59 protein-coding genes and 1 other RNA gene (1 of these 60 only partly in view) are annotated in these 55,206 nt (G+C 72.5%); 34 read left to right on the forward strand and 26 right to left on the reverse strand.

Going from position 1 to position 55,206, the window contains the following annotated elements:
- Positions 1-261: 261 nt before the first annotated feature.
- Positions 262-1,281, forward strand: coding sequence for a non-homologous end-joining DNA ligase (gene ligD, locus ACLFMI_RS12455; RefSeq protein WP_410948145.1), 1,020 nt, complete (start codon positions 262-264; stop codon positions 1,279-1,281).
- Positions 1,282-1,435: 154 nt separating this feature from the next.
- Here ligD and ACLFMI_RS12460 read toward each other — a convergent pair whose 3' ends face one another.
- From ACLFMI_RS12460 to ACLFMI_RS12530, 15 genes are all read right to left on the reverse strand, one after another.
- Positions 1,436-2,419, reverse strand: a complete 984-nt coding sequence (locus ACLFMI_RS12460) for a DNA polymerase domain-containing protein (protein ID WP_410947975.1) — start codon at positions 2,417-2,419, stop codon at positions 1,436-1,438.
- A complete protein-coding gene (locus ACLFMI_RS12465; RefSeq protein ID WP_410947976.1) occupies positions 2,419-3,381 on the reverse strand; it encodes a glycine betaine ABC transporter substrate-binding protein in 963 nt (320 codons plus the stop codon). The genes ACLFMI_RS12460 and ACLFMI_RS12465 overlap by 1 nt, the downstream gene beginning before the upstream one ends.
- Before the next feature lie 153 nt (positions 3,382-3,534).
- On the reverse strand, positions 3,535-4,506 hold the full coding sequence (locus ACLFMI_RS12470) for a glycine betaine ABC transporter substrate-binding protein (RefSeq protein WP_410947977.1): 972 nt from the start codon (positions 4,504-4,506) through the stop codon (positions 3,535-3,537).
- A 64-nt stretch (positions 4,507-4,570) separates the two neighbouring features.
- Positions 4,571-5,353, reverse strand: a complete 783-nt coding sequence (locus ACLFMI_RS12475; RefSeq protein ID WP_410947978.1) for an ABC transporter permease — start codon at positions 5,351-5,353, stop codon at positions 4,571-4,573.
- Positions 5,350-6,423, reverse strand: coding sequence for an ABC transporter ATP-binding protein (locus ACLFMI_RS12480; RefSeq protein ID WP_410947979.1), 1,074 nt, complete (start codon positions 6,421-6,423; stop codon positions 5,350-5,352). The genes ACLFMI_RS12475 and ACLFMI_RS12480 overlap by 4 nt, the downstream gene beginning before the upstream one ends.
- Complete coding sequence (locus tag ACLFMI_RS12485; protein ID WP_410947980.1) at positions 6,416-7,099, reverse strand: ABC transporter permease; 684 nt, start codon at positions 7,097-7,099, stop codon at positions 6,416-6,418. Before ACLFMI_RS12485 ends, ACLFMI_RS12480 begins: the two co-directional genes overlap by 8 nt.
- 409 nt (positions 7,100-7,508) lie before the next feature.
- Positions 7,509-9,116 (reverse strand): alpha/beta fold hydrolase, encoded by a 1,608-nt coding sequence (locus tag ACLFMI_RS12490; RefSeq protein WP_410947981.1) that lies wholly within the window; start codon positions 9,114-9,116, stop codon positions 7,509-7,511.
- Between the two features lie 121 nt (positions 9,117-9,237).
- Positions 9,238-9,990, reverse strand: a complete 753-nt coding sequence (locus ACLFMI_RS12495) for a 3-hydroxybutyrate dehydrogenase (RefSeq protein ID WP_410947982.1) — start codon at positions 9,988-9,990, stop codon at positions 9,238-9,240.
- A 47-nt stretch (positions 9,991-10,037) separates the two neighbouring features.
- The gene (locus ACLFMI_RS12500) at positions 10,038-10,784 is read right to left on the reverse strand and encodes an alkaline shock response membrane anchor protein AmaP (RefSeq protein ID WP_410947983.1); all 747 of its coding nucleotides are present in this window, start codon (positions 10,782-10,784) and stop codon (positions 10,038-10,040) included.
- A 1-nt stretch (position 10,785) separates the two neighbouring features.
- Entirely contained in the window at positions 10,786-11,334 is a 549-nt protein-coding gene (locus ACLFMI_RS12505; protein WP_410947984.1) for a DUF6286 domain-containing protein, read from the reverse strand.
- Between the two features lie 31 nt (positions 11,335-11,365).
- The gene (locus ACLFMI_RS12510; RefSeq protein ID WP_410947985.1) at positions 11,366-11,764 is read right to left on the reverse strand and encodes an Asp23/Gls24 family envelope stress response protein; all 399 of its coding nucleotides are present in this window, start codon (positions 11,762-11,764) and stop codon (positions 11,366-11,368) included.
- A complete protein-coding gene (locus ACLFMI_RS12515) occupies positions 11,761-11,940 on the reverse strand; it encodes a hypothetical protein (RefSeq protein ID WP_410947986.1) in 180 nt (59 codons plus the stop codon). The genes ACLFMI_RS12510 and ACLFMI_RS12515 overlap by 4 nt, the downstream gene beginning before the upstream one ends.
- 23 nt (positions 11,941-11,963) lie before the next feature.
- Positions 11,964-12,311: a hypothetical protein gene (locus ACLFMI_RS12520; RefSeq protein WP_410947987.1), complete on the reverse strand. Its 348-nt coding sequence runs from the start codon at positions 12,309-12,311 to the stop codon at positions 11,964-11,966.
- A gap of 17 nt (positions 12,312-12,328) precedes the next feature.
- A complete protein-coding gene (locus tag ACLFMI_RS12525; RefSeq protein WP_410947988.1) occupies positions 12,329-12,724 on the reverse strand; it encodes a hypothetical protein in 396 nt (131 codons plus the stop codon).
- Between the two features lie 5 nt (positions 12,725-12,729).
- Positions 12,730-13,212 (reverse strand): Asp23/Gls24 family envelope stress response protein, encoded by a 483-nt coding sequence (locus ACLFMI_RS12530; RefSeq protein WP_410947989.1) that lies wholly within the window; start codon positions 13,210-13,212, stop codon positions 12,730-12,732.
- 281 nt (positions 13,213-13,493) lie between these two features.
- Between ACLFMI_RS12530 and ACLFMI_RS12535 the strand changes: the two genes are divergently transcribed.
- Genes ACLFMI_RS12535 through ACLFMI_RS12550 form a run of 4 tightly spaced genes read left to right on the forward strand, consistent with a single transcriptional unit; the run spans position 13,494 to position 17,674 of the window.
- Positions 13,494-14,543 carry a FecCD family ABC transporter permease gene (locus tag ACLFMI_RS12535; RefSeq protein ID WP_458788583.1) on the forward strand — a complete coding sequence of 350 codons (1,050 nt, stop codon included), beginning with the start codon at positions 13,494-13,496 and terminating at the stop codon, positions 14,541-14,543.
- Positions 14,540-15,643 carry a FecCD family ABC transporter permease gene (locus tag ACLFMI_RS12540; protein WP_410947991.1) on the forward strand — a complete coding sequence of 368 codons (1,104 nt, stop codon included), beginning with the start codon at positions 14,540-14,542 and terminating at the stop codon, positions 15,641-15,643. The genes ACLFMI_RS12535 and ACLFMI_RS12540 overlap by 4 nt, the downstream gene beginning before the upstream one ends.
- Entirely contained in the window at positions 15,640-16,479 is an 840-nt protein-coding gene (locus ACLFMI_RS12545) for an ABC transporter ATP-binding protein (protein WP_410947992.1), read from the forward strand. The genes ACLFMI_RS12540 and ACLFMI_RS12545 overlap by 4 nt, the downstream gene beginning before the upstream one ends.
- Positions 16,466-17,674, forward strand: coding sequence for a trans-sulfuration enzyme family protein (locus tag ACLFMI_RS12550; protein WP_410947993.1), 1,209 nt, complete (start codon positions 16,466-16,468; stop codon positions 17,672-17,674). The genes ACLFMI_RS12545 and ACLFMI_RS12550 overlap by 14 nt, the downstream gene beginning before the upstream one ends.
- A gap of 42 nt (positions 17,675-17,716) precedes the next feature.
- On the opposite strand, the gene ACLFMI_RS12555 is transcribed toward ACLFMI_RS12550, so the two are convergent.
- The gene (locus ACLFMI_RS12555; protein WP_410947994.1) at positions 17,717-18,862 is read right to left on the reverse strand and encodes an acyl-CoA dehydrogenase family protein; all 1,146 of its coding nucleotides are present in this window, start codon (positions 18,860-18,862) and stop codon (positions 17,717-17,719) included.
- 85 nt (positions 18,863-18,947) lie between these two features.
- Here ACLFMI_RS12555 and ACLFMI_RS12560 point away from each other — a divergent pair, with 85 nt between their 5' ends.
- The 6 genes from ACLFMI_RS12560 (at position 18,948) to ACLFMI_RS12585 (ending at position 25,241) form a co-directional block, all read left to right on the forward strand.
- Positions 18,948-20,045 carry an alpha/beta hydrolase gene (locus ACLFMI_RS12560; RefSeq protein WP_410947995.1) on the forward strand — a complete coding sequence of 366 codons (1,098 nt, stop codon included), beginning with the start codon at positions 18,948-18,950 and terminating at the stop codon, positions 20,043-20,045.
- Positions 20,046-20,119: 74 nt separating this feature from the next.
- Positions 20,120-20,782, forward strand: coding sequence for a FadR/GntR family transcriptional regulator (locus tag ACLFMI_RS12565; RefSeq protein WP_410947996.1), 663 nt, complete (start codon positions 20,120-20,122; stop codon positions 20,780-20,782).
- Entirely contained in the window at positions 20,779-21,543 is a 765-nt protein-coding gene (locus tag ACLFMI_RS12570; protein ID WP_410947997.1) for a creatininase family protein, read from the forward strand. The genes ACLFMI_RS12565 and ACLFMI_RS12570 overlap by 4 nt, the downstream gene beginning before the upstream one ends.
- A 128-nt stretch (positions 21,544-21,671) precedes the next feature.
- Positions 21,672-22,622, forward strand: coding sequence for a CE1 family esterase (locus ACLFMI_RS12575; protein ID WP_410947998.1), 951 nt, complete (start codon positions 21,672-21,674; stop codon positions 22,620-22,622).
- A 68-nt stretch (positions 22,623-22,690) separates the two neighbouring features.
- Positions 22,691-24,172, forward strand: a complete 1,482-nt coding sequence (locus tag ACLFMI_RS12580) for an AbgT family transporter (protein WP_410948146.1) — start codon at positions 22,691-22,693, stop codon at positions 24,170-24,172.
- 91 nt (positions 24,173-24,263) lie between these two features.
- Positions 24,264-25,241 (forward strand): aldo/keto reductase, encoded by a 978-nt coding sequence (locus tag ACLFMI_RS12585; RefSeq protein ID WP_410947999.1) that lies wholly within the window; start codon positions 24,264-24,266, stop codon positions 25,239-25,241.
- Between the two features lie 47 nt (positions 25,242-25,288).
- Here ACLFMI_RS12585 and ACLFMI_RS12590 read toward each other — a convergent pair whose 3' ends face one another.
- Positions 25,289-25,993, reverse strand: coding sequence for a dienelactone hydrolase family protein (locus ACLFMI_RS12590; protein ID WP_410948000.1), 705 nt, complete (start codon positions 25,991-25,993; stop codon positions 25,289-25,291).
- 246 nt (positions 25,994-26,239) lie between these two features.
- On the opposite strand from ACLFMI_RS12590, the gene ACLFMI_RS12595 reads away from it, so the two are divergent.
- Positions 26,240-27,613: an FAD-binding oxidoreductase gene (locus ACLFMI_RS12595; protein WP_410948001.1), complete on the forward strand. Its 1,374-nt coding sequence runs from the start codon at positions 26,240-26,242 to the stop codon at positions 27,611-27,613.
- Between the two features lie 44 nt (positions 27,614-27,657).
- A complete protein-coding gene (locus ACLFMI_RS12600) occupies positions 27,658-28,935 on the forward strand; it encodes a class I SAM-dependent methyltransferase (RefSeq protein ID WP_410948002.1) in 1,278 nt (425 codons plus the stop codon).
- A 182-nt stretch (positions 28,936-29,117) separates the two neighbouring features.
- On the opposite strand, the gene ACLFMI_RS12605 is transcribed toward ACLFMI_RS12600, so the two are convergent.
- Both ACLFMI_RS12605 and ACLFMI_RS12610 read right to left on the reverse strand, forming a co-directional pair.
- The gene (locus tag ACLFMI_RS12605) at positions 29,118-29,987 is read right to left on the reverse strand and encodes a fructosamine kinase family protein (RefSeq protein ID WP_410948147.1); all 870 of its coding nucleotides are present in this window, start codon (positions 29,985-29,987) and stop codon (positions 29,118-29,120) included.
- A 109-nt stretch (positions 29,988-30,096) separates the two neighbouring features.
- Entirely contained in the window at positions 30,097-30,555 is a 459-nt protein-coding gene (locus tag ACLFMI_RS12610; RefSeq protein ID WP_410948003.1) for a low molecular weight protein-tyrosine-phosphatase, read from the reverse strand.
- A gap of 145 nt (positions 30,556-30,700) precedes the next feature.
- Here ACLFMI_RS12610 and cobC point away from each other — a divergent pair, with 145 nt between their 5' ends.
- From cobC to ACLFMI_RS12635, 5 genes are all read left to right on the forward strand, one after another.
- A complete protein-coding gene (gene cobC, locus ACLFMI_RS12615) occupies positions 30,701-31,792 on the forward strand; it encodes an Rv2231c family pyridoxal phosphate-dependent protein CobC (RefSeq protein WP_410948004.1) in 1,092 nt (363 codons plus the stop codon).
- The gene (locus ACLFMI_RS12620) at positions 31,789-32,964 is read left to right on the forward strand and encodes a Nif3-like dinuclear metal center hexameric protein (RefSeq protein ID WP_410948005.1); all 1,176 of its coding nucleotides are present in this window, start codon (positions 31,789-31,791) and stop codon (positions 32,962-32,964) included. Before cobC ends, ACLFMI_RS12620 begins: the two co-directional genes overlap by 4 nt.
- Entirely contained in the window at positions 32,961-33,686 is a 726-nt protein-coding gene (locus ACLFMI_RS12625; RefSeq protein WP_410948006.1) for a zinc ribbon domain-containing protein, read from the forward strand. The genes ACLFMI_RS12620 and ACLFMI_RS12625 overlap by 4 nt, the downstream gene beginning before the upstream one ends.
- A 2-nt stretch (positions 33,687-33,688) precedes the next feature.
- The gene (locus tag ACLFMI_RS12630) at positions 33,689-34,828 is read left to right on the forward strand and encodes a bifunctional RNase H/acid phosphatase (RefSeq protein WP_410948148.1); all 1,140 of its coding nucleotides are present in this window, start codon (positions 33,689-33,691) and stop codon (positions 34,826-34,828) included.
- Positions 34,829-35,006: 178 nt separating this feature from the next.
- Positions 35,007-35,189: a hypothetical protein gene (locus tag ACLFMI_RS12635; RefSeq protein WP_410948007.1), complete on the forward strand. Its 183-nt coding sequence runs from the start codon at positions 35,007-35,009 to the stop codon at positions 35,187-35,189.
- A 6-nt stretch (positions 35,190-35,195) separates the two neighbouring features.
- Here ACLFMI_RS12635 and ACLFMI_RS12640 read toward each other — a convergent pair whose 3' ends face one another.
- Complete coding sequence (locus tag ACLFMI_RS12640) at positions 35,196-36,494, reverse strand: SLC13 family permease (RefSeq protein ID WP_410948008.1); 1,299 nt, start codon at positions 36,492-36,494, stop codon at positions 35,196-35,198.
- Positions 36,491-37,255, reverse strand: coding sequence for a sulfite exporter TauE/SafE family protein (locus ACLFMI_RS12645; RefSeq protein WP_410948009.1), 765 nt, complete (start codon positions 37,253-37,255; stop codon positions 36,491-36,493). The genes ACLFMI_RS12640 and ACLFMI_RS12645 overlap by 4 nt, the downstream gene beginning before the upstream one ends.
- A 120-nt stretch (positions 37,256-37,375) precedes the next feature.
- On the opposite strand from ACLFMI_RS12645, the gene ACLFMI_RS12650 reads away from it, so the two are divergent.
- From ACLFMI_RS12650 to ACLFMI_RS12685, 8 genes are all read left to right on the forward strand, one after another.
- Positions 37,376-38,332 carry a bile acid:sodium symporter family protein gene (locus ACLFMI_RS12650; RefSeq protein ID WP_410948010.1) on the forward strand — a complete coding sequence of 319 codons (957 nt, stop codon included), beginning with the start codon at positions 37,376-37,378 and terminating at the stop codon, positions 38,330-38,332.
- 56 nt (positions 38,333-38,388) lie between these two features.
- Positions 38,389-39,864 (forward strand): protein adenylyltransferase SelO, encoded by a 1,476-nt coding sequence (locus ACLFMI_RS12655; RefSeq protein WP_410948011.1) that lies wholly within the window; start codon positions 38,389-38,391, stop codon positions 39,862-39,864.
- A gap of 23 nt (positions 39,865-39,887) precedes the next feature.
- A complete protein-coding gene (locus ACLFMI_RS12660; RefSeq protein ID WP_410948012.1) occupies positions 39,888-40,382 on the forward strand; it encodes a hypothetical protein in 495 nt (164 codons plus the stop codon).
- Positions 40,383-40,436: 54 nt separating this feature from the next.
- An RNA gene (rnpB, locus tag ACLFMI_RS12665) (RNase P RNA component class A) lies at positions 40,437-40,839 on the forward strand.
- A gap of 447 nt (positions 40,840-41,286) precedes the next feature.
- Entirely contained in the window at positions 41,287-42,366 is a 1,080-nt protein-coding gene (locus ACLFMI_RS12670; protein ID WP_410948013.1) for a hypothetical protein, read from the forward strand.
- A gap of 385 nt (positions 42,367-42,751) precedes the next feature.
- Positions 42,752-44,170 (forward strand): DUF5677 domain-containing protein, encoded by a 1,419-nt coding sequence (locus tag ACLFMI_RS12675; protein ID WP_410948014.1) that lies wholly within the window; start codon positions 42,752-42,754, stop codon positions 44,168-44,170.
- 50 nt (positions 44,171-44,220) lie between these two features.
- Complete coding sequence (locus tag ACLFMI_RS12680; RefSeq protein ID WP_410948015.1) at positions 44,221-44,445, forward strand: hypothetical protein; 225 nt, start codon at positions 44,221-44,223, stop codon at positions 44,443-44,445.
- 62 nt (positions 44,446-44,507) lie between these two features.
- Positions 44,508-45,071 (forward strand): DUF4145 domain-containing protein, encoded by a 564-nt coding sequence (locus tag ACLFMI_RS12685; protein ID WP_410948016.1) that lies wholly within the window; start codon positions 44,508-44,510, stop codon positions 45,069-45,071.
- Here ACLFMI_RS12685 and cutA read toward each other — a convergent pair.
- On the reverse strand, positions 45,065-45,397 hold the full coding sequence (gene cutA, locus ACLFMI_RS12690) for a divalent-cation tolerance protein CutA (RefSeq protein WP_410948017.1): 333 nt from the start codon (positions 45,395-45,397) through the stop codon (positions 45,065-45,067). The two genes, ACLFMI_RS12685 and cutA, sit on opposite strands and share 7 nt — an antisense overlap.
- Positions 45,398-45,912: 515 nt before the next feature.
- On the opposite strand from cutA, the gene ACLFMI_RS12695 reads away from it, so the two are divergent.
- Both ACLFMI_RS12695 and ACLFMI_RS12700 read left to right on the forward strand, forming a co-directional pair.
- On the forward strand, positions 45,913-46,479 hold the full coding sequence (locus tag ACLFMI_RS12695) for a dihydrofolate reductase family protein (protein WP_410948018.1): 567 nt from the start codon (positions 45,913-45,915) through the stop codon (positions 46,477-46,479).
- A 245-nt stretch (positions 46,480-46,724) separates the two neighbouring features.
- Positions 46,725-46,898, forward strand: a complete 174-nt coding sequence (locus ACLFMI_RS12700) for a hypothetical protein (RefSeq protein ID WP_410948019.1) — start codon at positions 46,725-46,727, stop codon at positions 46,896-46,898.
- A 10-nt stretch (positions 46,899-46,908) separates the two neighbouring features.
- Here the strand turns inward: ACLFMI_RS12700 and ACLFMI_RS12705 are convergent, their stop codons facing one another.
- The gene (locus ACLFMI_RS12705) at positions 46,909-48,165 is read right to left on the reverse strand and encodes an IS256 family transposase (RefSeq protein WP_410948020.1); all 1,257 of its coding nucleotides are present in this window, start codon (positions 48,163-48,165) and stop codon (positions 46,909-46,911) included.
- 189 nt (positions 48,166-48,354) lie between these two features.
- Here ACLFMI_RS12705 and ACLFMI_RS12710 point away from each other — a divergent pair, with 189 nt between their 5' ends.
- Complete coding sequence (locus tag ACLFMI_RS12710; protein ID WP_410948021.1) at positions 48,355-49,476, forward strand: HNH endonuclease signature motif containing protein; 1,122 nt, start codon at positions 48,355-48,357, stop codon at positions 49,474-49,476.
- Between the two features lie 31 nt (positions 49,477-49,507).
- Here ACLFMI_RS12710 and ACLFMI_RS12715 read toward each other — a convergent pair whose 3' ends face one another.
- Positions 49,508-49,792 carry a DUF3040 domain-containing protein gene (locus ACLFMI_RS12715; protein WP_410948022.1) on the reverse strand — a complete coding sequence of 95 codons (285 nt, stop codon included), beginning with the start codon at positions 49,790-49,792 and terminating at the stop codon, positions 49,508-49,510.
- Between the two features lie 106 nt (positions 49,793-49,898).
- Between ACLFMI_RS12715 and ACLFMI_RS12720 the strand changes: the two genes are divergently transcribed.
- Entirely contained in the window at positions 49,899-50,327 is a 429-nt protein-coding gene (locus ACLFMI_RS12720) for a MarR family winged helix-turn-helix transcriptional regulator (RefSeq protein ID WP_410948023.1), read from the forward strand.
- 46 nt (positions 50,328-50,373) lie between these two features.
- Complete coding sequence (locus ACLFMI_RS12725) at positions 50,374-50,838, forward strand: hypothetical protein (RefSeq protein WP_410948024.1); 465 nt, start codon at positions 50,374-50,376, stop codon at positions 50,836-50,838.
- A gap of 46 nt (positions 50,839-50,884) precedes the next feature.
- Here ACLFMI_RS12725 and ACLFMI_RS12730 read toward each other — a convergent pair whose 3' ends face one another.
- Both ACLFMI_RS12730 and ACLFMI_RS12735 read right to left on the reverse strand, forming a co-directional pair.
- On the reverse strand, positions 50,885-51,010 hold the full coding sequence (locus ACLFMI_RS12730) for a hypothetical protein (protein ID WP_410948025.1): 126 nt from the start codon (positions 51,008-51,010) through the stop codon (positions 50,885-50,887).
- A gap of 180 nt (positions 51,011-51,190) precedes the next feature.
- Positions 51,191-51,604, reverse strand: coding sequence for a VOC family protein (locus ACLFMI_RS12735; protein ID WP_410948026.1), 414 nt, complete (start codon positions 51,602-51,604; stop codon positions 51,191-51,193).
- A 169-nt stretch (positions 51,605-51,773) separates the two neighbouring features.
- Here ACLFMI_RS12735 and ACLFMI_RS12740 point away from each other — a divergent pair, with 169 nt between their 5' ends.
- From ACLFMI_RS12740 to ACLFMI_RS12750, 3 genes are all read left to right on the forward strand, one after another.
- Positions 51,774-52,286 (forward strand): hypothetical protein, encoded by a 513-nt coding sequence (locus ACLFMI_RS12740; RefSeq protein ID WP_410948027.1) that lies wholly within the window; start codon positions 51,774-51,776, stop codon positions 52,284-52,286.
- A gap of 99 nt (positions 52,287-52,385) precedes the next feature.
- The gene (gene htpG / locus ACLFMI_RS12745) at positions 52,386-54,290 is read left to right on the forward strand and encodes a molecular chaperone HtpG (RefSeq protein ID WP_410948028.1); all 1,905 of its coding nucleotides are present in this window, start codon (positions 52,386-52,388) and stop codon (positions 54,288-54,290) included.
- Positions 54,291-54,444: 154 nt separating this feature from the next.
- A protein-coding gene (locus ACLFMI_RS12750) for an ABC transporter substrate-binding protein (RefSeq protein ID WP_410948029.1) crosses the window boundary here: on the forward strand, positions 54,445-55,206 show its 5' portion. Its footprint extends 285 nt past the window's final position; 762 of the gene's 1,047 nt are visible here — the first part of the coding sequence; the start codon lies at positions 54,445-54,447; its stop codon lies beyond the right edge, outside the window.

Here is a 55,206-nt window from a genome sequence, read left to right on the forward strand (position 1 = left end):
TGGCCACTGGTGATCGGCACAACCATGACTCGCCAACCCGAACCCGGGCGGCACCCACGCTAGGAGCCAGATCACCAGCGGCCAGGATCCCAACCACCGCAACGCGGCAACTGCACCCTGACACTGACGTCCACGCTAACCCTTTCCCTCCGGCCACGCCGCCGGCTCCGCCGGCCGCTCGTCCGGCCACGACGGACGCGGCCCCTGCCGCTGCGGCCGGCCCGGCGGTAGGTTCATCCGGTGGCCAGCCGCGAGGTCGTGATGGTGCAGGTCCCGGGACCGGAGGGGGCCCGCGAGGTCCGCCTGACCAGCCCGGACAAGGTCGCGTTCCCGAAACTCGGGATCACCAAGCGGGAGGTCGTCGAGTACTACCTCGCCGTCGCCGAGCCGATGACCCGGGCCTGCCGGGACCGGCCGACGAACCTCAAGCGGTTCAACGACGGCGTCGACGGCGAGCCGTTCTTCGTCAAGCGGGTGCCCAAGGGGGCACCGGACTGGGTGCGGACCTGCACGGTGACGTTCCCCAGCGGCCGGACCGCGCAGTCCGTCGCGATCACCGAGCCGGCCACGATCGCCTGGGCCGCCAACCTCAACACCCTCGACTTCCACCCGTGGCCGGTCCGCTGCGCCGACACCGACCACCCGGACGAGCTGCGGATCGACCTGGACCCGCAGCCCGGCACCGACTTCGCCGACGCCGCGGCCGTCGCCGCCGTGCTGCGCGAGGTCCTGGACGAGGCCGGCCTGACCGGGTGGCCGAAGACCTCCGGCGGGCGCGGGCTGCACGTGTTCGCACCCGTCCGGCCGGAGTGGGACTTCGTCGAGATCCGGCACGCCGTGATCGCGATCGCCCGCCGGGTGTGCCGGCGGATCCCGGAGCGGGCCACCGTGGACTGGTGGAAGGAGGAGCGTGGCGAGCGCGTCTTCCTCGACTTCAACCAGGCCGCCCGGGACCGCACGATCGCCTCCGCCTGGTCGGTGCGCGGGCTCCCGGACGCGACCGTGTCGATGCCGCTGAGCTGGGACGCCGTCGGCGAGGTCGATCCGGCCGAGTTCACCCTGCGGACCGTCCCCGAGCTGCTGGCGCGGCACGGCGACCCGCATGTGGACGCCGACGACCACCGCGGCGGCTGCGAGACCGCCCTGCGGTGGTACGCCGAGGACGAGGCCGAGCTCGGCGTCGCGGAGATGCCCTACCCGCCCGAGTACCCGAAAATGCCGGGCGAGCCGATGCGGGTACAGCCCAGCCGGGCGCGGAGCGCGAAGGGCGCCGGGGGCTGACCCCTGCGCGGGCTCACGCCTCCTGCCGGACGGCGCGGACGCGCGCTACCCCCGGTGCCTGTCGACAGGTACACCAGCGTCGTCGTTCCATGAGCGAACTTCCGGCGTGTACCCCTCGACGCCGCGGGTGCGTCCGGCTGCCGCGGAGGACCGGTCAGGTCTCGCCGCGCTCGCGCGCCCGCTTGCGGCGCTTCCCCTCGTGCATCGCCTGCACCCGCGGCACCGGGATGCGGTGCCCCTCCTCGATCACTGCGACCGGCAGCGTCCCGGGCTCCGGGCGCAGCTCCCGCCACGGATCCGCGGCCCCCGGCATCCTGGCGGCCCCCAGGATCCCGGCGACCGTGGTCACGGTGATCCCGGCCGGGGCGACGTCGTCCAGCTCGTCCCAGGAGACCGGGAAGGACACCGGCAGCCCGGGCCGGGCCCGCGGGCTGTAGGCCGCGACCAGCGTCGCGCCGCCGGCCCGGGTCGGGTCCAGGAACACCCGGCCGCCGCGGTCGTCCCGGATGAAGGCGGTGGTCGCGACGTCCGGGTCCAGGGTGGCGGCTCGGGCCGCGATCGCCCGGGTGGCGGCGAACGCCGAGTCGATCCCGATCGGTGTCGCCAGCGGCACCACCACGTGCAGGCCCCTGGCCCCGCTGGTCTTCACCGCGGCGTCCAGGCCGATCCCGGACAGCGCGCGGCGCACCAGCCGGGCCACCTCGACGACCCGGGTGAACGGCCCGCCCTCGGGCGGGTCCAGGTCGACCACCAGCTCGTCGGTGACGTCGGCGCCGTGCGGGACCAGCGTCGGGTGGAACTCGATCGCCCGCTGGTTGGCGAACCACAGCAGCGTCCGCCGGTCGGAGCACAGCGGGTAGTGCACGGTGCGCTGCGAGGCCTGCGCCCAGACCGGGATCGTCGGTATCCAGTCCGGCGCCCCGCGGGGCAGGTTCTTCTGCATGAACGGCGGCTGCCCCGGTCGTGCGCGCACCACGGACAGCGGCCGCCCGGCCAGGCCCGGCAGCAGCCGGTCGGCGAGGGCGTCGAGGTGATCGACGAGCTCCCGTTTGGTGACGCCTGCGTCGTCGAACACCGGCGCGTCCAGGTTGGTCAGCTCGACGCCGTCGCGGACCTCGTCGACCTCCCGGCGCGCCATCAGGGGCCGCCGATGAAGCCGCGTTCGTCCAGCCAGGCCCGGGCGACGTCGCGGGGGACCCGTCCCTGCGCGGAGACCTTGCTGTTCAGCGACAGGATCGTCGAACGGTCCAGCGCCCCGGACAGCGTGTCCAGGATCCGCGCGACCTCCGGGGCCTGGTCGAGCACGTCCTTGCGGATGGTCGGCGCCGCGTTGTCGGTGACGTGGTAGCCGCGGTCGTCGTCGAGCACCCGGAGCCCGAGCCCGGGGATCCGGCCGTCGCTGGTGCCGACCTCGCCGAACTGGCACACCCCGTCGGCGGTCGACCGGTGGATCAGTCCGGCGTCGAGCACCTGGATCCGGTCCGGCGGGATCTCGAAGCCGTACGCCTGCTGCAGGCCCCGCAGGCCGTCCTCGCGGGAGCTGTACTCGGCCTCCACACACACCGTGCCCGGCCGGCCGGAGCGCAGGTAGGCGGCCATGTCGCTGATCGTGTGCAGGTTCAGCCGGGCCGAGGTGGACCCGTCCACGGTGAAGGCGTGGGTGTTCTCGAACCCGGTCGGCCGCAGCCAGGCGATGCCGTTCTCGGCGAGGTCCCGCTCCCGCAGCTCGCGCAGCACCTGGTCGTCGGGCAGCCGGTGGGTCCCGGGCAGGAACGACGCCCACGCCGTCCCGGTGTACTCCCAGTACAGCGAGATGTCCCCGGAGAGCAGCGCCTGCCGGGTGACGTCCGACCCGCCGATGCCGCAGCGATCGGTCACCGACGCCCCGGCCGACTGCAGGCCGGTGATCGTGATCTGGCAGAGCAGCTGCTGCTCGTCGCCGTTCTTCGAGCCCACCACGTAGGTGTGGCCGGACAGGTCGGCCTGACGGGCCAGCGAGCCCGGGGCGGCGCCCGGCCCGGTCGACGACATCCCGCACGCCGCGGTGAGCAGCGCGGTGGCGAGCAGCAGCGCGAGGAGCGGGATCCGGCGAGCGGTCACGGGGGCGTCCCGAGGTCGTGGGGGAGAGGTCGTCAGCGGATCACGGATCGACGCCGGGTGCAACGGGCGCCGCACACCGGCGGGCCCCGCCCCCACACGGTGCTCGTGCGGGAAACGGGGCCCGGTCGCGTGCGTGGCCCCCTCAGTCTCAGCTCAGCCGATGAAGCCCTGCTCCTGCAGCCACGTCCGCGCGACCTCACGCGGGTCCTGGCCGTAGGACGACACCTTGCCGTTCAGGTCGAGCATGGTGTTGTAGTCCAGCGCCCCCGCGATCGGCGCCAGCACCTGCCGGATCTCCGGCTTGGCGTCGTAGACCTCCTTGCGGACGATCGGGGCGGCGTTGTAGGTGACGTGGTACTTCTTGTCGTCCTCCAGCACCTTCAGACCCAGGCCGGGGATCCGGCCGTCGGTGGTGAACACCAGGCCGAACGTGCAGTCCCCGCGGTTCGTGGCCTCGTAGATGACGCCGCTGTCGAGCACCTGCAGCCGGTCCTGCGGGATCTCGAAGCCGTAGGCCTGCTGCGCGCCGCGCAGGCCGTCGTCGCGCGAGTTGTACTCGGTCTCGACACACACCGTGCCCGGCTGGCCGGACTTGATGTACTCGGCCATGTCGGTCATCGAGTTGAGGCCGGCCTCCTGCGCCTTCTGCCCGTTGACGGCGAACGCGTAGGTGTTGTTGAAGTTCGCCTTCTCCAGCCAGACGAGCTGGTTCTCCTGCAGGTCACGCTCGGCCACCCGGCGGTAGAGCTCGTCGTCGTCCGGGATCCGCTCGGTCTCCTTGAAGAACGACGCCCACGCGGTGCCGGTGTAGTCCCAGTAGATGTTGATGTCACCGGAGAGCAGCGCCTGCCGGTTCACGTCCGTGCCGCCGATGTTGCAGCGGTCGGTGACGGCGCCGCCGGCCGACTCCAGCGCCGCGACGGTGATGTGGCAGAGCACCAGCTGCTCGTCGAAGTTCTTGCCGCCGACGACGTAGTCCTGGCCCTCCAGGTTGCCGGCCTCGGCCAGCGACCCGCCGGACGCCGAGGGGCCGCTGCCGCTGAGTCCGCCGCAGCCCGCGAGGGCGACAGCCGTGACCGCCGCCATCGCCGTCAGGGCGATGCGCCGGGATCGTCCGAATCTCACGTGTCCTCCAGGGGTGCGCGGTACTACGGGGTGTGGGAAGCGGGGTGTGTCCGACGGATCGGCTCTAGCTGCGGCGCACCGCGTACTCGGCCAGGCCGGCCAGCCAGTCCACGATCAGCGCCAGCGCCGCGACGATCGCCGCGGCGACGATCGTGCCGGTGGGGCGGCCGAGCTCGAGCATCCCCTTGATCGGCAGGCCGAGACCGCCGGCGCCGATCCAGGTGGCCAGTGCCGCGGTCCCGACGTTGAGGACCAGCGCCACCCGCACGCCCGCGACCATGACCGGGGTGGCCAGCGGCAGCTCGACCTTGAACAGCGTCTGCCGGGCGGACAGGCCGATGCCGCGGGCGGCCTCGATCAGGAAGCGGTCCACCTGCTGCAGGCCGACCACGGTGTTGGTGAGCACCGGCAGCAGCGCGGCCAGTGCCAGCGCGACGACCGCGGTCGGCAGGCCCAGCCCGAGCGGCGAGAACGCCAGCAGCACGATCACGCCGAACGCGGGCAGCGCCTGCATGAAACCGGTGAAGGCGAGCACCGGACGCTGGATCCGGCGGGCCGCCGGGCGGCTGATCGCGATCCCGGCCGGGATCGCGATCACGATCACGACCAGGGTCGACAGCCCGGTCAGGACCAGGTGCTCCCAGAGCCGCAGGCCCAGCTCGCCCGGGTTGATCACGGAGCGCTCGACGTCGTCGAGGCCCTGGCTCGCCGCGTAGAGGAGCACCAGGCCCAGGCCGACGACGGCGATCAGCGGGTTGACGACCAGCGACCGGTCGAACCGTGGCCGGGACCGGCCGGACGCGGCACCGGTCCCGTCGCGGACCGGGTCGGCGGCGGGGGCGCTCACGCCTGGGCCTTCGTCTTGAGGCCCTCGACGAGATCCTTCCACCACAGCGCGCCCTGAAGCTGCTGCTGGTCGTCGACGACGGCGACCAGCTCGGTCTGCGAGTCGAGCATGACGTCGACGGCGTCGTAGACGGTCCCCGAGTGCGGCACCGTGACCAGCCGCGGGAGCTGCTCGGTGCCGGGCAGGTAGGCCCAGCGCAGCGGCCGGCCCTCGGCGTCGACCTCGTAGGTCGGGGCGCCGTTGCGCTCGCCCGTGCCGTCCAGCCCCACCGTCTGCAGCTCCAGGCGGGACAGCTCCAGCAGCGACAGTCGGCGGACCGCCGCGCCGGAGCCGACGAACTCGGCGACGAACTCGTTCGCCGGATGGGTGAGCACGGTGTCCGGGGTGTCGTACTGCTGCAGCGTGCCGCCCGGCCCGAAGACCGCGATCCGGTCGCCCAGCTTGACCGCCTCGGACAGGTCGTGGGTGACGAAGCAGATCGTCTTGGCGATCTGCTGCTGCAGCTCCAGGAACTCGTCCTGGAGCCGCTCGCGGGTGATCGGGTCGATCGCCCCGAACGGCTCGTCCATCAGCATCACCGCGGGGTCCGCGGCCAGGCCGCGGGCGACCCCGACACGTTGCTGCTGGCCGCCGGAGAGCTGGCGCGGGTAGCGGTCCCGGTAGTCCTTGGGCTCCATCCCGACCAGGTGCAGCAGCTCGTCGACCCGGGCGGTGATCCGGTTCTTCTCCCAGCCGAGGATCTTCGGGACGACCGCGACGTTGTCGCCGATCGTGAAGTGCGGGAACAGGCCGACCTGCTGGATCACGTAGCCGATCTGGCGGCGGAGCTGGTCGGCGTTGACCGTGGTGACGTCGTCGCCGTCCAGCAGGATCCGTCCGGTGGTCGGCTCGATCAGCCGGTTCATCATCTTGAGGGTGGTCGTCTTGCCGCAGCCGGAGGGTCCGATGAACATCGAGATCGTCCCTTCCTGGACCTCGATGTTCAGTTCCTGCACCGCCGGGGCGGTCGCCTTCGGATAGATCTTGCTGATGCCTTCGAGGGCGATCATCGGCTTGCCGGAGTCAGACACGGATCCCCCTCGGGGTGGTGGAGCGCTGCACGATCCAGAACACGAGTTCGTACACGGCAGCCACGACGAGGCAGCCGAGCGTGGCCGCCAGAACCTGGTTGAACGAGTTGACCGAGCCGATCCGCCGCAGGCCGAGGAACAGCGACGAGCCGAAGCCGGGACCGTTGATCGCGCCGGCGACGACCGCGATCCCGACGATGATCAGGACCGCGACCCGGATGCCGGACAGGATCACCGGCCAGGCCAGCGGGAGCTGGATGCTGAGCATCCGGCGGACCGGGCCCATGCCCATGCCGCGAGCGGACTCGAGCACCGCGTCGTCGACCGAGGACAGGCCGGCGACAACGTTGCGCAGCACCGGGTAGATCGAGTACAGGGTCAGGGCGAACACCGAGGGCGCCACCCCGATGCCGAGCAGCGGCTGCAGCATGCCGAACAGCGCGATCGACGGGATCGTCAGCGCCGCCGAGCCGGCGATCAGCAGGGCCTCGCGGGAGCCGATGCGTACCGGCTTGCTCCACGAGTCCGGGGTCAGCTGGTTGGTGTGCAGCAGGGTGCCCGCGACCAGCGAGATGGCGGAGGCGATTCCGACCGCGATCAGGACCAGCAGAAAGTGCTGCTGGCCGTAGAACACCAGCGTGTCGAGTTGAGATCCGACATAGCTGAAGAAATCCACCGTGCTCCTTCCGCCGGGATCCCGTGCCCGCCGAGCGGGGCACCACCGGTCTGGTGCACCACCGGTCCTGCTGCACCACTCGTCGGCCGGTGCCACCGGCGTTACACGTCCGCGCCGGGTGCCTCCGGTCGCCGCGGGGAGCCCGGCCACCGGGCACGACCTGCGACGACCGCACCGCCGAGCGGGACTCTAGTCGCAGGATCTGCGCGAGGTAAGCCATCGGCCCGATTCGTGACTCGGTCGTGCCGGAATCGGGAAACGATTCGACCGAACTGTCGCCGCAGGTCGTGGCCCCCGATCCGTGCGGATCCCGCAACCACTCCGGAAACCGCGGATACGGAATCGTGACCTTCGGGGTCGGGTTCGTCACGCCTGCCCGATACCGAGGTGCCCCGGACGGTGCAGCCGGTTACGGAGGGCAGACCACGTCCTCGGCGGGGGCACGGCCCTCCAGCAGGGCCCGGTCGACGACCGCGGTGACGCACGGGGTGCGGGGGTAGGCCCCGGTGCCGGCGCCCTGCCAGCGAACCAGCCGCCCGCCGCCCAGCTGCTCGGCGGTCCGCTCCGCACCGCTCTGCGGGGAGCGCGGATCCCGGGCGGTGCCGATCACCAGCACCGGTGGCGGGGGAGCGGCGCCCGGCGCGCCCGGGGACTGCGATGCGGACGTCCCGCCGGAGGGCCAGGGCCCGCAGGTCACCAGCTGCTGCGCGGCCGCGACCCCGAACAGGTCGAACCGGGCACCCCACTGGCCGGCCAGGTCGGCGGCCTCGCCGGGGGTGGTCCGGACCCGGCTGTCGTTGCAACGGGTGGCCAGCGCGGCGTCGAAGGAGCCCGGTGACCCGTCCGGCGGGCCCGGTCCGCCGGACCGGAGCAGTCGGGCCGGGCCGGCCGGGTCGCCGGCGACCGCGGCGGCCAGCGCGGCGGTCAGCTCCGGCCACCGGGCGGGCTGGGAGAGCAGCGTGCGCACCGCGTGCACGGTGGAGCCGGCGGTGACGGTGTCGCCGTCCCCGACCGGGAGCGCGGTACCGGAGAGCCGGTCCAGCAGCCCGCGGACGGTCGCCCGCGGATCGGGCCCGAGCGGGCAGGCCGGGCCCGCGGTGCAGGCGGTGGCGAAGGCGTCGAACGCGGCCTCGGCCGACGCGGTGGCCGCCTCGGTGCGGGCCGGGTCGTCCAGGGTGGGATCGCCCGGGCCGTCCAGCACCACCCGGCCCGCGGCCTCCGGGTGCGACGTCACCCACTGCGCGGCGGCGTCGGCGCCGTCGCCGACCCCGACCACGTTCAGCCGGGCCGTGCCGAGCGCGCTGCGCAGCGCCTCCAGGTCGTCCGCGGTGGAGGCCGCCCGGAAGCTGGTGAGCGTGCCGGACAGCATCAGGTAGCAGTCCTGCACGATCGCGCGGGACCGGGCCAGCAGCCGGTCCATGGTCGCGGTGTCGGCGCTCGTCGGGTCGGCGTCGACCAGGGCCGCCCGGGCGTCCGGGGGTGCGCAGTCGAGCAGGTCGGTGCCGCTGCCGCGGCGGTCCATCCCGATCACCTGGTAGCGCGCGAGCACCTCGTCGGGCAGCTGCGCGGCCAGTGTCGCGGCGGCCCGGGACGACCCGTCGATACCGGTGTCGCCCAGCACGACCAGGGCGGGCAGGTCCTCCGGTGCGCCGGGCCGGGTGATCCGGGTCAGCCCGAGCCGGGCCGGGCCGAGATCCGGCCGGGCCCGGTCGGCGGCGACGGTGAGCCGGCCGCAGCCGGCGGCCAGGGCCCGGTCCTCGGGCGGCTCGGTGCCGCTCGCGGCCAGCCCGGCGAGGACCTCGGCGGTGCAGTCGGTGAACGTCGGCCCGCCGCGGACCGGGTCGGTGTCGGGCAGCGCGTCCGGGTCTGCCGGTGCCGCCGCGGGCGGTGGCGGGGGTGCGGGCAGGTCCTCGCCGCGCACCGCGACCGGCGGGCGCAGCGAGGGGCCGACCGAGCAGCCGGCCAGCAGGACGGTGCAGAGCAGCGCCGCGAGCGCGGTGCCGCACCACCGGACCACCCGCTGCCCCCTCGTCGTGCCCGCCGTCCGCGTCCCGGGCCCGGACGCACCGGGCCACCGGCGGGTCAGTCTGCCCGCCGGTGGGTGAGACGCCGGTGAGGAGGGTGCGCCCGCGCCCGGGTCAGCGGGCGGTCCAGCCGCCGTCCTGGGTGAGCGAGCTCCCGGTGATCGAGTTCGACGCCGGCCCCCACAGCAGCGCGGCCAGCTCGGCGGTCTCGGCCGGCTCGATCAGCCGCTTCACCGCGACCGGGGTCAGCATGATCTTCTCGACGACCTCGTCCTCGCTGATCCCGTGCGCGGCGGCCTGGTCGGCGATCTGCGCCTCGACCAGCGGGGTCCGGACGTAGGCGGGGTTGATGCAGTTGCTGGTGACGCCGTGCTCGGCCCCCTCCAGTGCGGTGACCTTGGACAGCCCCTCCAGGCCGTGCTTGGCCGAGACGTAGGCCGACTTGTACGGGCTCGCCCGCAGGCCGTGCGCGCTGGAGATGTTGACGACCCGGCCCCAGCCGCGGCCGTACATGTGCGGCAGCATGCGCCGGACCAGCCGGAACGGCGCCTCGAGCATGATCCGGAGGATCTGCGAGAACATCTCCGGGTCGAACTCCTCCAGCCGGGAGACGTGCTGCCGGCCGGCGTTGTTGACCAGGATGTCCACGTCGGCGGGGAGCCGGTCGACGGCCGCGAGATCGGAGAGGTCGCAGCCGATCGCCTCGACGGCGCCGTACTCGGCGGCCAGCGGCTCGACCTTCCCGGCGTCGATGTCGACGACGTACACGGCCGCGCCGTCGTCGGCCAGGCGGCGGGCGACGGCCGCACCGATCCCGCTGCCGGCCCCCGTGACCAGGGCCTTCTTCCCCTGCAGTACCGGACTCATGTCGCCGACCGTACGGTGCCGGTCCGGCTCCTCGGCTATGAGGCGGGTCACGCCACCCGGGGCCCGCGGTCCGGTCGGCCCGAGTCCAGTTCCAGTCGGACGGCGACGGGCAGGTCCGCCAGGCCCAGCGAGTCGCGCACCTGGGTGAGCACCTCGGCGTCCAGCCGGCGGCAGACCTCGGCGACGGTGTCGGCGAGCGAGCCCTCGGCGTCGTCGTCGACCCAGATCACGGCCCGTACCGCGGGCCGGGCGGCGCTGCCGACCATCCGGGCCCGGGCCCGGCTGACACCGGGCAGCGCGAGCGCGCCCCCGGCGACGGCGTCCGCCGCGGCCGAGGCGTCGATCCGGATCTCGGTGCCGGCGCCGTCGTCGACGACGAGGTCGGGCCGGCTCTCCGGGCGCAGTGCGCGCGCGGCCCAGAGCAGGCCCAGCAGCACGAGTAGCAGGCCGGCGACGACCGCGACGATCCGGGACACCAGCGGCTGCGCGGTCAGCACCTGGACCGCGATCGGGTCGAGCACCGGGCGCAGCCGACGGTCGGCCCCGAACACGCCGGAGACCAGCAGGATCGTCAGCACCCCGGCGACCAGCAGCACCAGGCCGACCAGGGTGAGGCCCCAGCGGGCGCCGCCGGCCGAGCGGGCCTGGGCCCGCCGGGCGGTGCGGGTCGCGCGACGGGAGCCCCCCCCGGGCGGCGCCGGGTCGGGTTGCGCGCCGGAGGCCTGCGGGGTGGGTGCGGTCGTGACTGCCGTGCTCGTGCCGGGGGCGGGCCCCGGATCGGCGTCGGTGCTCATGTCAGCGGACCCCCTCGGTTCGGGCACGGTCCGGGGCGCCCCGGACCGTGAGTCGTGGCCGCCGGGCCAGCGGCAGCCCGTCCAGCACCGCGGTGGCGGCGGTGCGAGCGCCGTCCTGGGCCGCCGTGTCGTCGCGGCCGCTGGCCCGCACCGTGACCGCCCGGGCGGACGCGGTGACCGACGCGGCGGTGACCGGGTCGGCGGCGCGGACGTCGCGGCCGACGATCCGGGCCAGCACCCGCGGCGCGGTCACCACGGTGAGCCCCGGCGACGGCGAGGTCAGCCGGACGTCGTGCCGCCGGGCGAGCAGCGCGACCAGTAGCAGCACCCCCCCGACGACGGCGGCGGCGATCGCGACGGCGAGCACCGGACCGGCGGTCCAGAGGGTGTTCCCGGCCGTCGTGCGCCAGTCCCGCCAGGGGACCAGCAGACCGGCCGAGCCGGTCCCGGCGCCGGTCCAGGCGGCCGCGACCTCGACGACGATCAGCGCGCCGAGCACGGCCACGGCCAGGCTGACCAGTGGTGCCAGCACGCGGAGCAGGACCCGCATGGCGAACCTCCCTGCGGTGGTGGATGGGACGTCAGGAGACGCGGCCGCCGCCGCGCGGGGCGCGGTCGGGCTGCAGCGCGTCGACCTCGACGACGAACGAGCGCAGCCGGTGCCCGGTCATCCGGCGCAGGTCGGTCGCGACCCGTTCGCGGATCTCGGCGACCGCGGCCCGGACCGGGCCCGGGTAGACCAGGGTCAGCGAGAGCCGGATGTCGACCTCGCCGCCGGGCCGCGGGGTGATCTTCGCGCTCGGACCCGCCTCGCCCATGCCGAGCCCGGCCACGGTGCGGGTCCGGTGCCGGGTGGCCGGTGCGGTGTCCGCCGCGTGCTCGACGATCTTGCGCAGCACGGCCGGGTCGACGTCCAGCCGGCCGCGCTCGTCCGGCTCGGGCGCCGTGCCCGTGCTCGGGACGCCGGTCTCGGTGGTCACCGGTCGCGGCCCCGGCCGAGGACGCCGCTGACGTCCAGATCCCCGTCGAGCCACCGGCCGACCAGCAGGCCGATCGCGCCGAGCACGAGGGTGATGACGAAGGCGTCGAAGCCGCCGGTGGCGCCCGCGATGCCGAGCAGGAGACCGGCCAGCAGGCCGGTCCGGGTGGCGTTCATGAGGTCTCCAGGAGGAAGGGGTGTCAGGCGTGGCCGTCGGGCCGGTCCGGGCGGTCCACCCGCGGACGGCTCCGCCGGCGGGCCGTGCGGATCAGGGCGACCAGGACCCGGGTGGGCAGCGGCAGGTCCGGGACGATCTCGATCGGCCGGTCGTAGCGCCGGTCGTCGACCGGCCCGTACCGGGTGTGGCCGGCCCGGTCGCCGGTGCCCGGTCCGGGGTCCTGCCCGGCGGCGATCGCGCGGTAGCGGGCCAGGCCGTCCCGGAAGACCTCCGGGTCGCCGCCGCGATCCGGGTGGTGGGTGCGGACGAACGAGCGGTAGGCGGCGCGCTGCTCAGGGCTGAGCCCCGGGGCGGCGTCCGGTCCGTCCATCCGCACCTCACTCGTCGTCACGGGCCGGCCGGGACGGTGTCGCGCCCCGCCGTGTCATGCCCTGCCGTGTCGCGCCCCGCGGTGTCGTACCCGGTGTCGACGTCGGCCACGGTGACGTCGACCGCGCAGCCACCGACCAGCGGCGACAGCGTCCGGCGCAGGGATGCGACGGTGGCCGGGATCGGCCGGTCCAACCTGAGCACGACGCCGATCTCGACCGGTTCCCCCGGGCCGCCCACGTGCACGCCGACCAGCCGGCGCCCGGGCAGCCAGGTGGCGACGGCGCCGAAGGTACCGCCGTGCAGCCGGGCCACCGACGGGTGTGCGGCCACCGCGTCCGCGACCAGCTCGGCCAGCGCCTCCGGTGCCGGCTGCCCGGCGGCCGCCGCGGTGCCGCCGGTGGCGTCGTCCACCGGGGTCACTCCACGACGCGGCCGGACTGCGCCGGCGCCGGGGCGGGGGCCTCGTCGCCGTCGTCGTCGGACGCCATGTGGATGTCGTTGACGGCGATGTTGACCTCCACGACTTCCAGCCCGGTCATCCGCTCGACGGCGCCGATCACGTTGCGGCGCACCGCCTTGGACAGCTCGGCGATGGAGACGCCGTACTCGACGACGATGTCCAGGTCGACCGCGGCCTGCTTCTCGCCGACCTCGACGGCGACCCCGGCGACGTTCGTCGCGCCGGTCGAGCTGCCGCCCGGGATCCGCTCGCGCAGGGCGCCGAACGCGCGGGAGGCGCCACTGCCCATCGAGTACACGCCGGAGACCTCGCGGGCCGCGATGCCGGCGATCTTCTGCACGACGGATGCCGCGATCGAGGTCTTGCCCTGGCCGGTGTCGGCGCCGAGTCGGGGCGCCGGGGCGTCGCCGGAGGTGGTGGCGGGGGTGCTGGAGGTCATCTCTCGCTCCTCTCCCGGCGCGGGCGCCGGAGGATCGATCGTGCGGTCCCTCGTGTGATGCCCAACGGAACGGGGGTCTCACGGTGGTTCACTCGTTCGGCGGAAATGCCCTGGGATGCGGCGGGCGGCGCGCGTGTGATCAGGGTGCCGCCGCCCGGGTGTGTTCCCACAGGCTTACCTCACTTATGGTGAGCGGAGCCGCACCACCGCCCGTGCTCGTGTGGCAGGACCTGGCGCGCCGCGCGTGCCGAACCGAACAGGGAGAGCGCAGCGACGTGACCGTGACCGGGAGCCCCCCGACCTCGTCACCCGTGGCGCCACGGGCGTCGGGCGCGTTGCGCCGGCGCCGGCTCCTGGGGCTGGCGGCGTTGGCCGGCGCGCTGGTGCTGGCCCTGCTGGCCAGCATCGCGATCGGGACCAAGATCATCCCGCTGAACGAGGTGGGATCCGCGCTCGTCGCGCCGACCGGCACCGAGAACGACGTGGTGATCCGCTCGCTGCGGATCCCGCGGACGGTGCTCGGGGTGCTGGTCGGGATCGCGCTCGGCCTGGCCGGGGCGCTGGTGCAGGGCTTCACCCGCAACCCGCTGGGTGACCCCGGGTTGCTCGGGGTGAACGCGGGTGCGGCGCTGTTCGTGGTCGCCGGGATCTACCTGTTCGGCGTCGGCTCGCTGTTCGGCTACGTCTGGTTCGCCTTCGCCGGCGCGCTGGTCGCCAGCGTCGCGGTCTTCCTGATCGGCACCCGCGCGCCGGGTGGCGCGACGCCGGTGTCGCTGGCGCTGGCCGGGGCCGCGATGAGCTTCCTGATGCAGGCGCTCACGTCGGCGATCGTGCTGCTGGACGAGCCCAGCCTGGACGCCTACCGGTTCTGGGTGGTCGGGTCGCTGGCCGGGCGGGACGCCGACGTCGCGGGGCAGGTCGTCTGGTTCATCGTCGCCGGTATCGTGCTGGCGCTGGCCAGCGCGCCGGCGCTGAACGCGCTCTCGCTCGGCGACGACGTCGCCGCCTCGCTCGGGCACTCGGTGCGCCGGACCCGGCTGGTCGGTGTCGTGGCGATCACGCTGCTGGCCGGCGCGGCCACCGCGGCCTGCGGGCCGATCGTGTTCCTCGGGCTGATCGTGCCGCACGTGGTGCGCGCCTTCACCGGCCCGGACCATCGCTGGTTGCTGCCGGCGTCCGGGCTGGCCGGCGCGGTGCTGCTGCTGCTGGCCGACGTCGTGGGCCGGGTGGTGGCCCGGCCAGGGGAGCTGCAGGTGGGGATCGTCGTGGCGGTGCTGGGCGGACCGTTCTTCATCGCCCTGGTGCGGCGCCGCAAGCTGGGGGCGGTGTGAGCGCCCCGGCCCGGGAGCGCACCCCGTCCGGGCCCGCGGTCGTCGCGGGGCGGCGCCCGCTGCGGGTCGGGCCGGTCTCCGGTGTGCTGCGCGTCCGGCCGCTGGTCGTGCTCGGCGCGTGTGCCGCGGTGCTGCTGCTCGCCGCGGCCACCAACATGGGTCGCGGCGACTACCCGATCGGGATCACCGACGTGCTGGCCACCCTGTTCGGCGGCGGCGACGCCGGCCAGCAGCTGGTGGTGCTGGAGCTGCGGTTGCCGCGCACGCTGACCGGTGCGCTGGTCGGCGGGGCGCTCGCCGTCTCCGGTGCGATCCTGCAGTCGGTCGCCCGCAACCCGCTCGCCAGCCCGGACATCATCGGCGTCCAGTGGGGCGCCAGCGCCGCGGCGGTGTTCGTGATCGTGCTCGGCGGCGGCGTGGCCGGCGTCGGCGGGATGTTCGCCTCGCTCGGCATCCCGCTCGCCGCGCTGATCGGCGGGCTGGTCAGCTCGACGCTGGTCTACGTGCTGGCCTGGCGCAGCGGGATCCAGGGCTACCGGCTGGTGCTGATCGGGATCGGCATCCAGGCGGTGCTGGTCGCGGCGGTGCAGTACCTGCTGACCGTCGCGCAGGTCTACCAGGCCGCGCAGGCCCAGGTCTGGATCAACGGCAGCCTGAACGCCCGCAGCTGGGACGACGTGGCGCCGGTGGCGATCGCGATGGCGGTCCTGGTGCCCGCCGCGCTGATCCTCACGCACGTGCTGGGCGGGCTGCGCTTCGACGACGACACCGCCCGCGGCCTGGGCATCCGGGTGGACGGGGCGCGCACCGGCCTGCTGCTGGTGTCCGTCGGCCTCGCCTCGGTGGCCACCGCAGCGGCCGGCCCGATCGCGTTCGTCGCGCTGGTCAGCCCGCAGATCGCGCGCCGGCTCTGCCGGGTCGGCAGCCCCCCGCTGGGGGTCTCGCTGATGCTCGGCGCGGCGCTGACCGTCCTCGCCGACCTGATCGCCCGGACCGCGCTCGGCTCGGTCGAGCTGCCGGTCGGCATCGTCACCGCCGTGATCGGCGCCCCGTACCTGCTCTTCCTGCTCGCCCGCGCCCGTCAGGAGGCCCGTGCATGACCGTGCACCCGACCGTCGACACCCCGGTCCGCCGCGCCGATCCCGGAACGGTCCGGCTGCGCGCCGAGGAGCTGTCTCTCGGCTACGGCGACCGGACGGTCGTCGAGAACCTGGACCTGGACGTCCTGCCCGGCTCGGTGACCACGGTGATCGGCCCGAACGGCTGCGGGAAGTCCACCGTGCTGCGCGCGCTGGGCCGGCTGCTGCCCGCCCGGAAGGGCCAGGTGCTGCTGGACGGCAAGCGGATCGACAAGACCCCCACCAAGGAGGTCGCCCGGGTCCTCGGGATCCTGCCGCAGTCGCCGCTGGCGCCGGAGGGCCTGACCGTCGCGGACCTGGTCGCCCGCGGCCGGCACCCGCACCAGGCCTGGTACCGGCAGTGGTCGGCGGACGACGAGCGCGCCGTGGACGATGCGCTGAGCTGGACCGGGCTGGGCGACCTGGCCGACCGCCCGGTCGACGAGCTCTCCGGCGGCCAGCGGCAGCGGGCCTGGCTCTCGATGGCGCTGGCCCAGGAGACCGACCTGATGCTGCTCGACGAGCCGACCACGTTCCTCGACCTGGCCCACCAGGTCGACGTGCTGGAGCTGGTCCGGCGGCTGCAGTCCGAGGCCGGGCGCACCGTCGTCATGGTGCTGCACGACCTCAACCTGGCCGCCCGCTACGCCGACCGGCTGGTCGCGATGAAGGACGGCCGGATCGTCGCGGCCGGGGACCCGGCCGACGTGCTGACCGAGAGCCTGCTGGCCGAGGTGTTCGAGTTGCGGGCGCGGGTGATCCCGGACCCGGAGACCGGCACGCCGCTGGTGGTGCCGAGCGCGCATGCGCGCACCTGAGGACCCGCCGTACCTCGCGACCCGGGCGGTGCACGCCGGGAACGAGGTCGACCCCGGCACCGGGGCTATCCGCAGGCCGATCGTCGCGGCGAACTCCTACGCGCTGCCCGACGACCCGTCCGGACTGGACTGGTCCGGGACCGACACCGCGCTCTACACCCGCAACGGCGGGGCCAACCAGGGCTGGCTGGAGCAGAAGCTCTGCGCGCTGGAGGACCCGTCCGGGGTGACCCCTGGGGGCTGCGCGGCGGTGGCGCTGGCCTCCGGCGTCGCGGCGCTGCACGCGGTGTTCTTCACGTTCCTGCGCTCCGGGGACCACGTGGTCAGCTCGGACGTCACCTACGTCGCCACCCACCGGTTGCTCGCCGAGCTGCTGCCGGAGCGCTACCGGATCACCGCGACGCTGGTCGACTCGGCCGATCCGGAGGCGGTGCGGGCCGCGATCCGGCCGGAGACCCGGCTGGTGCACGTCGAGACCCCGGCGAACCCGACCACCCGGATCACCGACACCGACGCCGTCGCCGCGATCGCGCACGAGCACGGGGCGCTGCTCTCGGTGGACGCCACGTTCGCCACGCCGGTGCTGCAGCGGCCGCTGGAACGTGGTGCGGACCTGGTGGTGCACTCGCTGACCAAGTACATCAACGGGCACGGCGACGCGATGGGCGGCGCGGTGCTCGGCCGGCACGAGCTCGTCGACCGGATCCGGGCGGACGCGATGGTCGACGCCGGCGGCGTGATCAGCCCGTTCAACGCCTGGCTGATCATGCGGGGTTCGATCACGCTGCCGATGCGGATGCGCGCGCACTGCGCGTCCGCACTGCAGGTCGCGCGGTTCCTCGAGGCGGACCCGCGGATCGCCTACGTGGCCTACCCGGGCCTGGCCTCGCACCCGCAGCACGAACTCGCGACCCGCACCCTGGACGGTGGCTACGGCGGGATGCTCGCCTTCGCCCTGGACGGGGGCCCGGAGCTGCAGAACCGGTTCGTCGCGAACCTGCGGGTGATCACCTCGGCGGTGTCGCTGGGCCACGACGAGTCGCTGATCGTGCACGTCGCGGGCTCGGACGACGACCCCCGCGGCCGGCGCTTCCCGCCCGAGTTCCGCCGCTACGGCCACCTGCGCCTGTCCGTCGGCCTGGAGGACCCCAGGGACCTGGTCGCGGACCTCGAGCAGGCGCTGTCGCGCCCGTGAGTGGTTATCGCGGTCCTGACCGCGATAACCACTCACGGGGCGTCAGCCGATCAGGCTGCGGCCGATGATCTCCTTCATGATCTCGTTCGTGCCGCCGTAGATCGCCTGCACCCGGCCGTCGACGAAGGCGCGGGCGATCGGGTACTCGAGCATGTAGCCGTAGCCGCCGTGCAGCTGCACGCACCGGTCGACCACCCGGTTCTGCAGGTCCGAGCACCACCACTTGGCCTTGGCCGCGTCCGGCACGGACAGCTCGGACTCCACGTGCTCGCGGATGCAGCGGTCCACGAAGATCCGGGCGATGGACACCTCGGTGTCCATCTCGGCCAGCTCGAAGCGGGTGTTCTGAAAGTTCGACACCGGGCGGCCGAAGGCCTTGCGCTCCTTGGTGTAGTCCACGGTCATCCGCAGCGCGGCCTCGGCGCCGGCCACCGAACCGGCGGCGATCGACAGGCGCTCCTGGGCCAGGTTCTGCATCAGGTAGACGAAGCCCTGCCCGACCTCGCCGAGCCGGTTGGCGTCGGGCACGCGGACGTCGGTGAACGACAGCTCCGCGGTGTCCTGGGCCTTCATCCCGACCTTCTTCAGGCGGCGTCCGCGCTCGAACCCGGCCATCCCGCGCTCCACCGCGAACAGGGTGAACCCGAGGTGCTTGGCGTCCGGGTCGGTCTTCGCCACGACGATCACCAGGTCGGCCAGGATGCCGTTGGTGATGAACGTCTTGGACCCGTTGAGGATCCAGTCCCCGTTGTCGTCCTGCTTCGCGTTGGTCGCGATGCCCTGCAGGTCCGAGCCGGTCCCGGGCTCGGTCATGGCGATCGCGGTGATCATCTCGCCGGAGCAGAACCCCGGCAGCCAGCGCTGCTTCTGCTCGTCGGTGCACAGCCGCAGCAGGTAGGGCTGGACGACGTCGTTGTGCAGCGGGAAGCCGACGCCGCTGGCCCCGGCGCCGATCAGCTCCTCGTCCAGGACCGCGTGGTACCGGAAGTCGTCGACCCCGCCGCCGCCGTACTCCTCGGGCACGCCCATACCGAGCAGCCCGGCCGCACCGGCGGTGGTCCAGATCTCGCGGTCGACCTGCCCCTCCTCCTCCCAGCGCTCGTGGTGCGGGGTGATCTCCTTCGCGATGAAGGTGCGGCACAGGTCCCGGAACGCGTCGTGTTCGTCGCTGAAGATCTCGCGTTGCATGGTCGGGAGTCTCACATACCCGCCGGTAACCACGGACGGCCTCGCGTGCCTCCGATGTCCCGCGCGGGCCGGTAGCGTGCGCCCGGTGAACCTCGTCGACGCCGTCGCCAACACCTGGGACCGGACCGTCGTCGGGCGGCTGGCGGACCTGCGCCGGATGCCGCGCGACGCCGTCGTCGGGTCCCCGGCCGGGATCCTCTACAGGTACCGGCCGCTGTCCGGCGTCGACCCCTCCGGCGGAGCCCCGGTGCTGCTGGTCCCGCCGCTGGGTGCCCCGGACTTCGCCTACGACCTGCGCCGCGGCTGCTCGCTGGTGGAGCACCTGCTGCTCGAGGGCCGCACGGTCTACCTGGTCGACTACGGCCCGATGTCGTTCGGGGACCGGTCGCTGGGCATCGAGCACTGGGTCGACGAGCTGATCCCGCGGGCGGTCCGCCAGGTCGCCGACGACGAGGGCGCCGACGCGCACCTGGTCGCCTGGTCGCTGGGCGGGATCTTCGCGCTGCTCGCCGTGGCCGCCGCGGCGCAGGCGCGCCGCCCGCTGCCGGTGCGGTCGGTGTCGGCGATCGGGACGCCGGTGGACATCTCCCGGGTGCCGCTGGTGGCGCCGCTGCGCCCGCTGGCCGAGGTCGCCGGGGGCCGGGTGGTCTCCTCGATCTACAAGGGGGTCGGCAGCTTCCCGGCGCCGATGGTGAGCTGGGCGTTCCACCTGACCGCGGTGGACCGGCTGGTCACCCGGCCGCTGGCCGTGCTGTCCCGGCTCGACGACCGGGACTGCCTGGCCCAGATCGAGGCCGTCGACCACCTGATGAACAACATGCACGGGTACCCGGGCCGGGTGTTCGGGCAGATCTTCCACCTGCTGCTGCGCAGCAACGACCTCGCTGCCGGCGGGCTGCGGCTGGACGGCCGCGACGTGGAACTGGCCGACGTCGACGTGCCGGTGCTGGTCGTCGCGGGCCGGGACGACGTGATCGCCCCGCTGCAGGCCGTCCGCCGGGCGGTCCCGCTGCTGACCGGGAGCACGGAGGTCCGGTTCAGCACCGCCCCCGGCGGTCACCTGGGCGTCCTGACCGGGCGCCGGGCGCGGGACACCACCTGGCCCGAGCTGGATCGGGCGCTCGCCGACTGGGACGGGACGGCGGCCGGGGACCGGGACGGCGAGCCCGCCGCCGGCGCCTGACCCGCGCCGTTCCCGCGGCACCGGGCGGGCGCCGGTCCTTGACCTGCTAAGTCAGTAAGTGATTTAGTCACTTTATGAGCGCGACGGAGACGCTGTCGGAGCGGCTGGCCGACGACATCATGGGGATCATCCGGTCCGAGGGCCTGACGCCGGGCGACCAGCTGGCGTCCTCCCGGGATCTCGCGAAGCGGTTCGAGGTCACCACCCCGACCGTCCGCGAGGCGCTGCGCCGGCTCGAGGCCACCGGGGCGGTCGAGTTCCGGCACGGCTCCGGCACCTACGTCGCCCCGGGGGCGGACCGGAGGCTGCTGGCCAACCCGCACCGCCCGGCCGGCACCCGCGAGGGCGCCCTCGAACTGGTCGAGGCCCGGCTGGTACTGGAGCCACCGATCGCGGCCGCGGCCGCCCGCACCCGGGACGCCTCCGGGTTGCGGATGCTCGAGAACAGCGTCAGCAACGCGCTGCACCCGCCCCGGGGCGACCTCCGGCCGGCGGTGCACTTCCACGTCGCGCTCGCCGCCACCAGTGGCAACACGCTGCTGCGGGAGACCGTCGAGGCGCTGCTGCACGTCCGGGCCCGGCAGCAGATCGAGATCCGGCACCGCTACGACGACCGCGAACGCGACCACGAGGAGCACGTCGCGCTGCTCGCGGCCGTCCGCGACGGCGACCCGGACCGGGCCGCCGAGCTCACCGTCGCGCACCTGGAGTCGATCCGGACGGCGGTGCGGGCATGAGCACGCGCCGGCTGGCCGGGATGACGACCGTCGAGGCGGCCGCGGCCGTCGTCGACAGCCCGGTGGTGCTGCTGCCGGCGGGCGCCTTCGAGCAGCACGGGCCCGGGCTTCCGCTGGCCACCGATCTGATCCGGGCCGAGGCGGTCGCGGACCGGGTCGCGGACCGGCTGGCCGGGCAGGCCGTGATCGGGCCGTCGCTGCCGGTCGGGGTCTCGCCGCACCACCTGGGGTTCGCCGGCACGGTGAGCCTGTCCACCGCGACGTTCGCCGCGGTCGTCCGGGACTACGTCGACGGGCTGTACCGGCACGGCTGGCGGAAGGTCCTGGTCGTCACCGGGCACGGTGGGAACGACGCCACGCTCGGCACGCTCGCGCAGGACCTGCTGGCCGAGCGGCCGGACCTGCAGTTCGCCTGGAGCCCGCTCACGCCGCTGGCCGCCGACGTGGTGGCCGCGGCCGGGCCGCCCGAGGTGAGCGGGCACAGCGGCGCGGCCGAGACCGCGCAGATGCTGGCGCTGGCCCCGGAGCTGGTGCACACCGACCGGCTCACCGCCGGCACCACCCGGTTGTCGGAGCTGGACCCGCTGGCCGGGCTCGCCCGCCGGCGTGGCGGGCCGAAGCTCACCGTGGGCTACGACCGGCTGTCCGGCAACGGGGTCCTCGGCGACCCGCGCCGGGCCACGCCCGAGCACGGCGAGGAGATCGTCGCCGCGATCGTCGAGAAGATCACCGACTTCGTCACGGCCTGGCTGAAGGCCTGACCCGACCGCACTCCGACCACCCTCCCGCCCGCGGGCACCGTCCGGTGTCCCGCCGACCCGTCCTGCCCTGGCGCGACCGGGGGAGGGCGGCCACCGGCCGTCGACGACGCCGACCGAAGGGGACCAGCATGTCCGGAACGACCCGAGCGCGACGCCTCGCGGGCGCCGCGGCCTGCCTGGCCGTGACCGCGGCCTGCCTGACCACCGCCGCCGCGACCGCGGCGGCCGGTACCGGCCCCGCGAGCCGCGCCGGATGCGACGCACCGGCCCCGCACGAGCCGGGGACGACGGCCGTCCGCACCGTGGACAGCGGCGGGATCGCGCGCTCCGTCCGCGTGCACCTGCCGCCGGGCTACACCGCCGACCGGGAGTGGCCGGTGGTCCTGGTCTTCCACGGCCGCGGCAACAGCGGCGCGGAGACCGAGGGCTTCTCCGGGCTGTCCGGGCTGCCGGCGATCGTCGCCTACCCGGACGGCGTCCCGGGTGGTGAGGGCAAGCGGTCCTGGCAGGGCGCGCCGTACTCCGCCCCCGGCGTCGACGACGTCGCCTTCACCGCCGACCTGCTCGACGACCTCGGCTCCGGGCTCTGCGCCGACCCGGACCGGGTGTACGCGACCGGCAAGTCCAACGGCGGCGGCTTCACCGAGATCCTGGCCTGCCGGATGCCGGGCTGGATCGCCGCGATCGCCCCGGTCGCGGGCGCCTATTACCGGGCGGGCGAGCCACCGTGCGACCCCGGACGTCCGATCCCCGCGCTGTTCGTGCACGGCACCGGCGACGCCACGATCCCCTACACCGGGGACCCGGAACGTGGCCTCCCGCCGATCCCGGACAAGGTCGCCGAGTGGGCCGGGCGGGACGGCTGCCGCCCGGACCCGGTGAGCCGGCGGATCGAGCCGGACGTCACCGTCTCGACCTGGCCGGGATGCGCCGGCGGCGCCGCGGTGGAGCACGTCGCCGTCGACGGCGGCGGCCACACCTGGCCGGGCGCGACGGCGTACTCCGGCGGCGGTGCCACCACGCAGACCGTCCGCGCGGCCGAACTGGTCGGCGGCTTCTTCGGGCTGGGACGCTCGTGAGCGCGCCGACCGGCCAGTCCCGCCGGGAACCCGGCACGCAGCAGGAGCTGCCCCGGATCGTCCGCGCGATGGCCGTCGTGGAGCGGGTGGGCAACGCGTTGCCGCACCCGTTCTGGCTGTTCTGGGTGTTGTCGGCGATCCTGGCCGTGATCAGCGCCGGCCTCGCCGCCGCCGGGGTGTCGGTGATCGGCCCGGACGGCGAACCGGTCGCGGTGCGCAACCTGCTCTCCGGCGACGGCCTGGCCATGGCCGTCTCGTCGATGATCGACAACTTCGCCGAGTTCCCGCCGATGGCCACGATCGTCACGGTGATCATGGGTGTGGCGGTCGCCGAGCGCAGCGGCCTGCTCGCCGCGGCGATGCGCGCCGGGGTGGCGCGGGTCCCGGCGTCGCTGGTGGTGTTCGCGGTGGCCTTCGCCGGCACCGTCTCGCACGTCGCGTCGGCCGCCGCCTACGTCATCCTGGTGCCGCTCGGCGGGCTCGCCTTCCGCGCGGTCGGCCGCTCGCCGATCCTCGGCATCGTGGTGGCCTACACCGCGATCGCGTCCGGCTACGACGCGAGCCCGGTGCCCACCCCGAACGACGCGATCTTCGCCGGGATCAGCACCGCCGCGGCCCGGATCGTGGACCCGGCGGTCGTCGTCTCGCCGCTGAGCAACTGGTTCTTCAACATCGCCTCGTCGGTGGTGCTCGCGCTGGTCATCACGCTGATGACCCGGCTGGTGCTGAGCAGGCGGCCGGACCTGGACGTCGACCCGGACGCTCCGGATGACGACCTGTACCGGCTCGCGCTGGAGCCGGCCGAGCGGTCCGGGCTGCGCCGGGCCGGCTGGACGCTGCTCGCCTTCCTGGTGCTGCTGGCCGCGGTGGTGCTCCCGGCGTGGTCGCCGCTGCGCGGTGCCGGCGGGTCGATCGTCGAGTCCCCGCTGATCGAGGGCGTCGGCGCGGTGATCGCGCTGCTGTTCGGTCTGCTGGGGATCGTCTACGGCACCCGTGCCGGGTCGATCACCTCCGCGGCCGACGTCCCGAAGCTGATGACCGAGGGCATCAAGCAGATGGCCCCGGTGCTGGCGCTGTTCTTCGCCATCGCCCAGTTCCTCGCCTACTTCGACTGGTCGCACGTCGGGGACGTGCTGGCGGTCGTCGCCGCGGACGGGCTGCGGACCACCGGCATCCCGCTCCCGGTGGTGTTCCTGATGGTGCTGGCCGTGCTCACCGTGGTGAACGTGATGGTGACCAGCGGGAGTGCGATGTGGTCGATCGCCGCACCGGTCCTGATCCCGATGCTGATGCTGGTCGAGGTGCCGCCGGAGACCACCCAGGCGCTGTTCCGGATCGCCGACTCCGGCTCCACCGCGATCACGCCGATGAGCCCGTACTTCGTGATGGCGCTCGGGTTCCTGCAGCGCTATCGCAGGGATGCGGGGATCGGGACGCTGGCGTCGTACACGCTGCCGTTGGCGGTGGCGATGACCGCGGTCTGGACGCTGCTGTTCCTGGCCTGGTGGGCTCTGGGGATCCCGCTCGGGCCGGGTGCCCCGGTGCGCTGAGCGGACATCGGCGCTGAGCGGAGCTTGCGGAGCGAACATCGGGGCTGGGCGCGGGGACGCGCGATCCGGGGCGGTCGGGGAGAATCGCGGTGTGCGCTACCTCGACGGCCTCGGGTCCACCGGCAAGCCCTGGTCGGTGATCGGGCTCGGCACCTGGCAGTTCGGCTCGAGCGAGTGGGGCTACGGCGCGGGCTTCGCGGAGGAGGCGGCCCGGATCGTGGCCCGGGCCCGGGAGCTCGGGATCACCGTGTTCGACACCGCCGAGCTGTACGGCTTCGGCCGCAGCGAGCGGATCCTCGGCGACGCCCTGCGCGCGGCGGGCAGGACGGACGATGTCGTGCTCGCCACCAAGTTCCTGCCGGTGCTGCCGCTCGGGCCGGTGCTGCAGCAACGCGCGGTCGCCTCGGCGGAGCGGCTCGGGGCGCCGACCCTCGACCTCTACCAGGTGCACAAGCCGCATCCGGTGCTCGGTGACACCTCGGCGATGCGCGGGATGGCGGGGCTGAAGCGGGTCGGGCTGGTCCGCGACGCCGGCGTCTCGGCCTACTCGCTCCGCCGCTGGCAGGCCGCCGACGCCGCGCTCGGCGCCCCGGTGCTGTCGAACCAGGTGGAGTTCAGCCTGCTGAGCCGCGAGCCCGCGGAGGACCTGGTTCCCTTCGCGGCGGCGCACGACCGGGTCGTCATGGCCTACAGCCCGCTGGCCCAGGGCCTGCTGAGCACCCGCTACGACGAGACGCACCGGCCGTCGAACACGGTCCGGCGCAACACCGCCTGGCTGCCGGAGAACCTGCGTGCGCTGCGGCTGTTGCACGACGCGCTGCGCGAGGTGGCCGCGGCGCACGACGCGACGCCGGCGCAGGTCGCGCTGGCCTGGGTGGTGCACCACCCGAACACGGTCGCGATCCCGGGCGCGTCGAGCGTGGCGCAGCTGGAGTCGAACGCGGCCGCCGCCGACCTGGCCCTGACCGCTGACGAGCACGAGAGCCTGACGGCGGCCGCCCGGCGCGTGCACCGGAGCACCGGCCCCCGTGCCTACCCCGCCATGGTCAGAGACGCTCTCCGCCCCTGACCCGGCCCCGCGTCGTCGAAGCAACGCGAGGTGGGCGGGGGCTGGCGTCAGCGGATGTTCTCGCGGAGGAAGGCGAGGGCGCGGGTCCAGGCGATCTGCGCCTGCTCGGGGTCGTAGGTGCCCATGAGGTTCTCGTCGTTGAAGAAGGCGTGCCCGGCCGGGTACTGGTGGATCTCGGGCTTGCGGCCGGACTCGCGCTCGATCCGCTCGGCGAGCGCCTCCACCGAGGCCGGGTCGGCCATCTGGTCGTCGCGCCCGAAGTGGCCCTGCACCGCGGCGGTCAGCTGCCCGAAGCTCGGGTAGTCCTCCTTGAGCACGCCGTAGAACGGCACGGCGGCGCTCACCTTGTCCGGCTGCTGCGCGGCGAGGACGAGCACGAACCCGCCGCCCATGCAGAAGCCGATCGAGCCGACGGTCGACGAGGTGACGGCGTCGTGGTCGAGCAGGTACTGCACGGCGCCGCCCAGGTCGGTGGCCGCCTTGTCGACCGGCAGCTCGCCCATCAGCTGCCCGGCCTCGTCCGAGTCGTGCGTGGTCCGGCCGCCGTAGAGGTCGGGGGCGAGCGCGACGAAGCCCTCGGCGGCGAGCCGGTTCGTCACGTCCACGATGTGGTCGGTCAGGCCCCACCACTCCTGGATGACGACCACGCCCGGCCCGGAGCCGGACTCCGGCAGCTTCAGGTAGCCGTGCGCGGTACCCCCATTGCTGGGAAAGGTCACGTTCTGCGCGGGGTTCTCGTTGCTGTGTGTCACGGGCGCGATGACATCACGGTCCGATGCGGATCGCTCGCCGAGCGAGGCTTGCCGAGCGAGCAGGCAGCGCCGAGCGAGGCTTGCCGAGTGAGCAGGCAGCGCCGAGCGAGGCTTGCCGAGTGAGCAGACAGCGCCGAGCGAGGCTTGCCGAGTGAGCAGGTGCCGGCGACCCGGATCGAGTGGTGTGACGAGACGCAACGACGAAATCGTGAGCGTCGCAAACGAGAGGGGTCTATCGTCCTTTCCATGGTGACGCTCGCTCCCGCCGGACCCCGTGCCGCGCACGACGCAGCGGTCGAGCAGCTGCGCCGGGCCCGGCGCGAGGCCGGCCGCGTGCAGCTGGGCAAGCCGTCGTCGAACCTGTTCCGGTTCGGGGATCGGGAGCGCGGCCGCGGCACCGTCCGGCTGGACACCTCCGCGCTGGACGGGGTGCTCGGCGTCGACCCGACCACCCGGACCGCCGAGGTCCAGGGCATGGCGACCTACGAGACGATCGTCGCCGCGACCCTGCCGCACGGGCTGATGCCGCTGGTCGTGCCGCAGCTCAAGACCATCACGCTGGGTGGCGCGGTGACCGGGCTCGGGGTGGAGTCGACGTCGTTCCGCAACGGCCTGCCGCACGAGTCGGTGCTGGAGATGGACGTCCTCACCCCGGACGGCGAGCTGGTCACGGTGACCCCGGACGGCGAGCACGCGGACCTCTTCGCGGCCTTCCCGAACTCCTACGGCACCCTCGGCTACGCGCTGCGCCTGGTCGTCGAGCTGATGCCGGTCTCGCCGTTCGTGCGGCTCACCCACCACCGGTACCCGACGGCCGGCGCGGCCGCCGAGGCGATCCCCCGCCTGGCCGATGTGGACGCCGGCGTCGACTTCCTCGACGGTGTCGTGTTCGGACCCGACGAGCAGTACCTGACGGTCGGCGAGTTCACCGAGGACCCGATGCCGGGCGCCCGGATCTCCGACTACACCGGGCAGGAGGTCTTCTACCGGTCGCTGCAGCGGCGCCCGGTCGACCACCTCACGGTGCACGACTACATCTGGCGCTGGGACCCGGACTGGTTCTGGTGTTCCCGGGCGTTCGGCGTGCAGCACCCGCTGGTGCGCCGGTTCTGGCCGCGCCGCTACCGGCGCTCGGACGTCTACCGCCGGCTGGTCGCGCTCGATCAGCGTTTCGGTGCTTCCAACCGTGTACGTGAGGCCTGCGGGGGGACCGCCGAGGAGATGGTGGTGCAGGACGTCGAGGTCCCGGTCGAACGGCTCGCCGAGTTCCTGGAGGTCTTCCACGCCGAGGTGCCGATCGCCCCGGTGTGGCTGTGCCCGATGCGGCTGCGCGGCGAGCGGTCCTGGCCGCTGTACCCGATGGAGCCGGGCCGGCTCTACGTCAACGTCGGCTTCTGGTCGTCGGTCCCGGAACGACCGGGTGACGGCTGGGCGCACAACCGCTTGATCGAGGAGTTGGTGGCTTCCCTCGGTGGGCACAAGTCGCTGTACTCGACCGTGCACTACGGCGAGGACGAGTTCTGGGCGCACTACAACGGTGCGGCGTACGGGGCTGTGAAGACGCGGTACGACCCGGCCGGGCGAGCGCCCGACCTGTACCGGAAGGTGACCGGCCGCTAGGGGCGATGGCCCGGCCGGCGGGCGTGAGAACGGGAGGTTCCGTGATGACGGGAGTGCTGGAACGAGGGACCACGACGACCGAGCCGGTGGCCACGATCCTGAGCCGGGTGCTCGGGCAGTCGGCCACGCTGCGGGTCGAGGCCTTCGACGGGTCGGTCATCGGTGCGGCCGATGCGCCGGTGACGCTGCGGGTGAACTCGCCGCGGGCGTTGGCCCGGTTGGTGGGCGCCCCCGGTTCGCTGGGGCTGGCACGGGCGTACGTGACCGAGGAGATCGACGTCGAGGGTGACCTCTACACGGCGTTGCGGGCGATGTCCGAGGTGACGCTGCACTCGATCCCGCGCCAGGAGCGGCTGTGGCTGGCCCGGCGGTTGCTGCCCTACTGGCGCGAGCACCGGATGCCGCCGCCGGACCTGGAGGCGCGTCCGAAGGGGCTGCTGCACTCCAAGCGGCGCGACTCGCAGGCGATCTCGCACCACTACGACGTGTCGAACCGGTTCTACGAGTTCGTCCTCGGCCCGTCGATGACCTACACCTGCGCGACCTACCCGGACGCCGACGCGTCGCTGGAGACCGCCCAGGCCACCAAGTACGAGCTGGTCGCGTCCAAGCTGGACCTGAAGCCGGGGATGCGGCTGCTCGACGTCGGGTGCGGCTGGGGCGGCATGGTCCGGCACGCCGCGGCCGAGCACGGCGTCCGGGCGCTGGGCGTCACGCTGTCGAAGGAACAGGCCGAGTGGGGCCAGGCCGAGATCGAGCGGAAGGGCCTCGGGGCGCTGGCCGAGGTGCGCCACCTCGACTACCGGGACGTGCCGGACGGCGTCTACGACGCGGTCTCCTCGATCGGGCTCACCGAGCACATCGGCAAGGCCAACGTGGACAGCTACTTCCGGGCGATGCAGGCCAAGCTGCGGCCGGGCGGGCGGATGCTCAACCACTGCATCACCCAGCCGTACAAGCCGGACCACCGGCACACCGACCCGTTCATCCGCCGCTACGTGTTCCCCGACGGTGAGCTCGAGCCGGTCGGCACCCTGGTGACCGCGATGAACGAGGCCGGTTTCGAGGTCCGGCACGAGGAGAACCTGCGCGAGCACTACGCTCTGACGCTGCGGGACTGGGGCACGAACCTGGAGCGGAACTGGACCGACGCGGTCGCCGAGGTCGGGATCGGCCGGGCCCGGGTGTGGCGGCTCTACATGGCCGCGTGCCGGCTCGGGTTCGAGCTCAACAACATCCAGCTGCACCAGGTGCTGGGGGTCAAGCTGGGTGACGGCGGCGCGTCCGGCTTCCCGCTGCGCGGCGCGCACGGCGCGTACTGAGCCGAGTCCGCGAGTAGCCCGAGCCCAGGCGAGCGCACCCTGCGGCTGCTCGCCGCACCCCGCTCCTGTCCACCGCACCCCGGGACCGCGCACCGCACCGGCTGCGGCAGGTGCGGCGGCGCCGCACGGGGTGCGGGGGCGGGCTACGACACGGCCGGGGAGAGGACCGGGAACGCGGCGATTCAGAGCCGGAGCAGGGCGCGGGCCGTGGTGCTCGCGCGGGCGCCGTACCCGCCGCCGAACAGCACGGTGTGCACCAGCAGCGGGAACAGCTGGTGCAGGCCGACACGGTCGCGCCAGCCGTCGGCCAGCGGGGCGGCGTCGTCGTAGGCGGCGAGTACCCCGTCCAGGTGCGGCAGGCCGAACAGGTCCAGCATCGCCAGGTCGGACTCGCGGTGCCCGCCGTGCGCGGCCGGGTCGATCAGCCAGGCCGATCCGTGCGGGGAGCCGTCGGCGGACCAGAGGACGTTGCCCGACCAGAGGTCGCCGTGCAGCCGGGCCGGTGGCTCGTCCGGGCCGGCGAGCGTGTCGATCCGGGCGCACACCTCCTCGATGACGGCGGCGTCGCCCGGGCCGAGATCACCGCGGTCCCGCGCGGTGCGCAGGAAGGGCTCGATCCGGTCGGCGGCGAACCAGGCCGACCACGGGCCCGGGTGCGGGCGGTCGTGCATGGTGGTGTGCCCGATCCAGGCCTCGGCCGGGCCACCTGGTGGCGGCGCACCGAAGGCGTCCGCGCCCGCGGCGTGCAGGACCGCGAGCCGGCGGCCCAGCTCCTCGGCCGCCGCTGCGTCCGGGCGTCCGGCCGGGACGTGGCTGCTGACCAGCAGCGTGTCGTCGGCGCCGAGCACCTCGGGCACCGGCGGCCCGCCCGGGACGGCGAGCCAGCGCAGCCCGGCCGACTCGGCCGGGATCGAACCCGGGTCGGCGCCGCCGTCCTTCAGGACGGCGACGGTGCCGCCGTCGAGCTCGTACCGCGGTGGGTGCCCGCCGAGCTCCCGGACGACCGTGCGGCCGGTGAGCCGGGCGAGGGTGGTAGCGCTGCGGTGTCCGATGGTTAGCTCGCAGGCTCGCTCGGCATCGATGGTTCGCTCGCGCGCTCGCTCGGCATGGATGGTTCGCTCGCGCGCTCGCTCGGCATGGATGGTTCGCTCGCGCGCTCGCTCACGCGTGCCGCTTCACGTGCTCGACCAGGCCGGGAAGCGCGGCGACGATCATCTCGTACACCTCGGTGAACCCGTCCGGACCGCCGTAGTAGGGGTCGGGGACCTCGGCGCCGTCGACGGCGAGCGGGTCGAACGAGCGCAGCAGCCGGACCCGGTTCGGCTCGGGTACCGAGCGTTCCAGCGACCGCAGGTGCTCGGCGTCCAGGGCGACGAGCAGGTCGGCGGCGAGGATCTCGGAGTCGACCTGGCGCGCGGTGTGCTCGACCGGGTACCCGTGCTCGGTGAGGATCCCGGCGGCGCGCTCGTCCATCGGGTGGCCGACGTGCCAGTGGCCGGTCCCGGCGCTGGTCACCCGGACCCGGTCGGTCAGCCCGACGGCCTCGATCTCGGCCGCGAGCATCTTCTCCGCGACCGGGGAGCGGCAGATGTTCCCGGAGCAGACGAAACAGACGTGCACGCCCCCACGGTAGGCGTCCCACGTCGCGGACGAACGGCCAGGTCGGGACCGTGCCGGGCGGTCGCCCCGGTGTGATCGGACGGTCACGCGGGGGTGTCCCGGGGCGGCGACCGGGACACCCCCGCCGTCGCCGTAGGGTGGTCGGATGGCGATGGATCACCCGGACGGGCCGGCGGAGCACTCCGGCCGGTACGACCTGCGCCACCACGGCGACACCGACGCGACCGAGGGCCTCGTCGACTTCGCGGTGAACGTGATCGGCGACGGGCCGCCGCCGTGGTTGCGCGACCGGCTGGCCGCCTCCCTGGAGAACCTGGGCCGGTACCCGCAGGCCGCGCACGACCGGCACGCCCGGGAGGTCACCGGGGCCCGGCACGGCCGGCCGCCGGAGCAGGTGCTGCCGCTGGCCGGCAGCGCCGAGGGGTTCGCGCTGCTGCCGTCGCTGCGGCCGCGGCTGGCCGCCGTCGTGCACCCCGGGTTCACCGAGCCGGAGGCCGCGCTGCGCGACGCCGGGGTGGACGTCGTCCGGGTGCTGACCGAGCCGGCCCGGGGGCACGCCCTCGACCCGGCCGCGGTGCCCGCCGCGGCGGACCTGGTCGTCATCGGGAACCCGACGAACCCGACCGGGGTGCTGCACCCGGCGGCCGCGCTGCGCGAGCTGGCCCGGCCGGGCCGGGTGCTGCTGGTGGACGAGGCGTTCGCCGACGCGATCCCCGGCGAACCCGAGTCGCTGGCCGCCGACGCCGACCTGCCCGGCCTGCTGGTCTTCCGCTCGCTGACCAAGACCTGGGCGCTGGCGGGGCTGCGGGCCGGTTACGCCCTCGGCGCCCCGGACCTGCTGGAACGCCTCGCCTCGCCGCGCCCGCCGTGGCCGGTGTCCACGCCGGCGCTGGAGGCGATCGTGGCCTGCAGCGAGCCGGACGCGCTGTCGGCCGCCGACCAGCGGGCCCGCGAGCTGGCCGCGCACCGGGTGACGCAGGCCGCGGCGCTGGCCGAGATCGAGGGTGTCGCCGTGCAGCGGGGACTGGCGCCCTACCTGCTGCTGCACCTGCCCGACGGCACCGGCTACGAGGTGCGCCGGCTGCTGCGCACGGCCGGGTTCGCCGTCCGTCGCGGCGACACCTTCCCCGGGCTGGGACCGGACCACGTCCGGGTCGCGGTGCGCCCGCCGGAGACCGCCCGGCGGCTGGCCGAGGCGCTCGACGAGGCGCTGCGGGCGCTGGCGGTGCCGGCGTGAGCGAACCGTCGGCACCGGACCTTGCCGGCGTCGTCGCGGCGCTGGAGGCGGCCTACCCGCCCGCGCTCGCGCTGGACTGGGACGCCGTCGGGCTGGTCTGCGGCGACCCGGACGAGCCGGTCTCCCGGGTGCTCTTCGCCGTCGACCCGGTTCCGGAGACCGTCGACGAGGCCCTCGACACCGGGGCGCAGCTTCTGGTCACCCACCACCCGCTGCTGCTGCGCGGGGTGCACGGCGTCGGCGCGGACACGCCGAAGGGTGCGCTGCTGCACCGGCTGATCCGCGGCGGGGTGGGCCTGTTCACCGCGCACACCAATGCCGACATCGCCGACCCCGGCGTCTCCGACGCGCTGGCCGCCGCCCTGGGGCTGACGACCGTCGGAGCGCTGCAGCCCGAGCCCGCCCCGGCCCTGGACAAGATCGTCACGTTCGTGCCGATCGGTCCGGCGATCGCGCAGGTGCACACCGCGCTGGCCGCGGCCGGCGCGGGCCGGCTCGGGAACTACTCGCACTGCTCGTTCGCCACTGCCGGGACCGGCCAGTTCCTCCCGCTGGAGGGCGCGGTGCCCGCCGTCGGCGAGATCGGGACGCTGGAGCGGGTCGCGGAGACCCGGCTCGAGATGGTGCTGCCGCGCGCTGCCCGGCGCGACGTCGTCGCGGCGCTGCGGGCCGCGCACCCGTACGAGGAGCCGGCGTTCGACCTGCTGGAGATGGCCCCGCTGCCCTCGGCCCGCGGGCTCGGCCGGGTCGGCGAGCTGCCGGAGCCGGAGGGCTTCGCCGCGTTCACCCGCCGGGTCGCCGCCGCACTGCCGGCGACGGCGTGGGGGGTGCGCGGAGCCGGCGACCCGGACCGGGAGATCCGCCGGGTCGCGGTGTGCGGCGGTGCGGGCGACTCCGCGCTGGATGCCGCGACGGCCGCCGGTGCGGACGCCTACGTGACCGCCGACCTGCGCCACCACCCGGCCTCCGAGCACGCCCTGGCCGGCACCGGCCCGGGTGGGCCGGTGCCGGCGCTGGTGGACGTCGCGCACTGGGCCTCGGAGTGGCCGTGGTGCGCCCAGGCGGCCGACGTGGTCCGCTCGGCGCTCGGCGGTAGCGTCGAGGTGTCCGTGTCCCGGCGGCGCACCGACCCCTGGACCACCAGCGCACTCTCCCCGGAGGCGAGTCGATGAAGGCCGATCCCACCGTGCAGGCGACACTGCTGCAGCTGGCCGAGGTGGACGCCGAGATCGGCCGGATCGACCATCAGCGGCGCACCCTGCCCGAGCACCAGCAGCTGGCCGACGCCGAGCAACGCGTCGGGCAGGCGCGCGACGCCGTCGTCCGGGCCGAGACGCGGGCCGGGGACCTGGACCGCGACATCGCCCGGATCGAGCGCGACGTCGACGGCGTCCGCACCCGCACCGAGAAGGACAAGAGCCTGCTCGCCGGCTCCGGCGTCGGCGCCAAGCAGGCCACCGAGCTGCAGCACGAGCTGGACACCCTGGCCCGGCGGCAGGGCGTCCTGGAGGACGAGCAGCTCGGGGTCATGGAGGAGCGCGAGGCGGTCGGCACAGAGCTCGAGCACGCCCGCGCGGAGCTGGCCGAGGCCGAGACCGCGGTCACCGCGGTGACCGAGCGCCGGGACGCGGCCGACGGCGACCTGGACATCTCCCGGGCCGGCCGGGACCGGGCCCGCGGCGAGCTCGTCGCGGCGCTGCCCGACGAGCTGCTCGCCGACTACGAGCGGCTCCGCGCCTCCGGCCGGGTGGCGGCCGGTGCGCTGCGCGAGATGCGCTGCGGAGCGTGCCGGCTCGAGCTGGACCGCACCTTCCTCTCCCAGGTCCGCGGGAAGCCCGCCGACGACGTCGTGCACTGCGAGGAGTGCGGCGCGATCCTGGTGCGTGGCGCGTGAGGCTGGTGGTCGAGGCGGACGGCGGGTCCCGCGGCAACCCCGGGCCCGCCGGTTACGGCGCGGCCGTGCTGGACGCGACGGCCCAGCAGGTGCTGGCCGAGGTCTACGACGGCCTCGGCTCGGCGACCAACAACGTCGCCGAGTACCGCGGGCTGATCGCGGGTCTGGCCGCGGCGCTCGAGCTGGGCGCGACCGGGGTCGAGGTCCGGATGGACTCCAAGCTGGTCGTCGAGCAGATGTCCGGGCGCTGGAAGGTCAAGCACCCGGCCATGCAGGAGCTGGTCGACGAGGCCCGCGAGCTGGCGTCCCGGCTGGACGACGTGAGCTACGTCTGGGTGCCCCGCGCGAGGAACGCCCGCGCCGACGCGCTGGCCAACAAGGCGATGGACGGCGGTTCCAGCCCGGCCCTGGACCCGGCCGCGAGCGCCGGCCCGGCGCCGCGCCCCGCGGTGGCACCGACCGCGACGTCCGAGGTGGTGCGTCCGGCGAGTGCGGCCTGGACCGGTCAGGTCGGCACCCCGGTCCGGATGGTCCTGCTGCGGCACGGCCAGACCGCGCTGTCGGTGGACCGGCGCTACTCCGGGCACGGCGACCCGGAGCTGACCGAGCGGGGGCAGGAGCAGGCCGTCGCCGCGGCGGGCGCGTTGCACGCCCGGTTCACCACGCAGGGCGTGCGGCCCGCCGCGATCCTGACCTCGCCGCTGCGGCGGGCCCGCCAGACCGCGGCCGCGGTCGCGGAGGTCACCGGCGCGGAGCTCGCGGTGCGCGACGCGCTGATCGAGACGGACTTCGGCGGCTGGGAGGGCCTGACGTTCGCCGAGGCCCGCGAGCGGGACCCGGACCTGCACAGCCGCTGGCTCGGCTCGGCCGCCGTCGAGCCGCCGGGCGGGGAGAGCTTCGCCGCGGTCGGGGCCCGGGTGACGGCCGAGCGGCTCCGGATCGTCGAGGAGTTCGCGGGGGAGACGGTCGTCGTGGTCAGCCACGTGACGCCGATCAAGATGCTGCTGCGCGACGCGCTCGACGCCGGTGACGGCGTGCTGTACCGGATGCACCTGGATCTGGCCTGCACCAGCCTGGTCGAGTTCTACCCGGACGGCGGCGCCTCCGTGCGCCTGGTGAACGACACGTCCTACCTCGCCTGACGAACCTCGGCACTGGATCGATCATGAGGTGGCCCGAACGGGTCGTCTCCGGTTGCGGACGGTCGGCCGTCCTTGTCCGGACGTCGCCGGTCGGGCGATGATCAGGCGGTACCGTACGGGGTGGTCGACCTACGGTGCGTGACGGTCCGGTTCGGGGAACGGAACAGGGGAGACGACGATGTCCGGTGGCGCGGTGTCCCATGAACACGACTACGGCTACGACCTGGCCCACGAGATGAAGGTCGTCGCGCGGCTGCCGCAGCAGCGGCGCGGGAGCTCCCGGCCGCTCGGGGCCCCGGTCGCCCCGCGCGACCCCGACCCGGACACCGACTTCGGGCACGACCTGGCGCACGAGATCTGACCCGGCTCAGGATGCGACGGCGAGGGAGGCCCAGAGGGCGACTGTCGCGGCGAGCAGGCCGAGCGGGACGGTGAGCGCACCGAGGGCGGTGAACGTCCGGAACGACGGCGGCTCCCCGCGCCCGGCCGCGATCCGGCGCCACAGCAGGGTCGCCAGCGACCCGGCGTAGGTCAAGTTCGGCCCGATGTTCACCCCGAGCAGGACGGCCAGCACCAGCCCGGCCTGCGGCACCGGGCCCAGCGCGGTGAGCAGCACCAGCGTCGCGGGCAGGTTGTTCACCAGGTTCGCCAGCATCGCGGCGATCGCCGCGGTCAGCAGCAGCCCGGCGAGGTCGGGGGCGTCCGGGAGCAGCCGGCCGAGCCACTGGGCGAGTCCCTGCCCGCTCACCCCGGCCACCACGACACCCAGGGCCAGCACGAACAGGCAGAATGCCGGGGAGGCCGCCGCGACCAGCCGGAGTGGGCCGGTCCGGCGGCGGGCCAGCGTCCGCACCGCGAGCACCGCCGCGCCGCAGGCGGCGACCCAGCCCGGCTCGACGCCGAGCGCCGACGAGGCCCCGAACCCGAGCAGCGTCAGGGCCAGCACGACCAGCGCGAACCGGGGCGCGGTACCGGCGGGCTCCTCACCGGCCGCGTCGACCGGGACCGCGGGCGCCTCGGTGCCGGTTCTCCCGGCCGCCGCGACGGCGACCGGCTCGGACCGCAGGTCGCGGGCGAAGAACCGGCGCAGCACGGCGTACTCGACCGCGAGCACCGCGAGCCAGGGCGCGACCATCAGCCCGGTGAAGCCCAGGAAGCCCAGCCCGGACGCCGAGAACGCCAGCAGGTTGGTCAGGTTCGACACCGGCAGCAGCCCGCTGCCCGCGTTGGACAGGTGCGCGCAGGCGTACGAGTGCGGGCGGGCGGGCAGCCGCAACCGGGTCGCGGTGGCCAGCACCACCGGGGTCAGCAGCACCACCGTGGCGTCCAGGCTGAGCACCGCGGTGGTGCCCGCGGCGGCGGCGAACACCAGGCCGAGCAGCCGTCGCGGGGAGCCGTGCGAGGCGGTCGCGAGCCGGTGGCCGAGCCAGCCGAACACGCCCTCGGCGTCGGCCAGGTGGCCGAGCAGCAGGATCGCGGCCAGGAACCCGACGGTCGGCCCCAACGCGCCGACCTCGGCCCATGCGCCGGCCGGCGGGACCAGCCCGGTCAGCACCGCGATCCCCGCCGCCGGGACCGCGATGATCGCCTCCGGCAGCCCGAACGGGCGCAGCGTCGCCGCGGCGAGGACCGCGGCCAGCAGGGCGACCGCGAGCAGCAGCGTCACTGGAAGAACAGGGTGACACCGACGGCGAGGCCGAGCAGCACGACCGCCCAGCGCAGCACGGTCTCCGGCATCCGGCGGGCGACCAGCGCCCCGAGGTAGCCGCCGACCAGGGTGGTCGGGGCGAGCAACACGACCGCGAGCCAGTCCACCGGGGCGCCGATCGAGAACACCACCACCGTCACCGACGCCACGACCAGCGACAGCACGCCCTTGAGCGCGTTCAGCCGGCGCAGCTCGTCGTGCGCGAACAGGGCCAGCACCGAGATCAGGACGACGCCCAGCGCGCCCCCGAAGTAGCCGCCGTAGACCGCCGCGAGGAACACCGCGACCAGCAACGCGGCCGACCGGTCGCGCTCCCCGCCGGCCGGGTTCCCGAGCACCCGCTTGAGCCACGGGCCGACGGCCATCGTCAGGCTGGCCAGGATCACCAGCACGGGGACGACGGCGTCGAACACCGAGGCGGGCAGCACCAGCAGCAGCGCGGCGCCCACCCCGGCGCCGAGGGCGGCCACGATCGCGGTGCCGACGATCCGCCGACCCTGACCGGGTAGGTCGCGGCGGGCGCCGAGCACCAGGCCGACGTAGCCGGGCCACTGCGCGACCGAGTTGGTGACGTTCGCGGCCAGCGGCGGGAAGCCGACCGCCAGCAGCGCCGGGAACACCAGCAGCGATCCGCCGCCGGCGACGGCGTTCACCGCGCCCGCGAGCAACCCGGAGACGAGCAGGAACACCACGCCCGCCGGCTGCGAGAGGTCGATCACCACCAGACCCTAACCCGCAGGCCGCGTCGCCCGGGGGCCTGTGGGCGGGACGTAGGGTCGACGTGCCGGGAAGGCGGCTCTGCGGTCGCCGGCGGGACGGATCGAGGACGAGGGGGAGCCGTGCAACGGGTGCAGGCGATCGGGGACCTGGTGGGACGCTGGTTCCCGGTGATCGTTGTGGCGGCGGGGGCGTTCGCGCTGGCCGTCCCGGAGCTGTTCGCCGGCTGGAGCGCCGCGGTGCCGTGGCTGCTGGCGCTGATCATGCTCGGTATGGGCATGACGCTGCGCCCGGCCGACTTCAGCTACATCGCGCGCCGCCCCGCGGCGTTCGCGATCGGCGTCGTCGCCCAGTACGTGCTCATGCCCGCTGCCGGGTGGCTGCTCACCACCGTGTTCAGCCTGCCCCCGGAGATCGCGGTCGGGGTGATCCTGGTGGCCTGCGCCCCGGGCGGTACGGCGTCGAACGTGATGGTCTTCCTGGCCCGCGGCGACGTCGCGCTGTCGGTGGCGATGACCTCGGTGTCCACCCTGCTCGCGCCGGTGCTGACCCCGCTGCTGGTGCTGCTGCTGGCCGGCCGGTTCCTCCCCGTTGCGCCCGCGGACCTGTTCCTGTCGATCGTGCAGGTCGTGCTGGTCCCGGTCGTGCTCGGCTTCCTGCTGCGCCGGTTCGCGAGCGGGTTCACCGACCGGGTGACGCCCGCGCTGCCGCTGGTCTCGGTGCTCGGGATCACCGCGGTGGTGCTGATCGTCGTCGCCGGGTCCGCGGACTCCGTGCTCTCCGCGGGTCTGCTGATCCTGCTGGTCGTTGTGCTGCACAACCTGCTCGGCCTGGCCGTCGGGTACGGCGTCGCCCGCGCCTGCGGCCTGGACGTGCCGGCCCGGCGGGCGGTGTCGATCGAGGTCGGGATGCAGAACTCCGGCCTGGCGGCGACACTCGGCACCGTGCACTTCGGCCCGGCGGCCGCCCTGCCGGGGGCGGTGTTCTCGGTGTGGCACAACGTGTCCGGTTCGGCTCTGGCCGGGTTCTGGGCGCGCCGGACGGCCAGGGAGGAGCAGCCGGCGGACGCGTCGGGCTGACGCAGCCGGGCCGACGGAACCGGGCCGGATCGTCGTACGGCTCGTAGCCTGGGGGCATGACCACCGGCACGCAGCTCGCGTTCGAGAACACCTTCGTCCGCGACCTCGAGGGCCTCTACCTGCCGTGGACCGCGGCCCCGGCCCCGGAGCCGCGGCTGGTGCTGCTCAACGAGGGGCTGGCCGGCGAGCTGGGCCTCGACCCCGCGCAGCTGCGCACGCCCGAGGGCCTCGGCGTCCTTACCGGGACCGCGCCGCCGGAGGGCGCGACGCCGGTCGCCCAGGCCTACGCCGGGCACCAGTTCGGCAACTACTCGCCCCGGCTCGGTGACGGTCGCGCGCTGCTGATCGGCGAGCTCGTCGCGCCGTCCGGAGAGCGCCGGGACCTGCACCTCAAGGGCTCCGGACGCACCCCGTTCGCCCGCGGCGGGGACGGCAAGGCCCCGCTCGCCCCGATGCTGCGCGAGTACCTGATCTCCGAGGCGATGCACGCGCTGGGGGTGCCGAGCACCCGGTCGCTGGCGGTCGTCGCGACCGGTGAGGACGTGATGCGCGAGCGTGGCCCGGAGCCGGGTGCGGTGCTGGCCCGGACGGCGTCGAGTCACCTGCGGGTGGGGACGTTCCAGTTCGCCGCCGCGAGCAGCGCGCGCGGAACGAGTACCAGCACCGCCACCGGTGAGGTCGAGGTGCTGCGCCGGCTCGCCGACCATGCGATCGACCGGCACCACCCGGCCGCCCGGGACGCGGAGAACCCCTACCTCGACCTGTACCGGCGGGTCGTCGCGGCGCAGGCCGACCTGGTCGCGCGCTGGATGCACGTCGGGTTCATCCACGGCGTCATGAATACCGACAACATGACGATCTCCGGCGAGACCATCGACTACGGCCCGTGCGCCTTCCTCGACGCGCATGACCCGGCCACCTGGTTCAGCTCGATCGACCACGCCGGCCGCTACGCCTACGGCAACCAGCCCGGTATCGCGCAGTGGAACCTCGCCCGCTTCGGGGAGGCGCTGATCCCGCTGCTGGCCGACGACCAGGACGAGGCGATCCGGCTCGCGACCGGTGTGCTGGAGACCTTCGCCGACGCCTACCACGCGGCCCGCGACGAGGGGTACGCCGCGAAGATCGGTACGGCCGCCGCCGGGCCGCTGCTCACCGACCTGGCCGCGCTGCTCGCCGAGCACAAGCCGGACCACACGCTGTTCTTCCGCCGGCTCTCCACCGCCGCCCGCGGTGACGCCGGCCCGGTCCGCGAGCTGTTCGCCGACCCGTCGGTGCTGGACGGCTGGCTGGAGTCCTGGCGCGCCACCGACCCGGACGCCGCGGCGATGGACCGGGTCAACCCGGCCTACATCCCGCGCAACCACCTGGTCGAGGAGGCCCTGGCCGCCGCCGTCGACGGGGACCTGGAGCCGATCCAGTGGCTGCTGTTCGTGCTCGGCCATCCCTACGACGAGCGCGACGGGTTCGAGCGGTACGCGCAGCCGCCCGGCCCGGACGCGGCGCCGTTCCGGACGTTCTGCGGCACCTGACCGGGCCATGACACGATCACCCGGTGCGACCGTGGAGCCCGTTGCTCGTCGGTACCGGCTGCTATCTCGCAAGCCTGGCCTGGGCCGGGATCGAGCTGCCGCCGGACCGGGTCCCGATGCACTTCGACGCGTCGGGGTCGCCGACCTGGTTCGGCACCCGGACCCAGTTCCTCGGCGCTGGGGCGGTGTTCGGCGGGATCATGATCGCGCTCGGGGTCGGCTGCCACCTGCTGGTCACCCGTGGCTCGCTCGGCACCGTGAACGTGCCGCACAAGGAGTACTGGGTGCACCCGGACCGGATCGCCCGGCTCCGGCGGATGCTGGCCACCGACATGGGGTGGACGTTCGGCGTCACGCTGTTGTTCCTGTCCGTCGTCCCGCTCTCGGCGGTCCACGCGCTCACCCGACGACCGCCGGAGCTGCCGGCCGGCCCGGTATGGGTCGTGGTGACCGTGTCGGTGGTCGGTACCGCCGGCTGGTGCGTGTGGCTGGCCCGGTACCGCTACCGGCCGAAATGATCGCCGCCCTGCCCGCCCGGTCCGCGGGACACACGCTAGGCTGGTCGGCGCGGACGAGTCGGTCGGGCGACCGCGTCGGGACCTCACCGGTCCCGCCGAGGAAAGTCCGGACTCCACAGGGCAGGGTGGTTGTCAACGGCAACCCGGGGAGACCCGCGGGACAGTGCCACAGAGAACAGACCGCCTCCGGTCCTCGGACCGGCGGTAAGGGTGAAACGGTGGTGTAAGAGACCACCAGCACCCCGGGTGACCGGGGTGGCTCGGTAAACCCCACCCGGAGCAAGGTCGAGAGGCCGCGCGCGAGTGCGGCTGCGCAGGCGTTCGAGGGTTGCCCGCCCGATGCCTGCGGGTGGACCGCTGGAGCCTGCCGGCGACGGCAGGCCGAGATGGATGGTCGCCGAACGGTGCACCGCGAGGTGCCCGCGAACAGGATCCGGCTTACAGACCGGCTCGTCCGCCCCGCTCTCCCCGACATGCGCGGGGGGAGCGGGGTACCCCTGCTGACCAGGTAAAACCGTCTCGTGTCCTCTGGCGAGTTCTCGACGCTCTCGGATGTCCGACGGCCCAGCCACGGCCCGGGGGGCTGATCTTGGTGCCCGTTCTCCCGGCATCCCCCTCGTCCTGGCCGCCTGCTCGTCGTGGAGACGGGGACAAGGGCGGCGCCAGCCATCGCGTCAGCGACGCCGTCAGGCGCCCTTGTGGCCGTCTCTGCGGCGTGGACACTCACCGGCCGAGGGGGTGGCGGTCGCGCGCGTCGGAACTGTCGGTGGTAGCTGCTTCACTAGTAGGTGATTGCTCATCGCCTGGGTGGGCAACGGTTCGCCTAGAGGTGCTCGTGGCCATACGCGCCACCGAGGTGAGGTCTGGCAGGGAGATCGATCTCGAACGAGCACACGAGCCGGAGATGGCCGAGCTGCTGGCGGAACTACATCGCAAGACGACCTCGGGCGATCGTCCGATCCATGATCGAGTCGTGCTGGAGTGCCGGGAGCACGACCAGCTCGGTCAGCCCTTCCACGGCGCCTGGGTCTACCTCCGTCTTGATCCGTACAAGCGGTGGATCTTGGCCCACTTCGACGCCACCTTGGGCGAACACAAGGCGAGCCGCATGACGGACCAGCACCGCTGGCAGCAGGACTACTGGATGCGAGCAGGCTCCGACGCTGGACACACGGTCGAGCCGGAGAAGCCGATCCCAGGGGCGAAAGTCGATGTACTGATCGAAGGGTCCGTCAAGATCGGCGTCGAAGTCCAGCACAGCGGCATGAGCGAGCAGACCGCGAAGGCGAGAACGTTTAAAGCAGCGCGCAGCGGTATCACGAGGCTCTGGTCGGGCGACAGGCCGGTTGGACCACCGAAGTGGGCTTACCGAGTGCCGACGGTCCTGACTAACGAGCTGCCGCACGGTCTCGCCCCGCGCGGCTCCTGGACCGTCGTCAACGGGCTACGGCAGCTGCACGAGTTCAAGTGCGCACGACCCTGGTTCCACGACACCACGGCCCAGGGATTCGGGGGCGTGTGCCCCCACACAAGGCGCCCCCGCCCCTGCGGGCAGTGGCACCCGAAGTTCTTTCCCCTCGGTGGCTACAGCGTTGATGACGTGGCAGAGCAAGCGCCAGATGGCGGCCTGGTCCCGATCGAGGTCCCACTCGGCATGAGGCGGATCAAGGCGACGTACATGGTGCGGGCGAGGGACGCCGCACGGTTCGCCGAGATGACGGCGGGGACGTTCATCGACCCGGACCCGGTCGCCCGAGGAGCTAGCGAGCGCGACGTGGTCGGGCCGATCGGCCCATGCACGGCTGACGCCGAGCGTCGGCTGAAGGAGCTGATCCCGCAGCAGCAGAGCCGGATCGACACGCGATATATGGCGCTCGATCACACGAGCGCGTGCAGATACTGCGGCGAACCGCTCCGGGAGGTCTCGGTTCGGCAGGGCATTCGGAATCACCTCCGTTGCTGGCAGGAGTCTGGGCGCCCCTGAGCGGATGCGGGCCGGGTAGCCGGACCGACGGCCGCGACCGGGCCGGAGGTAGAGGGAGCGAGTCGGCGGGCCGTCGTGGCCGGCCCGAGCGCCGCCGAAGGCGGCGCTCTTGATTTCTTAGAGGCAGATTCGGCAACTGCGCTAGAAGTCGTTTCCGGACGTCACTAGTCTAATCATCTGGGGTGAGTGTATGCGACGTCAGGGTCCGCAGCCCGAAAGATCGGGACCGATGGAGGGGCACCTACGTAAGGATCGGAGATATTACTCGCCTCTCGCATACACTGGAGTTCTCGAAATAGGTGACTGGGTTCGAGATGATCTACCGGATCTTATTTGGCCTGTACTGGTATTGGCTCAGTACGGATCGTGGGGTGCTCGTAGGTTTGTGCGCTGGCAGAAGGCAGTACAGGACGACTTGCGTTCGGATATTGACGTCGAAGAGTTGGCCAGGCGCCTGGACGGTCGACTTACCAGCCTAGAAACGCTGGCTGAACTGTCCGATAGTACCCGCGAAATAGTTCGAGTCAGGGCTAGCGAGTACGGATTACTCACCGAGTCAGTGCGCCACGCTATTGCTACATATCCGCGGCGTCCGGCTGCATGGCTTGTTGGAGAAGACTCGGCGACGTCGCAGTCTAGCGTGAGTTTTGTCGCACAGGCGTTATTCGAGACCTTGAAGGATGGCCATCGTGAGGCCCTAATTAAGTGTCTACCTATCTGGAGCGAGGTCCAAGCGGGCTGTTTCAAGAGTGATCAACAGATGCGTGACATCCTGAAGATATATCCGAATGATGATGCTACACGCAGTGTCGCCGACACGATAATTCGTGCCTCGTGGGGGGCGCGAAGAGGTGCTAGCTTGGCAACGAATCCTACCCAGTTCGACTCGGCGACGGACTGGGCGAAGATCTTCTGGGGAACGAATTCAATGACTAGTCGTTGTATCCGACAGCGGGAGCTTGATAAAGACGGAGAACCGGCAGTCGACGAGACCTCGGAGGACGGTAGTCCGGCTTCGGGTGGAGCGCAGGAGGGTAGTGCTCATCTGCAGCAATTGATGATGGACTTGATGTCCAGTTACTGTGAAGCGCTCGAGTCTGCTCCGTCTCCCCTTTACTGTCAAGAGCGGCAAGAGGTTCACGCCGGACTGGTTTCTAGGGTAAGTCGAGAGGTCATTACCGCGCTCGGTGATCAGGATCTGTGGTGCATGGAGCACGGTGCTCATATCACGCGCATTCTGGTTGAGGTCCGGATCTATCTTCAATGGATGGCCACCCAGGAGCCGTTGATCTACCGCGAATTTCAAGAGTACGGTGCAGGGAAAGCTAAGCTCTATGCGCGGAGTACGCGAGAGGTCGCGGAGGTTGGTGCGTCAATTGGAATCGACGAAGCGATACAAGAGTTCGAGCGTCTGAGCCATAATGAGGGCCATATAGATCATCGGGTTGTTGACACACGAGATTCGTTTGCCGGCGGTAAATCGGTCCGAGAGATGGCCAAGGAAAACGGTCTGCTCGACCTCTATAGACGTGCATACTCAATTGCAAGTGGAATTTCGCACTCAGAATGGTGGTCTGTGGAGACGCACTGCATGGAACGATGCTACAACATCCTCCATCGTGGGCATCTCATCCCAAGTCTATCTCTCAACTCAGGAGGGAATGATGAACTGGCGAGGTCGTGGGTCGATTCCGCGTATTCGATAATGCGAATCAGTTTAAGTATACTTGGTACCGAATCGGCCGCTGTTCGTTCCGCTTTTGAATGGATGGGGGCGCCATCGCAGGAGAATGTGGGAGAGTGACGTCATGCAGTATGCCAACACGCTGGTGACCGATAGGATTGGTGAGCTGTATGACAATTGATCAGATGCGGGCGGAACTTGATGAGCTGATTACCCGTGGGTCCAAAATTCAAGCTCGCGAATTGCTCTCTAGAGTCAAGGAGGGCGAACGTGAGGAGATCGCAAACGAGCTTGGCGGCGGATCGAAGGGCGAGGATGAGAAGCAGTCGAGCTTGTCGGAGCAAGATGAACAGAAGATACAAGATATAGTTAAGGAGCTCTTGAAGCCGCTTTGATTTCAATAAAGAGTATACGCGAGGTGCCCTAGCCGTGAAACAAGTGGTGCCTGAGCGCTAGAGTGAGTTCTCAGCCTACCTATTTGCCATCCCAGCGACGAAAAGAGATCGACGCGGAGAGCTACACTATTTCGGACTATATTGCCGGGATCGTCGTCTCATCGCTTGGTCAGGAAGTGTTCGACACGAGGGTTGTGGCGATGGGGAAGTTTCGTACGCAGGCTTCGATCCTTTCGGCCGCACGCGAAGTCTTAGATAGCCAGCTTGCGGATATTGCTGGAGTAATCCAGGCCGAAATATTTGATTCGGAGATTACATCGGCGAAAGGTCTGTTGAGCGCCGGCCACGTGAGGTCTGCGGGTGTCGTCGCTGGCGTAGTCCTCGAGAAGTATCTGCAAGATGTGGCTAAGTCGCATTCGGTCAGCATGCGCAAGAAGCCAACGCTAGGTCCGCTGAACGACGCGCTCAAAGAGTCGAACATAATCGACGTTCCGACGTGGCGAATGATTCAATATCTAGCGGATGTACGAAATCTGTGCGCTCACAAAGGGGACCAAGAGCCAACTCGCGACAGCGCAGAGCAACTAATTGACCGCGTCGATCAGGTTGTTAAGACGATTTACTGATCTGCTGGGGTCTCGGTTTCAGTGAGGATCCACGCGAGATAGTCAGGGTTTCTGTCGACGATTGGGCGTGCACTAATTCCGGGAACTACGTAGGGATGTGAAGCCACCGCCTTAGCTACAATTCTTGGTATAAGTTCTCGACGCGTATGTAGAGAGGCGCGACCTTCGGTTCTGTCGTGAACGTCGCCCTGCCAGCGAAAGGTCGACTGAACGGGGCTGAAGTTGTGGACGCTTGAACAAAGTCGTTCTGCAACAAGTTCTCTAGTGAATTGTCGCAGCCAATTCGGGTCCGGCGCTGTGATGACGACTTCACATAGCTCGATCACGAGCTGCTCCTTTGTGCATCGAGTAGCGTCGTCATGGCCTGCTCAGAGGCTTCTCGTGCTTTCCCCATGCTCGCCCAGCCGGTCATGGTCTGATCGTCGTAACCGAGTCCTACCCATCTGCCGGTGAGGTGAATGCCGTGTGGGTGCATTGCTAGGAACATCGTTCCTTTCGAGCGGACTGCACCGTCAGACACCGCGTACCAACCGGTAAGGGCTGGCTACACGAGTACAACCATCACCGGCCCCACACCGCCATCGGACGTCGAGCGCCGATCAGCCGCTTGACCAACGCCCCTGGGCAGTACACCTAGCGATCGGCAGGCCGACCGCCACGAGAATCAGCGCCACGGTGGGCAGGCCGTCGAGCATCTTCAGGCCCCCGATGACGGCCGCAAGCACGAGCGCACCACCCACCGCGTGTTCAGCGGCGGCGGCCGGCCCAGATCCTGCACCGATGAGTTTCCCGCGCGGCGCCGGTCGATACGCCGGAGACCGACTCACGGAAGGCCGGCGAGATGCGGAAACTGATCTACGGCATGAACCTGACCCTGGACGGCTACGTCGCCGCGCCCGGCGACGACATCGGCTGGAGCGGGCCGCCGAGCGACGAGCTGTTCCAGTGGTGGCTCGACCGGGAGCAGGAGAGCGCTCTGTGGCTGTACGGGCGCAAGCTGTGGGAGACGATGAGCTCCTATTGGCCGACCGGCGACGAGCAGCCCGACGCCACCCCGGCGGAGATGGCGTTCGCACGGAACTGGCGGGACACGCCGAAGGTGGTCTTCTCCTCGACGATCGACAAGGTCGACTGGAACGCCCGCCTGGTCACCGGCGACGCGGTCGCCGAGATCACCCGGCTCAAGGCCGAGGACGGCGGCGCGATGGGCATCGGCGGTGCGACGCTCGCCGGGGCGGCCATGCGGGCCGGGCTGATCGACGAGTATCAGCTGGTCACCTACCCGGTCCTGGTGGGCGGCGGCACACCGTTCTTCACCGCGCTGGACAGCTGGGTGAACCTGAACCTGGTGGAGACGCGGACGCTCCCCAACGGCGTCATCCTGACCAGGTACGAGACGAGGCGCTGAGCGCCCACTCCGGGCCCCGCCACTGCGGACCGTATCGGAGCGAACCTCGACCGAGACGGCCGATCACCTCGTGGGTCTGGGCGCCTGTCCGTGGCTGCGGGCCGCGCGCCGGACTCGTGCGCGGAGGTGATCCCGAACTCCGCCCCGACCCATGATCGGGACACGTTCGCGGGTGAGCGAGTCGCCGATTCGCGGTAGCGAACGATCCAATGACATCGAACACCTGTTCGACTACACTCGGACAGGTGGCCGCCGTACAGGAACCACCGATCCCCGACACCGACCCGAGTGCCGGTGAACCCGGGTTCCCGCAGGTCGATCTCGCGCTCATGCAGGTGGCGGTCGAGCAGGTGGCCGCCGACGGTGCCGGGTCGCTGTGGTCAAGTCCCGGGGCGTGGTGTGTGACGGCGGACGCGTGATCTTGCTGGGTCAGGCGCTGAGCGCCGGGATAGTTGGGGTCGGGATGGTCTCCTCGTGTCCGTCGGTGGGGCTGGAGTCGGTGGCTGCGCGGGCTCGGGCGAGGACCTCGAGGCCGAGGTAGCGGCGGCCTTCGGTCCACTCGTCGTGCTGCTCGGCGAGCACGGCGCCGACGAGGCGGATCAGCGAGTCGCGGTCGGGGAAGATCCCGACGACGTCGGTGCGGCGGCGGATCTCGCGGTTGAGTCGCTCACTGGGATTGTTGGACCAGATTTGACGCCACACTTCCTTGGGGAACGCGGTGAACGCGAGCACGTCCACGCGTGCCTGGTCCAGATGGGCTGCGACCTGCGGGAACTTCTCCTCCAAGGCGGTGTGGATCCGGTCGAACTGGGCGTGCACCGACTCAGCGTCGGGCTGGTCGTAGACCGAGTGCAGCAGCGTCTTCACCCACGGCCAGGACGCCTTCGGAGTGGCGGCCATCAGGTTCGCCGCGTAGTGGGTGCGACACCGCTGCCACGATGCCCCGGGCAGCGTCGCCCCGATCGCGGCGACCAGCCCGGCGTGGGCGTCGGAGGTGACCAGGCGGACCCCGCTCAGGCCGCGGGCGGTCAGGTCCCGGAAGAAGCCCAGCCAGCCGGCACCGTCCTCGGCGGAGCTGACCTGCAGGCCGAGGATCTCCCGATGCCCGTCGGCATTGACCCCGGTCGCGAGCAGGGCGTGGACGTTCACGACCCGGCCGCCCTCGCGGACCTTGAGCACCAGAGCGTCGGCGGCAACGAAAGTGTAGGGGCCCGCATCGAGGGGGCGGGCGCGGAACTCGGCGACATGGCTGTCGAGGTCGGCGGCCATCACCGACACCTGCGACTTCGACAGCCCACTGATGCCGAGGGACTCGACCAGCTTCTCCATCCGCCGGGTGGACACGCCGAGTAGGTAGCAGGTCGCGACCACGGTGGTCAGGGCCCGTTCGGCGCGGCGGCGGCGCTCGAGCAGCCAGTCCGGGAAGTACGTCCCGGTGCGCAGCTTCGGGATCGCCACGTCCAGGGTGCCGGCGCGGGTGTCGAACTCGCGGTGCCGGTAGCCGTTGCGCACGTTGACCCGGTCCTCGGTGCGCTCGCTGTAGGCGGCACCGCAGACGGCGTCGGCCTCGGCCGACATCAGGGTGTTGATGAACGTGGTCAGCATCTGACGCAGCAGGTCCGGACTCGCCTGGGCCAGCTGCTCGTGCAGGAACGCGGTGGGGTCGATACTGGAGGGTGCGGTCATCGCGTGGTCGTCCTTCTTGAGTTCTGTGAGAGGTGTTCAAGAAGATCACGCGGTGGCCGCCCTACACGAGGCTCCGCCCATCACCGGGCCGGTTACACACCACTCTGATGGACGCCACTGTCGCTGTCCGAGTCCGAGCTGATCGATCAGGTCCAGCAGATCGAGTCCCTGCAGAACTCCCTGGCGGCGTTGCAGGCCAGCCGCATCCGCGCGTTCGCCCGCGCCCACGTCGGTGCGCGGATCGCGGCCGGGGTGCTCGACCCGGACAAGCTCGAACGCGCGGTGGCCGCCCAGATCGGGCTCGCCTGCCGGGTCTCGCCCACCGAGGCACGCACCCGGGTCCGCACCGCCCGCGACCTGCACGACGGGCTCGACCGTGTCCGCACCCTGTTCGTCGCCGGGGAGCTGAGCCGGGACAAGGTCGCCGCGATCGTGACCGCCACCGCCGACCTCGACACCCGGCAGCGTGGCGCGGTCGATGCCCGGCTCGCCGCCCACGACCTGCCCCGGCTCGGGATCGGGCGGCTGCGGGACCTGGTCCGGATGCTGGTCGCCGAGATCGCCCCGCAGAAGTTCCGCTCCCGCGTCGACGCCGCCCGCGCCGGGCGGCGGGTCACGCTGCGCCCGGCCCCGGACGCCATGACGTATCTGACCGCGTATCTGCCCCTCGAGCAGGGGGTGGCCTGCCTGGCCGCGCTGCAGAAGGCGTTCACCGAGGTCTCGGTGGACCCGGCACCGCTGACCCGCACCCGCGGGCAGGTCATGGCCGACACCCTGGCCGAACGCGTCACCGGCACGGCCATCGCGACCGACGTGGACGTCGAGGTGCAGGTGCTGGTCCCGGTCCAGGCACTGATCGACCCGCACAGCCCGCTGCCGGCCGAGATCCCCGGCCACGGCCCCGTCCCGCTCGACCTGCTGGCCACCACCAACGGCCGCACATCGCTGCGCCGGCTCCTGACCCGGGCCGGGATCATCATCGGCGGCGAGTCCCGGCAACGCTGCTTCACCGGACTGCTCGCCGAACTGCTCACAGCACGCGCCCGCAACCGCTGCACCGAGCCCTACTGCGATGCGCCGGCACGGCACCTCGACCACATCGACCGCGCCGCCGACGACGGACCGACCGAACTCGACAACGGCCGGGCCACCTGCGAGTTCCACAACCACATCCGCGAGCAACCCGGATGGACCGTCCACCGCACGCCCGAGGGCGTCCGCACCACGACACCCACCGGGCACACCTACCTCGCCCCCGACGGCTCGACGTCAGGGACTCCCGAAGACCGCCGCGACAGCCAACGAGAGTAAGGGCGCCGCGCCACCGATCAGGTTCCGGTGCTCACATCGACGGGGTGTGGTGCAGGCCGTCGCCGAACCGCCAGGCCAGCCACACCGATCCGGTGGTCAGCGCGGCCGCCACCGCGCCCGCCGGGCTGCCCGCGAACCACAGCAGGGAGCCGGACGAACCGGCGACGAGCAGCGCGATCCGGTCCCCGAGCCGGTGGGCTGTTGCAGTGGCCAGCCGGTCCTGCTCGCGCACGAAGCGCGCCACGAAGTCCGGGTCCTCGGTCGTGAGGCGCCGCTCGATCTCGGCGAGCGCGTGCCGGTCCTGATCGTCGAACATGACGCCCTCCCGCTGTCCAGGCGTATCGGTCTCATTTATATCGCAGTACGATATAGATCCGCAAGGACGCTCGCCCGCACCGCCGGCGTCCGGTCACACTGGACCGGTGCGCGAGGATCAGTCGACGACGCGGCCCCTGACGAAGCTCGACTTCGAGGCGCTGGCCCGCTTCCGGTTCGGCATCCGTCGCTACCTGCGCTTCAGCGAGGAGATCGTGCGCCGGCACGGGCTCACCCCGCAGCAGTACCAGCTGCTGCTCGCGCTCAAGGGGTTCCCGGGTCGCGAGTGGGCGACCGTCGGGGAGCTGGCCGAACGCCTGCAGCTCCGGCACCACAGCACCGGGGAGCTGGTCGACCGTGCCCAGGGGCAGCAGCTGGTGCGGCGGGCCCCGGATCCGGACGACGCCCGGGTGGTGCGGGTCGATCTCGCTCCGGAGGGCGACCGGACCCTGACCGAGCTCAGCGCCCTGCACCGCGACGAGCTGGAGCGGATGGCGTCGGTGCTCGCGCTGCCCTACTGGCAGGACGCGCAGTGACCGGGCGGCGTAACGCCGGACCGGTGCAGGCTCGATCACCCCAGTGATGCCCACCCCGAACGACGACTGCGACGACCCCCGCCCCGTCCGCGAATGGATCAGGACCGTCCAGTTCGCGGGCAGCGTCGCGCTGGCACTGTTCGTCGTCGGGCTGCTCTCCGTGGCCGTCCTCCTGGGTGCCCCCACCGGCACCGACGGCACCGACGGCAGCACCGGGGCTCCGGTGGTCGGAGTCAGTGCACCCCGCGAGACCCCGGTGGTCCCGGCGACCGTGCTGACCCCGGGCGTCTACGAGACCGGTGTCGACATGGCCCCGGGTCGCTGGCGTACACCCGGCCCGCGGCCTGTGACGGACGTCCGGACCTGCTCCTGGGAACGGGCCACGTCGAACTCGGGCACCGCCGCCGACGTCATGGCGAGCGCCACGGTCCGCGGCCCCGCCTCGCTGCACGCCGACGACGGCGACTGGGTCACCGTGTCCGGACCGTGCACGTGGCGCCGGATAGGCTGACGGCGGCAAACCCGAGCTCTGCCGGATCGGTACCGGGACCGGCGCGTCAGACGCCCGCCTTCCGGATCGCGCCGGAGATCTCGTCCATGATCGGGGTGCCGGCCGGCGTGGCTCCGAGGGTCCACAGGAAGTCGTGCAGCATCCCGTCGAACCGGGTGCGGGTGACCGGCACCCCGGCCGCGCTGAGCCTGCCGGCGTAGGCGGCCGGTCCACGATGTCCAGGTCGCCGATCACCCAGCCGCCGCCGTGGAAGTAGACGACCAGCAGGCGGGGGTCCGGGGCCGTCCGGGGTGTAGATCCGGACCGGGATCCGGCCGGCCGGGCCGGGCCGAACCCGCCCCCGTCCGGCCGGTCAGCTCACGCAGAACTCGTTGCCCTCGGGGTCGCGCAGGGTCGTGGTGACCGGGCCGCGGTCGGAGGTCACCCACAGCACCTCGGCGCCCAGTCCGACCAGCCGTTCGACCTCCGCGGGTGCCACGTCCGGGCCGACCTGCACGTCCAGGTGCACCCGGTTCTTGGCCGTCTTCGGCTCGGGCACCCGCTGCACGAAGATCCGCGGGCCCGGGCCGTGGCAGGCGGCGACGTCGCGGAAGGCCCTCCGGTCGCCGTCGGTCAGGACCTCCTCCTCGGTGAGATGTCCGGCGGCCAGCAGGCCGGTCACGATCTCGGTGTGGTCCTCGACCCGGTAGCCGAGCGCGGCGGCCCAGAAGCGGGCGAGTGCGTGCGGATCGGCGGCGTCGAGGGCGATCTGGAGCGTCGGGGTCATGCCGCGATCCTGGCGGACGTCGCGGACAGGTCCGGTCCTGGCCGATCGACAGGGCGCTGGCCGGTGCGCGCCGAGGGCGCCGCAGCGCGGGCGTTCCCGGTCGCGCGCGACCGGAACTGTCGGGGGTGCGGTCCATCATCGGCCGCGACGCCGATCCCGGGAGGGCACGATGACCGACTCCACCACCACCACCGACTCCACCACCGACGCGGCCGCCGACCCGGTGCTGGCCGAGATCACCGCCGCGGTGGAGGCGGGGCGCGCGGGTGAGCGTGCCGCCGCCCGGGAACGGCTCGCCGCGATCTGGGCGCGGATCGGCGAGCGCGGCGACCCGTTCCACCGCTGCGTGCTCGCGCACCATGCCGCGGACCTGCAGGGCGATCCGCACGAAGAACTGCGGTGGGACGAGCGGGCCCTGGCCGCCGCCGGTGAGGTGACCGACGAGCGGGCGGAGGCCCATCACGCGTCGCTGCACGTCGCGGGGTTCTACCCGTCGCTGCACCTCAACCTGGCTGATGTGCACCGCCGGCTCGGTCACGACGCCGACGCCGCCCGGCACCTGGAGCTGGCGCGGGAGCGGAGCGACGCCCTCGGCGACGACGGCTACGGCCACATGATCCGGTCCGCGATCGAGCGCTGCGGGCAGCGGCTGGAACGGGGCGACCGCTCGGCGGACCCGTGACCGCGGTGCGACGACGCCGGACCCGGGCGGGTGGCGAACCGGTCGTCGTCGTTGGGCAGAATCGGGGCCGCACCATCGCGCGAGGGAGAGGGTAGAGACGTGAGCACGGAGACGATCGAGTTCCAGGCCGAGGCCCGCCAGCTGCTGCGGCTGATGATCCACTCGATCTACTCGAACAAGGACGTGTTCCTGCGCGAGCTGATCTCGAACGCCTCGGACGCGCTGGACAAGGTCCGGCTCGCCGCTTACCAGGACAAGGAGTTGGGCGCGGAGACCGACGACCCGCACGTCGAGCTGGTCCCGGACGCCGAGGCGCGGACGCTGACGGTGCGGGACAACGGCATCGGCATGACCCGGGACGAGGTCGTCGAGCTGATCGGCACCATCGCGAAGTCCGGAACCGCGGAGCTGCTGGCCAAGCTGCAGGAGGCCGGCGACGGCGACCAGGCCAGGGAGCTGATCGGGCAGTTCGGCATCGGGTTCTACTCGTCGTTCATGGTCGCCGACCGGGTCGAGCTGACCACCCGCAAGGCCGGGACCGACGGCGGGGTGCGCTGGGAGTCCGACGGCGAGGGCTCCTACACGATCGCCGACGTCGCCGACGCCCCGCAGGGCACCGCGGTCACGCTGCACCTCAAGGCGTCCGACGCCGAGGACCAGATGCACGACTACGCCGACCGCTCCGTCGTGCGGCGGATCGTGAAGACCTACTCGGACTTCATCACCTGGCCGATCCGGATGACCCCGGAGGCGCCGGCCGAGGAGGCCGAGGACGGCGAGAACGCGACTCCCGAGCCGGAGACGCTCAACTCGATGCAGGCGCTCTGGGCGCGATCGCAGAAGGACGTCTCCGACGCCGAGTACGCCGAGTTCTACCGGCACGTCAGCCACGACTGGCAGGAGCCGCTGGAGACGATCCGGCTCGCAGCCGAGGGCACCTTCGAGTACCAGGCACTGCTGTTCCTGCCACAGGTCGCGCCGATGGATCTCTACATGCGCGACGCCCGCCGCGGCGTGCAGCTCTACGTGCGGCGCGTGTTCATCATGGACGACTGCGAGGCGCTCGTCCCCGAGTACCTGCGGTTCGTCAAGGGCGTCGTGGACGCTGCGGACCTGTCGCTGAACGTGTCCCGGGAGATCCTGCAGCAGGACCGACAGATCTCGGCGATCCGCCGCCGGCTGGTCAAGAAGGTGCTCTCCACCATCGGCACGCTGCGCGACGAGCAGCCGGAGAAGTACGCGACGTTCTGGGAGCAGTTCGGTCGCGCGCTCAAGGAGGGCCTGCTCTCCGACCAGGACAACCAGGAGACGATCCTCGGGGTCTGCTCGTTCGCCTCCACGCACGCGACCGACGCGCCGACTACGCTCGCGGCGTACAAGGAGCGGATGAAGGAGGGCCAGGAGGCGGTCTACTACATGACCGGCGACTCGCGGACCGCGATCGAGTCGTCGCCGCACATGGAGGCGTTCCGGGACAAGGGCTACGAGGTCCTGCTGCTCACCGACCCGGTCGACGAGGTCTGGGTGGACGCGGTCGAGGGCTTCGACGGCACACCGTTCCGGTCCATCGCCAAGGGCCAGGTCGACCTCGAGACCGAGGCCGACAAGGAGAAGGCCGAGGAGCAGAAGGCCGAGTTCGCCGGGCTCTGCGAGTGGATGGCCGGGGTGCTGTCCGACGACGTCAAGGAGGTCCGCGTCTCGTCGCGGCTCACCACGTCCCCGGCCTGCCTGGTCGGCGACGAGCTCGACATGACCCCGACCCTGGAGAAGATGTACCGGGCGATGGGGCAGGAGCCGCCGAAGGTGCAGCGGATCCTGGAGCTGAACCCGTCGCACCCGCTGGTCACCGGGCTGCGTGACACCCAGGCCGAGGGTGCGTCCGACACGCTCGCCGAGTCCGCGGAGCTGCTGCACGGGATGGCGCTGCTCGCCGAGGGCGGGGAGCTGACCGACCCGTCCCGGTTCGTCGGGCTGCTGTCGGCCCGGCTGCAGAACAGCCTCTGAGCGGATGCGTCCCCGGGCTGCGCATCGGCCCGGGGACGCATCGGCTCCCTGCGGAGTCACCAGCGCCGCGCACGACACCCGGCAGCGGGTGGCACGACATATGAACAATTGCTCAACTGCTGGATTCGGCTGAGATCGCGGCTACGTTGAGTACGTGCGTCGATCGCTGCTGCTCCTGCTCGTCCTGGCCCTGGCCGCCGGCTGCTCGGCCGGTCCGGTGGCGGCGCCGCAGGGGAGCGGGCCGGCGCCCGCGGCGCACGCCCTGCGCAACTGCGGGGTCGACGTACCGGTCGAGCGCCCGCAGCGGATCGTCGCGATGTTCCACAACGCCGTCGAGGCGGTGCTGGCGCTCGGTGCGGGGGACCGGCTGGTCGGTGCGGGCTACCTGGACAACCCGCTGCTGCCGGAGTACGCGGCGGACTTCGACCCGGCGGCACGGCAGCCGGTCTACTGGCCGGAGGAGTACCCGTCCCGCGAGGAGGCGCTCCGGCTCGCCCCGGATCTCGTCGTCGGCGGGTTCACCGGGACCTTCACCCGGGAGGGCCTCGGCACCCGGGCCGAGCTGGCCCGTGCCGGGATGGACACCTACCTCTTCACCCAGTACTGCCCGACGGTCGACGGCGGCACCCAGGCCGCCGACCTGGCCGCGAACGACGTCAGCCTGGAGTCGGTGCAGCGCGATCTCACCGACCTCGGGCGGTTGCTCGGCGCCGAGGAGCGCGCCGCGCAGATGACCGCACGGATGCGCGCCACCCTCGACGACGTCGCGGACCAGCTCGGCGGGGTCACCGAGCGCCCGCGGGTGGCCATGCTCAACGCCCCGTCCGGAGCAGGCGAGCTGCGGGTGTTCGGTACGGGGGACGTCGCGACGACGATCATCGAGGCGGCCGGCGGGCAGCAGGCGTTCCCGGAGATC

It is taken from the genome of Pseudonocardia nantongensis, from assembly GCF_046546495.1.
Classification (GTDB): Bacteria; Actinomycetota; Actinomycetes; order Mycobacteriales; family Pseudonocardiaceae; genus Pseudonocardia; species Pseudonocardia nantongensis.

Bases quoted from the DNA above. Each gene is read 5' to 3' on its own strand.
- ligD (WP_410948145.1), top strand. From the start codon at position 262: ATGGTGCAGGTCCCGGGACCGGAGGGGGCCCGCGAGGTCCGCCTGACC.
- ACLFMI_RS12460 (WP_410947975.1), bottom strand. From the start codon at position 2,419: ATGGCGCGCCGGGAGGTCGACGAGGTCCGCGACGGCGTCGAGCTGACC.
- ACLFMI_RS12495 (WP_410947982.1), bottom strand. From the start codon at position 9,990: ATGAGTCCGGTACTGCAGGGGAAGAAGGCCCTGGTCACGGGGGCCGGC.
- ACLFMI_RS12500 (WP_410947983.1), bottom strand. From the start codon at position 10,784: ATGAGCACCGACGCCGATCCGGGGCCCGCCCCCGGCACGAGCACGGCA.
- ACLFMI_RS12505 (WP_410947984.1), bottom strand. From the start codon at position 11,334: ATGCGGGTCCTGCTCCGCGTGCTGGCACCACTGGTCAGCCTGGCCGTG.
- ACLFMI_RS12515 (WP_410947986.1), bottom strand. From the start codon at position 11,940: ATGAACGCCACCCGGACCGGCCTGCTGGCCGGTCTCCTGCTCGGCATC.
- ACLFMI_RS12520 (WP_410947987.1), bottom strand. From the start codon at position 12,311: ATGGACGGACCGGACGCCGCCCCGGGGCTCAGCCCTGAGCAGCGCGCC.
- ACLFMI_RS12530 (WP_410947989.1), bottom strand. From the start codon at position 13,212: ATGACCTCCAGCACCCCCGCCACCACCTCCGGCGACGCCCCGGCGCCC.
- ACLFMI_RS12545 (WP_410947992.1), top strand. From the start codon at position 15,640: ATGACCGTGCACCCGACCGTCGACACCCCGGTCCGCCGCGCCGATCCC.
- ACLFMI_RS12550 (WP_410947993.1), top strand. From the start codon at position 16,466: ATGCGCGCACCTGAGGACCCGCCGTACCTCGCGACCCGGGCGGTGCAC.
- ACLFMI_RS12555 (WP_410947994.1), bottom strand. From the start codon at position 18,862: ATGCAACGCGAGATCTTCAGCGACGAACACGACGCGTTCCGGGACCTG.
- ACLFMI_RS12565 (WP_410947996.1), top strand. From the start codon at position 20,120: ATGAGCGCGACGGAGACGCTGTCGGAGCGGCTGGCCGACGACATCATG.
- ACLFMI_RS12570 (WP_410947997.1), top strand. From the start codon at position 20,779: ATGAGCACGCGCCGGCTGGCCGGGATGACGACCGTCGAGGCGGCCGCG.
- ACLFMI_RS12575 (WP_410947998.1), top strand. From the start codon at position 21,672: ATGTCCGGAACGACCCGAGCGCGACGCCTCGCGGGCGCCGCGGCCTGC.
- ACLFMI_RS12580 (WP_410948146.1), top strand. From the start codon at position 22,691: ATGGCCGTCGTGGAGCGGGTGGGCAACGCGTTGCCGCACCCGTTCTGG.
- ACLFMI_RS12595 (WP_410948001.1), top strand. From the start codon at position 26,240: ATGGTGACGCTCGCTCCCGCCGGACCCCGTGCCGCGCACGACGCAGCG.
- ACLFMI_RS12600 (WP_410948002.1), top strand. From the start codon at position 27,658: ATGACGGGAGTGCTGGAACGAGGGACCACGACGACCGAGCCGGTGGCC.
- cobC (WP_410948004.1), top strand. From the start codon at position 30,701: ATGGCGATGGATCACCCGGACGGGCCGGCGGAGCACTCCGGCCGGTAC.
- ACLFMI_RS12625 (WP_410948006.1), top strand. From the start codon at position 32,961: ATGAAGGCCGATCCCACCGTGCAGGCGACACTGCTGCAGCTGGCCGAG.
- ACLFMI_RS12635 (WP_410948007.1), top strand. From the start codon at position 35,007: ATGTCCGGTGGCGCGGTGTCCCATGAACACGACTACGGCTACGACCTG.
- ACLFMI_RS12655 (WP_410948011.1), top strand. From the start codon at position 38,389: ATGACCACCGGCACGCAGCTCGCGTTCGAGAACACCTTCGTCCGCGAC.
- ACLFMI_RS12670 (WP_410948013.1), top strand. From the start codon at position 41,287: ATGGCCGAGCTGCTGGCGGAACTACATCGCAAGACGACCTCGGGCGAT.
- ACLFMI_RS12680 (WP_410948015.1), top strand. From the start codon at position 44,221: ATGACAATTGATCAGATGCGGGCGGAACTTGATGAGCTGATTACCCGT.
- ACLFMI_RS12695 (WP_410948018.1), top strand. From the start codon at position 45,913: ATGCGGAAACTGATCTACGGCATGAACCTGACCCTGGACGGCTACGTC.
- ACLFMI_RS12705 (WP_410948020.1), bottom strand. From the start codon at position 48,165: ATGACCGCACCCTCCAGTATCGACCCCACCGCGTTCCTGCACGAGCAG.
- ACLFMI_RS12715 (WP_410948022.1), bottom strand. From the start codon at position 49,792: ATGTTCGACGATCAGGACCGGCACGCGCTCGCCGAGATCGAGCGGCGC.
- ACLFMI_RS12725 (WP_410948024.1), top strand. From the start codon at position 50,374: ATGCCCACCCCGAACGACGACTGCGACGACCCCCGCCCCGTCCGCGAA.
- ACLFMI_RS12735 (WP_410948026.1), bottom strand. From the start codon at position 51,604: ATGACCCCGACGCTCCAGATCGCCCTCGACGCCGCCGATCCGCACGCA.
- ACLFMI_RS12740 (WP_410948027.1), top strand. From the start codon at position 51,774: ATGACCGACTCCACCACCACCACCGACTCCACCACCGACGCGGCCGCC.